The sequence below is a fragment of the Nocardiopsis flavescens genome (assembly GCF_900141985.1).
Classification (GTDB): domain Bacteria; phylum Actinomycetota; class Actinomycetes; order Streptosporangiales; family Streptosporangiaceae; genus Nocardiopsis; species Nocardiopsis flavescens.
On the sequence record NZ_FQZK01000023.1, the window covers coordinates 1 to 57,671 of the forward strand.

At 74.2% G+C, this 57,671-nt stretch carries 49 protein-coding genes and 1 pseudogene (1 of these 50 running past the window's edge); 30 read left to right on the forward strand and 20 right to left on the reverse strand.

From position 1 onward, the window contains the following. From BUE45_RS32060 to BUE45_RS25765, 6 genes and pseudogenes are all read left to right on the forward strand, one after another. A pseudogene (locus BUE45_RS32060) lies at positions 1-809 on the forward strand (hypothetical protein); the annotation flags it as partial. Next, positions 751-1,071, forward strand: a complete 321-nt coding sequence (locus BUE45_RS25745) for a YbaB/EbfC family nucleoid-associated protein (protein WP_245833478.1) — start codon at positions 751-753, stop codon at positions 1,069-1,071. The pseudogene BUE45_RS32060 and the gene BUE45_RS25745, both read left to right, overlap by 59 nt. Positions 1,072-1,101: 30 nt before the next feature. Further along, entirely contained in the window at positions 1,102-1,440 is a 339-nt protein-coding gene (locus BUE45_RS25750; RefSeq protein ID WP_073382860.1) for a hypothetical protein, read from the forward strand. A gap of 51 nt (positions 1,441-1,491) precedes the next feature. After that, a complete protein-coding gene (locus BUE45_RS25755) occupies positions 1,492-2,967 on the forward strand; it encodes a hypothetical protein (protein ID WP_073382862.1) in 1,476 nt (491 codons plus the stop codon). A 742-nt stretch (positions 2,968-3,709) separates the two neighbouring features. Beyond that, the gene (locus BUE45_RS25760) at positions 3,710-4,129 is read left to right on the forward strand and encodes a hypothetical protein (protein WP_073382864.1); all 420 of its coding nucleotides are present in this window, start codon (positions 3,710-3,712) and stop codon (positions 4,127-4,129) included. After that, the gene (locus tag BUE45_RS25765) at positions 4,126-4,458 is read left to right on the forward strand and encodes a winged helix-turn-helix domain-containing protein (protein ID WP_073382867.1); all 333 of its coding nucleotides are present in this window, start codon (positions 4,126-4,128) and stop codon (positions 4,456-4,458) included. The genes BUE45_RS25760 and BUE45_RS25765 overlap by 4 nt, the downstream gene beginning before the upstream one ends. Positions 4,459-4,872: 414 nt before the next feature. Here the strand turns inward: BUE45_RS25765 and BUE45_RS25770 are convergent, their stop codons facing one another. Next, on the reverse strand, positions 4,873-5,976 hold the full coding sequence (locus tag BUE45_RS25770; RefSeq protein ID WP_084737861.1) for an EamA family transporter: 1,104 nt from the start codon (positions 5,974-5,976) through the stop codon (positions 4,873-4,875). A 72-nt stretch (positions 5,977-6,048) separates the two neighbouring features. On the opposite strand from BUE45_RS25770, the gene BUE45_RS25775 reads away from it, so the two are divergent. Next, positions 6,049-6,987, forward strand: a complete 939-nt coding sequence (locus BUE45_RS25775; RefSeq protein ID WP_073382869.1) for a LysR family transcriptional regulator — start codon at positions 6,049-6,051, stop codon at positions 6,985-6,987. A 48-nt stretch (positions 6,988-7,035) separates the two neighbouring features. Here the strand turns inward: BUE45_RS25775 and BUE45_RS25780 are convergent, their stop codons facing one another. Beyond that, on the reverse strand, positions 7,036-7,965 hold the full coding sequence (locus BUE45_RS25780) for a LysR family transcriptional regulator (protein WP_073382872.1): 930 nt from the start codon (positions 7,963-7,965) through the stop codon (positions 7,036-7,038). Between the two features lie 304 nt (positions 7,966-8,269). Here BUE45_RS25780 and BUE45_RS25785 point away from each other — a divergent pair, with 304 nt between their 5' ends. From BUE45_RS25785 to BUE45_RS25795, 3 genes are all read left to right on the forward strand, one after another. After that, positions 8,270-8,812 carry a GNAT family N-acetyltransferase gene (locus tag BUE45_RS25785; RefSeq protein WP_073382874.1) on the forward strand — a complete coding sequence of 181 codons (543 nt, stop codon included), beginning with the start codon at positions 8,270-8,272 and terminating at the stop codon, positions 8,810-8,812. 325 nt (positions 8,813-9,137) lie between these two features. Beyond that, a complete protein-coding gene (locus BUE45_RS25790; RefSeq protein WP_073382878.1) occupies positions 9,138-10,343 on the forward strand; it encodes a hypothetical protein in 1,206 nt (401 codons plus the stop codon). Positions 10,344-11,028: 685 nt separating this feature from the next. Continuing rightward, entirely contained in the window at positions 11,029-13,152 is a 2,124-nt protein-coding gene (locus BUE45_RS25795) for an FUSC family protein (RefSeq protein WP_073382881.1), read from the forward strand. A gap of 56 nt (positions 13,153-13,208) precedes the next feature. Here the strand turns inward: BUE45_RS25795 and BUE45_RS25800 are convergent, their stop codons facing one another. Beyond that, complete coding sequence (locus tag BUE45_RS25800; RefSeq protein WP_073382883.1) at positions 13,209-13,853, reverse strand: cyclase family protein; 645 nt, start codon at positions 13,851-13,853, stop codon at positions 13,209-13,211. A 274-nt stretch (positions 13,854-14,127) separates the two neighbouring features. Between BUE45_RS25800 and BUE45_RS25805 the strand changes: the two genes are divergently transcribed. The 3 genes from BUE45_RS25805 (at position 14,128) to BUE45_RS25815 (ending at position 20,676) form a co-directional block, all read left to right on the forward strand. Further along, complete coding sequence (locus tag BUE45_RS25805; RefSeq protein ID WP_073383034.1) at positions 14,128-14,823, forward strand: lysophospholipid acyltransferase family protein; 696 nt, start codon at positions 14,128-14,130, stop codon at positions 14,821-14,823. Between the two features lie 303 nt (positions 14,824-15,126). Beyond that, positions 15,127-16,473, forward strand: coding sequence for an FAD-dependent oxidoreductase (locus tag BUE45_RS25810; protein ID WP_073382886.1), 1,347 nt, complete (start codon positions 15,127-15,129; stop codon positions 16,471-16,473). Between the two features lie 372 nt (positions 16,474-16,845). After that, a complete protein-coding gene (locus BUE45_RS25815) occupies positions 16,846-20,676 on the forward strand; it encodes a penicillin-binding transpeptidase domain-containing protein (protein ID WP_245833474.1) in 3,831 nt (1,276 codons plus the stop codon). Between the two features lie 435 nt (positions 20,677-21,111). Here BUE45_RS25815 and BUE45_RS25820 read toward each other — a convergent pair whose 3' ends face one another. The 6 genes from BUE45_RS25820 to BUE45_RS25845 form a co-directional block, all read right to left on the reverse strand. Continuing rightward, on the reverse strand, positions 21,112-21,390 hold the full coding sequence (locus BUE45_RS25820; protein ID WP_073382888.1) for a DUF3040 domain-containing protein: 279 nt from the start codon (positions 21,388-21,390) through the stop codon (positions 21,112-21,114). A gap of 176 nt (positions 21,391-21,566) precedes the next feature. Then, the gene (locus tag BUE45_RS25825; RefSeq protein WP_073382891.1) at positions 21,567-22,604 is read right to left on the reverse strand and encodes an ABC transporter ATP-binding protein; all 1,038 of its coding nucleotides are present in this window, start codon (positions 22,602-22,604) and stop codon (positions 21,567-21,569) included. Then, positions 22,601-23,425 carry an ABC transporter permease gene (locus BUE45_RS25830; RefSeq protein WP_073382894.1) on the reverse strand — a complete coding sequence of 275 codons (825 nt, stop codon included), beginning with the start codon at positions 23,423-23,425 and terminating at the stop codon, positions 22,601-22,603. Before BUE45_RS25830 ends, BUE45_RS25825 begins: the two co-directional genes overlap by 4 nt. Further along, positions 23,422-24,240, reverse strand: coding sequence for a molybdate ABC transporter substrate-binding protein (modA, locus tag BUE45_RS25835; protein ID WP_073382897.1), 819 nt, complete (start codon positions 24,238-24,240; stop codon positions 23,422-23,424). Before modA ends, BUE45_RS25830 begins: the two co-directional genes overlap by 4 nt. After that, on the reverse strand, positions 24,233-24,634 hold the full coding sequence (locus tag BUE45_RS25840) for a TOBE domain-containing protein (protein ID WP_073382899.1): 402 nt from the start codon (positions 24,632-24,634) through the stop codon (positions 24,233-24,235). The genes modA and BUE45_RS25840 overlap by 8 nt, the downstream gene beginning before the upstream one ends. Positions 24,635-24,921: 287 nt before the next feature. Beyond that, positions 24,922-26,538, reverse strand: coding sequence for a glycoside hydrolase family 10-like protein (locus BUE45_RS25845; protein ID WP_245833475.1), 1,617 nt, complete (start codon positions 26,536-26,538; stop codon positions 24,922-24,924). Between the two features lie 312 nt (positions 26,539-26,850). Here BUE45_RS25845 and BUE45_RS25850 point away from each other — a divergent pair, with 312 nt between their 5' ends. Further along, positions 26,851-28,125 (forward strand): isochorismate synthase, encoded by a 1,275-nt coding sequence (locus BUE45_RS25850; protein WP_073382904.1) that lies wholly within the window; start codon positions 26,851-26,853, stop codon positions 28,123-28,125. 121 nt (positions 28,126-28,246) lie between these two features. After that, on the forward strand, positions 28,247-28,699 hold the full coding sequence (locus BUE45_RS25855; RefSeq protein ID WP_073382907.1) for a GNAT family N-acetyltransferase: 453 nt from the start codon (positions 28,247-28,249) through the stop codon (positions 28,697-28,699). A gap of 72 nt (positions 28,700-28,771) precedes the next feature. On the opposite strand, the gene BUE45_RS25860 is transcribed toward BUE45_RS25855, so the two are convergent. From BUE45_RS25860 to BUE45_RS25875, 4 genes are all read right to left on the reverse strand, one after another. After that, positions 28,772-30,817 (reverse strand): PhoX family protein, encoded by a 2,046-nt coding sequence (locus BUE45_RS25860; protein ID WP_073382909.1) that lies wholly within the window; start codon positions 30,815-30,817, stop codon positions 28,772-28,774. Positions 30,818-31,144: 327 nt separating this feature from the next. Further along, a complete protein-coding gene (locus BUE45_RS25865) occupies positions 31,145-31,987 on the reverse strand; it encodes an ABC transporter ATP-binding protein (protein ID WP_073382912.1) in 843 nt (280 codons plus the stop codon). After that, the gene (locus BUE45_RS25870) at positions 31,984-33,102 is read right to left on the reverse strand and encodes a FecCD family ABC transporter permease (RefSeq protein WP_073382915.1); all 1,119 of its coding nucleotides are present in this window, start codon (positions 33,100-33,102) and stop codon (positions 31,984-31,986) included. Before BUE45_RS25870 ends, BUE45_RS25865 begins: the two co-directional genes overlap by 4 nt. Continuing rightward, positions 33,099-34,157, reverse strand: a complete 1,059-nt coding sequence (locus BUE45_RS25875; RefSeq protein WP_394328544.1) for a FecCD family ABC transporter permease — start codon at positions 34,155-34,157, stop codon at positions 33,099-33,101. The genes BUE45_RS25870 and BUE45_RS25875 overlap by 4 nt, the downstream gene beginning before the upstream one ends. A gap of 171 nt (positions 34,158-34,328) precedes the next feature. Between BUE45_RS25875 and BUE45_RS25880 the strand changes: the two genes are divergently transcribed. From BUE45_RS25880 to BUE45_RS34030, 11 genes are all read left to right on the forward strand, one after another. Continuing rightward, on the forward strand, positions 34,329-35,348 hold the full coding sequence (locus tag BUE45_RS25880) for an ABC transporter substrate-binding protein (RefSeq protein WP_073382920.1): 1,020 nt from the start codon (positions 34,329-34,331) through the stop codon (positions 35,346-35,348). A 90-nt stretch (positions 35,349-35,438) separates the two neighbouring features. After that, positions 35,439-36,701, forward strand: a complete 1,263-nt coding sequence (locus BUE45_RS25885) for an alanine racemase (protein ID WP_073382922.1) — start codon at positions 35,439-35,441, stop codon at positions 36,699-36,701. Positions 36,702-36,834: 133 nt separating this feature from the next. Beyond that, positions 36,835-37,419 carry a GNAT family N-acetyltransferase gene (locus BUE45_RS25890; RefSeq protein WP_073382925.1) on the forward strand — a complete coding sequence of 195 codons (585 nt, stop codon included), beginning with the start codon at positions 36,835-36,837 and terminating at the stop codon, positions 37,417-37,419. A 196-nt stretch (positions 37,420-37,615) separates the two neighbouring features. Further along, complete coding sequence (locus tag BUE45_RS25895; RefSeq protein ID WP_084737864.1) at positions 37,616-39,193, forward strand: pyridoxal phosphate-dependent decarboxylase family protein; 1,578 nt, start codon at positions 37,616-37,618, stop codon at positions 39,191-39,193. Continuing rightward, the gene (locus BUE45_RS25900; RefSeq protein WP_178378655.1) at positions 39,190-40,527 is read left to right on the forward strand and encodes a lysine N(6)-hydroxylase/L-ornithine N(5)-oxygenase family protein; all 1,338 of its coding nucleotides are present in this window, start codon (positions 39,190-39,192) and stop codon (positions 40,525-40,527) included. Before BUE45_RS25895 ends, BUE45_RS25900 begins: the two co-directional genes overlap by 4 nt. Continuing rightward, positions 40,524-41,849 (forward strand): MFS transporter, encoded by a 1,326-nt coding sequence (locus tag BUE45_RS25905; protein WP_073382927.1) that lies wholly within the window; start codon positions 40,524-40,526, stop codon positions 41,847-41,849. Before BUE45_RS25900 ends, BUE45_RS25905 begins: the two co-directional genes overlap by 4 nt. After that, positions 41,842-43,647 carry an IucA/IucC family protein gene (locus tag BUE45_RS25910; RefSeq protein ID WP_073382931.1) on the forward strand — a complete coding sequence of 602 codons (1,806 nt, stop codon included), beginning with the start codon at positions 41,842-41,844 and terminating at the stop codon, positions 43,645-43,647. Before BUE45_RS25905 ends, BUE45_RS25910 begins: the two co-directional genes overlap by 8 nt. Before the next feature lie 5 nt (positions 43,648-43,652). Continuing rightward, complete coding sequence (locus BUE45_RS25915) at positions 43,653-45,470, forward strand: IucA/IucC family protein (protein WP_245833476.1); 1,818 nt, start codon at positions 43,653-43,655, stop codon at positions 45,468-45,470. Next, a complete protein-coding gene (locus tag BUE45_RS25920) occupies positions 45,467-46,894 on the forward strand; it encodes a glutamine synthetase family protein (protein ID WP_073382933.1) in 1,428 nt (475 codons plus the stop codon). Before BUE45_RS25915 ends, BUE45_RS25920 begins: the two co-directional genes overlap by 4 nt. A 66-nt stretch (positions 46,895-46,960) precedes the next feature. Next, positions 46,961-47,467, forward strand: coding sequence for a flavoprotein (locus tag BUE45_RS25925; protein WP_073382936.1), 507 nt, complete (start codon positions 46,961-46,963; stop codon positions 47,465-47,467). Positions 47,468-47,620: 153 nt separating this feature from the next. Next, on the forward strand, positions 47,621-47,902 hold the full coding sequence (locus BUE45_RS34030; RefSeq protein WP_084737867.1) for a DUF397 domain-containing protein: 282 nt from the start codon (positions 47,621-47,623) through the stop codon (positions 47,900-47,902). A 338-nt stretch (positions 47,903-48,240) separates the two neighbouring features. Here the strand turns inward: BUE45_RS34030 and BUE45_RS25935 are convergent, their stop codons facing one another. Continuing rightward, positions 48,241-48,726, reverse strand: a complete 486-nt coding sequence (locus BUE45_RS25935; RefSeq protein ID WP_073382938.1) for an HIT family protein — start codon at positions 48,724-48,726, stop codon at positions 48,241-48,243. Then, positions 48,723-49,823 carry a HesA/MoeB/ThiF family protein gene (locus BUE45_RS25940; RefSeq protein ID WP_073382941.1) on the reverse strand — a complete coding sequence of 367 codons (1,101 nt, stop codon included), beginning with the start codon at positions 49,821-49,823 and terminating at the stop codon, positions 48,723-48,725. The genes BUE45_RS25935 and BUE45_RS25940 overlap by 4 nt, the downstream gene beginning before the upstream one ends. Before the next feature lie 170 nt (positions 49,824-49,993). On the opposite strand from BUE45_RS25940, the gene BUE45_RS25945 reads away from it, so the two are divergent. Genes BUE45_RS25945 through BUE45_RS25960 form a run of 4 tightly spaced genes read left to right on the forward strand, consistent with a single transcriptional unit; the run spans position 49,994 to position 52,073 of the window. Beyond that, positions 49,994-50,194, forward strand: a complete 201-nt coding sequence (locus BUE45_RS25945) for a hypothetical protein (RefSeq protein ID WP_073382944.1) — start codon at positions 49,994-49,996, stop codon at positions 50,192-50,194. A gap of 1 nt (position 50,195) precedes the next feature. Further along, positions 50,196-50,726, forward strand: coding sequence for a DUF6879 family protein (locus tag BUE45_RS25950; protein ID WP_073382946.1), 531 nt, complete (start codon positions 50,196-50,198; stop codon positions 50,724-50,726). Beyond that, positions 50,723-51,562 carry a helix-turn-helix domain-containing protein gene (locus BUE45_RS25955; protein ID WP_073382948.1) on the forward strand — a complete coding sequence of 280 codons (840 nt, stop codon included), beginning with the start codon at positions 50,723-50,725 and terminating at the stop codon, positions 51,560-51,562. Before BUE45_RS25950 ends, BUE45_RS25955 begins: the two co-directional genes overlap by 4 nt. A 43-nt stretch (positions 51,563-51,605) precedes the next feature. Beyond that, positions 51,606-52,073 carry an NUDIX domain-containing protein gene (locus tag BUE45_RS25960; protein ID WP_073382950.1) on the forward strand — a complete coding sequence of 156 codons (468 nt, stop codon included), beginning with the start codon at positions 51,606-51,608 and terminating at the stop codon, positions 52,071-52,073. Positions 52,074-52,607: 534 nt separating this feature from the next. Here BUE45_RS25960 and BUE45_RS25965 read toward each other — a convergent pair. From BUE45_RS25965 to BUE45_RS25985, 5 genes are all read right to left on the reverse strand, one after another. Beyond that, complete coding sequence (locus BUE45_RS25965; protein ID WP_178378656.1) at positions 52,608-53,255, reverse strand: RloB family protein; 648 nt, start codon at positions 53,253-53,255, stop codon at positions 52,608-52,610. Next, positions 53,206-54,618 carry an AAA family ATPase gene (locus BUE45_RS25970; protein ID WP_084737873.1) on the reverse strand — a complete coding sequence of 471 codons (1,413 nt, stop codon included), beginning with the start codon at positions 54,616-54,618 and terminating at the stop codon, positions 53,206-53,208. Before BUE45_RS25970 ends, BUE45_RS25965 begins: the two co-directional genes overlap by 50 nt. Before the next feature lie 213 nt (positions 54,619-54,831). Continuing rightward, entirely contained in the window at positions 54,832-55,398 is a 567-nt protein-coding gene (locus BUE45_RS25975) for a dihydrofolate reductase family protein (RefSeq protein WP_073382953.1), read from the reverse strand. Positions 55,399-55,530: 132 nt separating this feature from the next. After that, a complete protein-coding gene (gene menD / locus BUE45_RS25980; protein ID WP_073382957.1) occupies positions 55,531-57,246 on the reverse strand; it encodes a 2-succinyl-5-enolpyruvyl-6-hydroxy-3-cyclohexene-1-carboxylic-acid synthase in 1,716 nt (571 codons plus the stop codon). A 158-nt stretch (positions 57,247-57,404) separates the two neighbouring features. After that, positions 57,405-57,671 carry the end of an o-succinylbenzoate synthase gene (locus BUE45_RS25985; protein ID WP_073382960.1) on the reverse strand. The gene runs 732 nt beyond the window's last position, so 267 of the gene's 999 nt are visible here — the last part of the coding sequence; the start codon falls outside the window, past its right edge; its stop codon occupies positions 57,405-57,407.

Here is a 57,671-nt window from a genome sequence, read left to right on the forward strand (position 1 = left end):
CCGGCGAACCGCTCCCCCCGGGCGGCAGCACCATCAGCAACCTCGAAACAGACCCCGACACCGGCCTGCCCATCGACCCCGGAACGGGCGAACCCCTGCCGCCGCCCCCGGGCGGATCCTCGATCAGCGACCGCACGGACCTGTCCGGCGGCTACGCTCACCCGGACCTGCCGGGCATCCCCGACCTCCCGGGGACCTCCGGAGGGGGTTCGTCCTTCGGCGACGGGGGCTCCGACTCCTCGGGGCCCCGCACGGTGGACCGCTCCGACCGGTTCGCGCTGTCCCGGACCGGGGACGGAGACCTGCCCCTCCCCCAGGGCGGCAGCTCCTTCAACGGGTCCGCCTCCCTCCCGGGGCAGGGGACCCCGGGGTCCGGCCTCCCCGTTCCGGGAGCGCCCGGGGCGGGGACCGGGGTCCCCGGGACGGGTGCCGTCGACGTCGCCCCCGGCGGCCCGGGGGCGGACCCCAACGCCGCGGGAGGACCGCCGATGATGCCGCCTCCCATGATGGGCGGCGGCGCGGGCGGCCAGGGCGAGGGCAAGGAGCAGCGCCGCGCCACATGGCTGTCCGAGGACGAGCGCGTCTGGGGCACCGACGCCAGGGGCGGCAACAGCGCCATCGGGCGCCCGGCGCCCGGAGAGAAGAGGAAGGCGGTCGCACAGCATGACCTCACCGACACCGGAGCACCGGGCGGAAGAACTGGAACGTCTTCAGCAGACGATCCGCGCCTACAGCGAAAGAAGCGCAAGCCTGGCGTCGGAATCCGCCGAAGCCGTCTCGAAGGACCGCCTGGTGACGGCGCGGATTGACTCCGCCGGAGAACTGGTCGGCCTCAAGTTCAACACCCAGGGCTACCGCGACATGGCCCCGGCCGAGCTGAGCACGGCCATCATGGACGTCGTCCGGCGGGCCCGGGCCGTGATGGCCGAGCGCGTCACCGCCGCCTACCAGCCGTTCGCTCCGAACGGGGTGGACGTCGCCGCCGCCATCAAGGGCGACCTGGACCCGGCGGCGCTGTTCGCCGAACTGGACCTGCCAATGCCGTCGGACCGCGGCCGGGAGACCCCGTGACGGGACCCGCCCGACAGTGAGGAGAACACCGTGAGCAACCTTTCCGTCGACCCCGAGGGCATGGGGCGCGAGGGTGTCAACATCTACGACTGCGCCGACTACATCGACGACCTCCTCCTGCGGCACCGCAACTTCAGGATGAGCCTGGGCACCCCCTGGGGCGAGGGCCGGGACGAGTTCGCCCGGGAGATGGACGCGGTCATGCCCACCGCGGAGGAGGCGTTCGTCGCGTACCTGGAGTTCCTCGCGACCGCGTTCCGCGACACCGCGGACCGCACCGTCGGCTCGGCGCGCTCGTTCCACCTGGCCGAGGAGGCGAACACCTCCGTGGGCCGCCACCTCGCCCCGGACGGCCAGGGCCGGCGCTGACCCCCGTTCACCACCCCCACCAGCACGACCGGAAGCAGAGGAAGCAGGAAGATGAGCGAGGACTCGGGCGCCGAAGGGACCGGCGCCTCCCCCCTCCCGCCGGCCCGGCCGGACCCCGCCGGGCCGGACCCCGCCGTCGGGGCGACCGCGGCGGCGGCCCCGGACACGGCGGCGCGCGGTACCGGTGCGGCGGGGCCCGCCGCACCGGACACCCCGGCGCAGGACGCCGCGGGAGATGCGCACGCGCCCCCGCGCCCCGCGGCCTCACCGGCCGCGGAGGAGGAGGCCGCCGCGGAAACGGAGACGGCCGCCCTCCCGGGCCGCCCCTCCACGCCCCTGCTGGCGGGGGCCGCGTTCACCGGGCTCCTGCTGATCGCAGCCCCGTTCGCCACGGCGGGCGGGCCGCAGGCCCTGCTGGGCGAGACCGCCGCGGCGCAGGACCCGGGCCTGTTCACCCCCTGGAGCCTCCAGGGCCAGGAAGGCGGCGCCTCCGGGGCGGCGGGCGCCCTGGGCGCCGCGGGCGAACCGGGCGGCGGGGACGGGTTCGTCCCCGATCCGCTGGCGCCGGTGGCGAGCGAGGAGCCCCGGGACGGGGAGGCGGGCGCCGGCGGGGACGGCGTCTCCGGGGACGGCGGAGGGGTCGGCCCCCGCCACCCCTGGGCCGACGAGGCACAGGACGCCCCGGAGGGGGCGGCCGGGGACGGCGGCGGGGCGGAGGAGGACGGCCGGGCCCCCGCGGACGAGGACGGGCGGGCCCCGGACGGAGGCGGAGGGGACGGCGCCGTGACCGCCGCGGCGGACGACGGGGACGACGGGGCGGCGACCCTGTCCGGCGAGGAGCACGCCAAACTCCTCGGCACCCCGGGCGGGGAGGAGGGGGCCGGCGGCTCCGACGACGGCGGTGACGGCGGCGGCGCCTCCGACGACGCCCCCGTCACCGCGGCCGGGGACGGCGGCTCCGGGGGCTCCGGTTCCGAGGGGTCGGGCTCCGGCGGCGGGGGCGCCGCGGGCGGCCCCGCCTACAGCGGCATCACCGGCCCGGGCTGCAAGTCCGACGACCGCACCTACTTCTGGGCCTACAACACCTGGTACGACGATCCCGTCAACAGCTGGGCCACCCGTTCCAGCGGCTACACCCAGGACGGCTGCGACGGCCTCTACCAGGCCGTTCCCGTCTCCGGGGACCGGCACGACGGCAGCGGCCCGAGCACGGCGTGGACGTTCACCCCCGGCTGGGCGGGCTCCCACTGCGAGGTGTGGGTCTACATCCCCGAGGACGAGACCCCGCTGTGGGTGAGCAGCGGCCCCGCCAAGTACATGATCAACTCCGGCGGCTCCCCCGGTGCACCCTTCACCCAGACCGAGCTGGTGCAGTCGGACGTCAAGGGGACCTGGACCAGGATCGCGGAGTTCGAGGCCCCGACCGAGCAGTTCACCGTCCAGTTGGTCAACGCCGGTGAGAACAGGGCGTCCGGACAGGGCACCGCGCACGTCGCCTCCTCGCCGATGCGGGCGAACTGCTCCTGACGGTCCTTCCAGGGCCGGGGCGCCCCGCCGCCGCCCCCGCCCGCGCGAGCGCGTTCGGGCCCCGGGGAAGGGTGCGCCCGGGTCCGGGCCCGTTCCGGCACCGCGCCCCCGCGCGGGGGCGCGGTGCCGGGGCGGCCCCCGGAGCCGCCCGGGCGGCCGGAACCCGGTGGCGGTCCGGGCGGTGGGGGCGCACCGGCCGGTCCGGCGCGGCCCCGCCGCTCCTCGCGTGTCCGCCCCGGGGTGCGCCGCCCCCGGGGAGGCGGCGGCCCGGACACCTCAGCGGCGCGGGACGGACCCCGGCGGGGAGGCCGGTCATGTCCCGGGGCGCGACTCCCCCGTGGCCGCGTCCTGGCGGGCCGTCGTGACGGACGACCGGAGCCGGGCGACCGCCGCGCGCCGCCGCATCCGTCGACCGGGGCGGCCGGGGCGCCGGATACGGCGGTACGCCGACGCGTATTCGCCGGGGCAGGGCCGGGAGGGGCGGACCGCTCGATGGAGCACGGTCCCGGGCCCACCGGAGGCCGTTCGGCTCATCGGCGATCCTGTCAGCCTCCCGGCGGGGCCCGCCGGGGCCGTTCGTCTTTCCTGCGCTGTCGGCGGCCCGGTCCCGCCCGGGACCGTTCGGCCCCGCCGCCGTCGGCGGCCCCTCCCCGCACATTCGGTCCTTCAAAACCGGAAACCACTTGCCAACTTGGAAAGCGAATGCCATCCTGGAAAAAAGCACGGACGACGGAGGTGGCACATGCGGCAGGACGAGGCACTGGACGCCCTGGAGCAGGCCGAGGCGCTCAAGGCGCGCATGCGGGGACAGGGCGGCTGGTACGCGGTGTTCGGGGTCGGCTACGCCGCGATGAGCTGCGGTCTGATCCTGGCGGTGGGCCTGCTCCCGGAGGCGCTGCCGTGGACGATGGGGGTCTTCGCGGTGGTGCTGGCGGTGCTCATCGCCTACGCGGTGACCCGCTCCGCGCAGCCGCGCAACCTGGGGGCCCTGCACCTGGGCATGATGGGCGCCTGGACCGCCGTCTACCTGGTCACCCTCATCGTCGGGATCAACGTCTTCCCCGGGGAGCCGGCCTGGTGGGTCTCCGGCGCGCTGCTCAGCGCCCTTCCACCCCTGGCGGTCGCCTACGTGGCGCTGCGGCAGAGCCGGAACCCGCGATGAGCCATCCGCGCAACCGCCTGGACGAGGTGATCCACTCCCCCGTGCGCTTCTCGGTGGTGGCCGCGCTGGCGGCCGTGGACCGCGCCGAGTTCCGGCTGGTGCGGGACACCGTCGAGGTCAGCGACTCGGTGCTGTCCAAACAGGTCACCGTGCTGGAGAACGCCGGGTACGTCAAGGTGCAGAAGTTCACCGTGGGGCGGCGCACCCGGACCTCCCTGTCCCTGACCAGGGAGGGGCGGGCGGCCTTCGCGCGGCACTCGGAGGCGCTGCGGGAGATCGCCGCGGGCACCGCCATGGGGCCCGAGCCCACGCACGGTTCCGCGGACTGACCCGCCCGCGCCGGTGCGGGGATCGCCCCTCCCGGTGGCGACGTAGGCGTCCGGTCCCACCCGGGCGGATGCGGGTGCGGGCGAACGCGGGCAGGGGGCGGAAACGACGGCGGGTCACAGGCGAGCACGGCACACAAGCGGGCCCGGGATGGAGACGGGCGAGCGCACGGCGGAAGCAGCCGGGTGCGGATGCGGGTGCGGGCGAAGTGTCCCGGGCCCGACACCACACGCCGACGCGACGGTCTCCCGGCCGCCCGGGCCGACCGCGTGTCGGCAGCGGGCTGCCGCGAGAACGCGAGGGGCCCGCGCACGGGTGTGTGCGCGGGCCGGTGGGCGGGCGCCGGGCGGGGCGCCGGCCCGCGGCCACTCGGCACGCCGTCCATCCTCGCCAGAGGTACGCGCCGAGGGGCCGGTTCAGGCGGTCCGCCCCTCCCCGGAGGCCGCAGCGGTCCCGGCCGGCTCGGGGGCCGGGTCCCCGGTTCCGGCGATGCCCGGCTCCGGGACGGGACCGGGCGCACCGGCGTCGGCCCCGGCGCGGGCGCTCCCGGACTCGGCGTCCTCCCGCGCCGCCTCGGGGCCCGGCACGGCCCGGCCCCGGCCCTGACGCCGCTCGTGCACGAGTTCCGGAACGGCAGGCCGGCCGCCGCGCTCACCCCGGGTGGCCCCGATACCGGCGACGACCACCAGGGCCATGCCGACAACCTGGAGCGCCACGGGCGCCTGGCCGATGACGACCAGGCCCATCACCAGGGCCACCCCGGGCTCCATGCTGGAGAAGGTGCTGTAGGCGGTCCGGGTCATCCGCTGGAGCGCGATCATCTCCAGCAGGAAGGGCACCATCGGGAACAGCAGCGCGATGAGCAGGGTGAACAGGATCAGCCCCGGGTCCGGAGCGGCGAACGCCCCCGGCGCGCCGAACGGCGCGGTCACCAGCGAGCCGACGGCCATGGTCAGGGCCAGGCCGTGGACGGCGCCGAACCCGGCCCCCACCTTCTGGGTGAGAACGATGTAGAACACCACGCACACCGCGCCCGCCAGGGCGAAGCCCACCCCGACCAGGTCGAGGTCGCCCTCCCAGGGCCGGGTCAGGCAGAGCACGCCCGCGACGGCGGCGGCGATCCACACGAGTTCGCGGCGGCGGCGCATCGCCGCGACGGCGACGACGAGGGTGCCCAGGAACTCGATGGCGGTGGCCGTGCCGAGCTCGATCCGCGCCGTCGCCTCGGAGTAGAACATCATCATCCCCGCACTGGCTGTGCCCAGGATCACCACGGACGCGCGCTCGCGCCACGTCGCTCCGCGCACGGCCCACCACAGAGAGCGACCACCCAGGGCCAGCAGAAGGACCGCGGCCCACGTCAGCCGCAACCACGTGATGGTCGCGGGGCTCGCCTGGGCGAACGCGGTGACGGCCAGGGCGCTGCCGGTGTGGAGGGTGAACATGCCGATGAGCAGCATGACCGGCGCCGGCACCTGAAGGCGGGCACGGCGCAGCGAGGGAAGGAAGGAGCGGATCACCCGACCAATGTGAAGGATGTCGTCTGTTTCTGTCCACGAACCATTGGTTGACGGACCATGTAGTTTCAGTGGATGGATTTCACCCGTTTGCGCCTGCTCGTCGAGTTGGAGCGGCTGGGCACGATGGCCGCCGTCTCCGAGGTCACCGGCATGAGCACCTCGGCGGTCTCCAAACACCTCGCGGTACTGGAGCGGGAGGCGGGCGTCCCCCTGCTGGCCCCGGACGGGCGGCGGGTGCGGCTCACCCCGGCGGGGCGGCGGCTGGCCGAGCACGCGGTGGACATCCTGGCCCGGGTGGAGGCCGCCCGGGCGGAGTTCGACGGCGACGCCGAACCGGTGGGCCGCGTCGACCTGGTCATGTACACCAGCGCGGCGCCCGTGGTGCTGCCCGCGCTGCGCCGGCTGCGGCACGACCACCCGGGCATCGACATCCACCTGACCGAGTACGAGTCGGAGCAGGCGCTCACCCTGCTCCAGAACGGCGACGCCGACCTGGGCGTCGTGTACCAGTACAGTGTCCTCCCCCGGAATTTCCCGGGAACGCTGACGGTGCATCCGATCGGCACCGAGGGCCTGCTGCTGTCGCAGCCCTCGGCCGGGGCGGACAGCCGCACCCTGACCCGGCGCAGGCTGCGCGACCTCGCCGGCGCGGCGTGGATCGCCAGCCCGTACCGGGGAGACGAAGAGGCGCTGGTGCAGCGCATGTGCGCCGACGCGGGGTTCACGCCCCGGATCGTGCACCGCATCGACAACCTCGAACTCTTCGAGGAGCTGGTGGCCGCGGGGATGGGCGTGGGCGTCGTCCCGCGCCTGTCGGCGGCCACCCGCCGCGGGGTGGCGCACGCCCCGCTCGGGGAGCTGGGCGGGGTGCGCCAGGTGTACCTGGCCGGGCGCACCGGCGGCTGGGCCTGGCGGCCCATCCGGCTGCTGGCCCGGTACCTGCACCAGGCCGCGGAGGACGTGCTCGACGACGTGCCCCCGCTGCCGGAGGCCCCCGACGCCCCGGGCTGAGCGGAGCGCCCCGCCCCCGGACCACCGGAGCGGGCGGGTTCCGCGCGGTCAGCCCGCGATGGCGAAGGGCCCCACCGAGGGCACCGGAACCTTGGTGGCGGCCTCGCGCACGGCGGTGAGCAGCGGCTCGGGGGTGGCCCCGGCCCGCGACAGCGCGATGATGTGGCGCCGGGCGGTGTCGCGCACCCCGCGCACGACGGTGTGGGGGGTGTTCATGCCCGTCCAGGCCAGGCGCGGCATCAGGGCGATGCCCAGTCCCGCCTGGACCAGCGCGAACACGGCGCTGAAGTCGTCCACGGTGTGCACCACCCGCGGCTGGAACCCGGCCTGGCTGGTGGCGGCGGTGACGCACTCGTGCCAGGCGGTGCCGGGCGCGGACATGATCCAGTCCTGCGCGGCCAGGTCCTCGCTCAGGTGAAGGCCGTTGCGGGTGGCCAGCGGGTGCTGGTAGGGCAGGATCGCGTCGAACAGCTCGACCATCACCGAGTCGGCGCGAAAATCCGGGTCGCCGGAGGCCGGCAGGTGGCCGGTGGACATGGTGAGGGCCACGTCGAGGCGGCCCGCGCGCACCATCTCCGCGCTCTGCTCGGGCTCGGCCTGGATCACCTCGAACGACCAGCCGGGGTGGCTGACCCGCAGCCGGGCCAGGGCGGGCGCGATGAGGTCGCTGATCCCGGTGGAGAAGGAGCCGACGCGGATGACCCCGCGGTCCCCCTCGGCGTAGGCCGCGAGGTCGGCGCCGGCGCGCTCCATCTCCGCGAAGATCGCGGGGGCGCGTTCAAGCAGGACCCGGGCGGCCCCGGTGAGGATGAAGCGGCGGCCCTGGCGTTCGACGAGGGGGACCCCGGGCTCCCTGGCCAGGGCGGCGAGCTGCTGGGAGACCGCCGACGGGGTGACGTTGAGCACCTCGGCCGTCGCCGCCACCGTGTGGTGGTGCGCCAGAGCGTGGAGGAGCTGCAACCGCCGAACGTCGATCATGGTCTCCAATGTAGGCGAGCACTCCGAGATTTCCGGGTGATTTCCGACAGATCACACAGGCGGGGACCGTGATTCGCTGCACAGCGCCCAGCCGCGACCCACCGAAAACTTTCCAGAGAAAAAATCGATCTTCTTTCCCTTCGGTGATGTCGTCCAGCTCTTTCCTCGTGTCACCCATGTCCCGGCAGATACCGGCACGTACAGTCAAGACCACAGCTCAACCATGGGCGTGCATCGCGCACGTTCCGGGGGATCAGCACCCAATGCTGGTGGAACGGGTGAGAAGAACATGCAAAATTCGCTGATGACCAAACCTCGACCGACCGACGTCGGTGTGCTCGGCTTCCGCTACCTGGGCGCCCACGAGGTGGAGGAACTCGCGGACCTGTGGGGCGCCCTCCACCAGCAGCACGCCCTGAGCGCCCCGCACCTGTCCGACATCATCAGCACCACGAGCCTCGACGAGTCCTGGCGCCGCCGCCGCTCCCAGTACCTGGAGTGGCTGGCCGACCCCGAGACGCTGGCGATCCTCGCCGAGAACGGCGACGACCCGGCCGCGTACGCGATGGTGACGCTGCGGGCGAACCCGCAGGGCACCTGGGACCGGGGCGAGCGCGTCGCGGTCGTGCAGACCTTCGCCATCGACCCGGAGTACGCGGGCACCCGCGTCGGATCCAAGCTGCTGGAGGAGATCCGCCACCAGCTGGCCGCCACCGGCATCCGCGACATCGAGTTCTCCGCCCTGGCCACGGCCTCGGAGGACATCAGCTTCCTGGAGACGGAGGGCTTCCGCCCCTTCGTGACCACGATGGTCTGCCGGGTCGACGGGTTCGGCGCCCACGACTGACGGGGGCGTTCCCGCGAGCACGCCCCGCGCCCCCGCGGCGCGGGGCGCCGCCGTGTCCGGGACCGCTCGCGGCCCGGGATCACCGGGGCCGCCCCCTGACGGGCGGTACCGCCGGCGCCCGCGCCACGGGGACCGGGCCGCCGCGGCGGGAACGGCCCGGGAACGCGCCTCGGGTGCACGGGGGGACACACGGCTCCGGGGGTCGACGTGCTCCGGTCCCTGCCCGGGGTCGTGCCCGTCCACCCGCCCTTCCCGCCGGGAGGGCGGGGCGCGCCGCGCGACACACCCCGGCACGGGAGGGCCCGGAAACGCTACGCTCGCCTGCGTGGCGACCTCCGACTCCAACACCTGCAACTTTCCCGGCTGCGACCGCCCGGTTCCCCGGGCCTCCTCCCCCGGCCGTCCTCCCCAGTACTGCGGCCTGCCCGAGCACACCCGGTGGCGGGCCTGGAAGGAGCGCCAGCGCCAGGCGCAGGAGTCCGAGCGCCAGGAGGCCGAGGCGCGCGCCGCCCGCGAGCCGTCCGCTCCGGCCGCACCCGGGTTCGCCTCCGCCGAGCCGGTGACGGCGGCCCGGCTGCGCGCCGACGACCTGCTGACCCGGTTCGCGGTGCAGAGCGAACAGCTGACGGCGACGCTGCGGGCCGCCACCGAGGCGTTCGGGACGATGACGGACCCGGCGGCGGCCGAGGCACAGGTCGAGGCGGCCCGCCTGGCGGGGGCGCGGCACGCCGCAGAGGCGGACGCGGCCCGGCTGGAGGCGGAGAACCGCCGCCGCGAGGCGGAGTCGGCGCGCCGGGCGGCCGAGGAGGCGGCCGCCTCGGCGGTCGCCGCCACCGCCGAGGCGGAGCGGATGGCGGAGGAGGCGCTGGCCCGGCGCGACGGGGCCGAGTCCGCGCGGGAGGCGGCGGAGCGGGAGGCCCGCACCGCCGGGGAGGAGCGCGACGCCGCGACAGCCGAGGCCAACGCCGGGCTGGCCGCCGCGGAGCGCCGCCTGCTGCGGGCGCAGGAGGAGGCCGAGAGCGAACGCGCCGACGCCGCCCGGCGGCTCCGGAACGCGCACGCCGAGGCGGAGGGCCTGCGGGCGGAGACCGCCGAGCACGCCCGTGAGCGCGACGAGGCGCTGGCCTCCGCCCGTGCCGAGCGGGAGCGGGCCGAGCACGCGCAGGCGCGCACCGTCCGCGCCGAGGAGGCCCTGGCCGCCGAACGCGAGCGCTCCCAGGCCGAACTCGGCCGCATCGAGCGGGCGCTGGAGGCCGAGCGCGCGGCGGCGGCGGCCGAGCGCGAGCGGTTCACCGCGGAACTGGAGCGGTCGGCGGCCGAGCGCGACCGCCTGATCGGGGAGCTGGCGGAGCAGCGGCGCTCGGCCGAGCTCACGCTGGCCGAGTCCCGCGAGGCCGCGGCGGCCCGGCTGGCCCTGGTGGAGGAGTCCCGGGACCGCGCCCTGGAGCGGGCCGAGCGGGCGGAGCGCGCCGAGGCCGAACGGGCGCGGACCCCGTCCGCCACCGCCGGGGAGCCCCCCTCCCGGAACTGACGGTCCGGCACGGACCGCGGCCGGCGGAGTCCCGGCCCGGGGCGCTCCGCCGCGCCCCGGCCGCTGCCGGGACCTCCCCGGGGGGCACCCGCCCGGCGGACCGCCGCCGGGGGCATCCGGTACCGGCCCGGCGCAGGCGGGCTTCCCTGCCGAGGGCACGTGCACGGGGGCCGCCACCGGGAACACGGACGCGAGAGACCCGGCACCGGGGCACCACGGCGGACACCACCGCCGGAGGCACGCACGCCGCGCACCCGGCACGGAGAACACGTACACGGGTGCCACCGCCGCAAGCACCGACACCGCCGGCCCGGGAACCACGAAGACACACGAGGCCGGACGCCACCGCCAGGAGCACGGACACCACCGCCGACGGCACCCGGGCCGCGCAGCCGGCACGGGGTCGCCTACGCGAGCGCCCCCGCCGAGAACACCGACGCGGCCTGCCCGGTAAGGGGACACCGCGCCGGCCGGAACCGCCCCCGGTGGCCGAAGACACCCGGTGCCGTGCGGGCGGTCACCACGGCGGCGTCGGGGCAGATCAGGGATGCCGCGGAGCGGAGTGGCGGCGTGCGGGGCGGCGTGCGCCGGGGCAGGGTGGCCCAGGACACCGGCGCGACGCCGAACCCGTCCCCGGCGGTAACGCGTCCTCTGGGTCATGAGTACCGATTCGTCCCGGTCTAGGATGGGGCACGTGCGAGATCTGGGAACCACGGGCGATACCGGACCCCTCGACGTGGGCGACCCTTCGCACCCGGGAGCCCGGCGCGTCGCCGTCGGCGAGCGCCCCCGGCCGCGGGTGGACCTGCGCGCCGTCTTCGGGCTGGAATCGGGTGCCTGGGCCTGGACCACCGCCACGCAGGCCGCCATCGCCATGACCGTCTCCTTCGCGCTCGCCGCGTGGCTGTTCGGCGCGCAGATCGCGACCCTGGCGGCCATGGGCTCCATGACCGTCCTGTACGAGAAGAAGACCCCCTACGCCTACCGCGCCGCCGCCCTGGCCCTGGTGGGGGTGGGGTTCGTGATCAGCGTCTCCCTGGGCTCGCTGGCCTCGGCGCTGTCGCCGTGGGCCGCCGTGTTCTCCATCGGGCTGACCGCCGGGCTGGCCACCCTCGTCTGCGCCGCCTGGCGGGTGGACAAGCCCGGGCCCATGTTCTTCGTGCTGGTGGGCGCGATCTCCACCATCGTGCCCGGCGGCCTGGCCGACGTCCCCCTGCACGCGGCCATCGCCGCGTTCGGCGCGGCGATCGGCTGGGCGGTGTCCATGTCGGGCGTCTTCGTCCGCGCGCGCCAGCCCGAGCGCCAGGCCGTGGCCGGGGCGTACCGCAAGCTCGCGATGCTGCTGCGGGCGGTGGGCACCCCCGAGCTGGACCACGCCCAGCACGACGCCTCGGTGGCGGTCGCCGACGCCTGGCGGCTGGTGCTGCTGGCCCAGACCCGCGGCTACCGCACCAGTGACGAGGCTGCCCGGCTGCGCTCCCTGCTGCGCTGGGTCTCCGACATCCACCTGTCCGCCACGCAGGTCTGCATGGCCCGGCCCGCACGGCTGCCGTCCGAGGCCGCCGACTTCGCCGAGCGGATGGCGGTCGCGGTGTCCGCCCCGGAGAAGGCCCCCGACCCCGCCGACCTGGACGGGCTGCGGCGGGGTATGCGCCCCCGCTCCCTGGAGGCGCGCCTGTACGGCCTGATGGCGCGCGCCTCCACCACCGCGCGGCGCGGCGCGTCCGGGCCCGAGGACGACGACGAGCGCTCCCGGAACCTGCACGACGAGCGCTACCCCGCGCTGTGGGGCGCCCTGCGCTCCAGCGTCAGCGCGGACTCACTGATCCGGCCCACCGCCCTGCGCATGTGGATCACGGTGACGGCGGCGGGCGCGCTGGCCCTGGCGGTGGGGCTGGAGAACTCCTACTGGGTGGGCATCACGACCACGGCCGTCCTCCAGGGCGGCAACGTGGTGCTGACGCTCAACCGGTCGGTGCAGCGGTCGCTGGGCACCCTGATCGGCGTGGTCGTGGGCGCCCTCCTCATCGCCGCCCACCCGCCGCTGGCCGGGGTCGTCCTGCTCGCGGGACTGTTCCAGGGCGCCGCGCAGCTGGTGATCGGCCGCAACTTCTTCTACGCCTCGGTGCTGCTCACCCCGATGGCGCTGCTGCTGTCGTACACGGCGGCGCCGCACCCCATCACCGAGCTGGCCGAGACCCGCATCATCGACACCGTGGTGGGATCGCTGGTGGGCCTGGCCGGGGCGACGCTGCTGTGGCGGGGCGCCTCCGCGACGCGGCTGCCGCAGTCCATCGTCCGGGTGCTGGAGGAGGCCCGCCGCTGCATGGCGGCGGTGCTGGACCAGGACACCGCGATCGACGCCCGGCTGCGCTACGAGCTGCGGCGGGACATGCGGGCCGCGCTGGTGAGCCTGCGAGGGGTCTACGAGAGCGCCATCGGCGACGTGCCGCGCGCCGCCTCCACCCGGCCGCTGTGGCCGGTGGTGGTGGCCACCCAGCGGACCGGGTACCTGGCGCTGTCGGCGCTGGCCGTGGAGCATCCCGAGCCGGTGGGGACGATCACCCTCCAGCGCGTGGACCTGGCGTTCCGGGAGCTGATCTCCGCGATGGAGGAGCGGCGCACCCCGCGGCTGGGCGCGCTGCCCCGGCTGCCCGCCCACCCGCGGATCAACATGGAGCTGCGCGCCCTGTCCACCGCCATGGCGGGCGCGGTCGCCCAGGACGAGCGGACGGCCCTGCTGGAGGCCCAGAAGCGGGCCGAGCTGGAGCGGCGCCGCGCCCAGGGGGACGTCGACGCCGACCTGTGAACCGCCCCGGGCTGGCCGTCCGGTCTCGAAGGCGTCGCGCCCGCGCCCGCAGTTCCTCAGTCGACCAGCGCGAACGCCCGCACGGGGAAGGCCGCCAGCCCGCGCACCTTGGCGGGGACGGCGAAGAACCGGAAGCCCTCGGCGGGCAGCTCGTCCAGCAGGCACAGGTGGGAGACCACGGGGACGCCGGCGGCCAGCAGGACCGCCAGGGCCGGCCTGGCCCCCTCCGCGGCCGGGGAGGTGTCGTCGACGGCCACCGAGTCGGTGCCGACCAGGACGGCCCCGGCCTCGACGAGGGCCTTGGCCGCCGCCTCGGTCAGGTGGGGGTGGTCGTGGTCGCCGTAGGCGTCGGTGCGCCAGCGGCGGTCCCAGCCGGTGCGCAGCAGGACGGCCCTGCCCCGCAGGTCCAGTCCCGAGAACGCCTCCGGGCCGATCCGTCGGGGGCCAGCGGCGTCCACGACGGTTCCGGGCAGGTCGGCCACCCTGTCCAGGTCGAGGTCGGCGAGGTCGGCGCCGTCGCGGTAGCGGTGGGCGGGCATCTCCAGGTAGGTGCCGGTGGCACCGGCCATGGTGACCCGACCGCCGTCGCCGTGCCCGGAGCCGCGGTCGGCCGCCGCCTCGGTGATGTCCGGCTGCGGGAGACCGGGGCGGGTGGTCATCCCGTCGGTGATCTGGTGGCTGACGTCGACCGGTTTGGACATGGCTTGCTGTCTCCTCGCTTCACGGGCGCGTCCGGTGCTCGACCCCCGACCTGCGCCAGAGGTCTAGACCATGAGCCTAGCGTGTGTGACCCAGGCCACCGCAGGGCCGATCCGCGGTGGGGCCCCGGGCCGCGGGAGCCGGTACGGCGGCCTCGGCCCGACGGTCCGCTCCGCGGGCCCGATAAGGTCATGGCACGCACCCGACGGCGGTTCCGTGGAGATCCCCCCGCCATCGCGGCTTTCGCATCACGCAGGGAGAAGGGTCCACTTCATGGTGTCACTGTACGGAGCGGCCAAGACCGTCGTCGCGCCCGCGACCCGCATGGTGTGGCCCGTGAAGGCCGAGGGCGCCCACCACGTCCCGCGCACCGGCGGGCTGATCCTGGCCGCCAACCACCTGGCGCTCATCGACCCCCTGTTCATCGGCGTCGCCTGCCCGCGGCCGGTGCGGTTCATCGCCAAGCAGGAGCTGTTCGACGAGGGCACCCTGGCGCGCCGGACGTTCACGCGGGTCCTGCGCGGACTGGGCCAGCTGTCGGTGGACCGCCGCCCGGGCCAGAGCGCCCAGGAGGCCATGGACAACAGCCTGGGCGTGCTGGAGCGCGGCGAGGTCTTCGGGATCTTCCCCGAGGGCACGCGCTCCCCCGACGGCCGCCTGTACAAGGGCCAGACCGGACTGGCCTGGCTGGCGCTGACGACCGGCGTCCCGGTGGTGCCGGTGGCACTGGCCGGGACCGAGCGGATCCTGCCGCCGGGCCGCAGGGTCCCGTCGTTCAACCGGGTGGGCGTGCGCTTCGGCGAGCCGGTGGACCTGTCCCCGTGGAAGGGGCGGGCGGACAGGGCGCGGCCCCGCAGAGAGGCCACCGACGCCATCATGGAGGCGATCGCCAAGCTGTCCGGCCAGGAGCGGATCGCCCGCTACGCTTCCTCCGTCAAGGCGGAGCTGGAACAGGGCGGCCCCCGCGCGTGACTTTCGCCACAGTGTCCACGGGGCTGATTCGGCCTTGATGGAGCGTTGACCCCTGATTGAGGGGAGCGGAGAGCGGCCCCCGGGCACGCCGCGACCCCCGCCCCAGCTGGGATGCCGGGATCACCCGGCCGCCGAAGGGCCGGCCCGGACGGATCCGCATCCCGGGGACGAGGGCAAAATTCCCCACCAGTATAGTGGGAATTACCGGTGCCGACACCGGATAGATTAGGCAAGCCTTACCTTTCGATGGCGTCCGACCCTGGCGCGAAGACTTGGAGCTGTGCGATGACGCGACCCCTGCGAGTGGGAATCGTCGGTGCCGGTCCGGCGGGAATCTACGCCGCCGACCTGCTCACCAAGGACGAGACCCTGTCCGCGTGCGGCACGTCCGTCAGCATCGACATCCTCGACAAGCTGCCCTCCCCCTACGGCCTGGTCCGCTACGGCGTCGCCCCGGACCACCCCCGGATCAAGCAGATCCAGGGGGCCCTGCACAAGATCCTCGACAAGCCCGAGATCACCTTCTACGGCAACGTCGAGTACGGCCGGGACCTCAAGCTGGAGGACCTGCGCCGGCACTACGACGCGGTCGTCTTCTCCACCGGCAGCGACCGCGACCGGCCCCTGGACATCCCCGGCATCGACCTGCCGGGCAGCCACGGCGCCGCCGACTTCGTCTTCTGGTACGACTCCCACCCCGACGTCTCGCCGTCCTGGCACGTCGAGGGCACCAGCGTCGCCGTGATCGGCGCGGGCAACGTCGCCGTCGACGTGGCCCGCATCCTGGCCAAGAGCGCCGAGGACCTGCTGGAGACCGACATCACCGACAACGTGTACGAGGGCCTGCGCGCCAAGCAGATCACCGACGTGCACGTCTTCGCCCGCCGCGGCATCGCCCAGTGCAAGGCCACCCCGATGGAGCTGCGCGAGCTGGACAAGCAGCCCGGGGTCGAGGTGATCGTGTACCCCGAGGACTTCGAGATGGACGAGGGCAGCCTCCGGGCCTGCGACGACTCCAACCAGACCAAGACCAACGTCAAGGTGCTCCAGAACTGGGCGCTGCGCGACCCGCGCGGCGACGCGGTCCGCCTGCACCTGCACTTCCTGCACTCCCCGGTGGCGGTGCTCGGCGAGGACCGGGTCACGGGCTTCCGTACCGAGCGCATGGAGCTCACCGGCGACGGCGGGGTCAAGGGCACCGGCGAGTACGTCGACCACGAGGTCCAGGCCGTGTACCGGGCCATCGGCTACCTGGGCTCGCCCCTGGCCGACCTGCCCTTCGACGAGGAGCGCGGTGTCGTTCCCAACCGCGAGGGCCGGGTGCTGGACCTGGACGAGAACCACATCCCCGGCGTCTACGCCACCGGCTGGATCAAGCGCGGCCCGGTCGGCTTGATCGGCCACACCAAGGGCGACGCCCTGGAGACCGTCGCCAACCTGGTCTCCGACCGCGAGTCGTTCACCCCGGCCGCCGAGCCGGACCCGGTCGCGTTCCGGGCCCTGCTGGAGGAGCGCGGCGTGGAGTACACGACCTGGGAGGGCTGGAAGCGGATCGAGGCCCGCGAGGAGGAGCTGGGCGAGGCCCGCGGCCGCAAGCGCCTCAAGCTGCTCAGCCGCGAGGAACAGACCACGGTCGCGCGCCAGGGCTGACCCAGCGCGCACGTCCCCGGCCGGCCCCGCGCCCCTCTGCGGGGCCGGCCCCCTTTCCCCCCGGAAAGGCGCTCCCCACCGTGAGATTGCACATGCGACTCACCTCGGGAACATGGAACAACGGCCCGGTTCCATGGGTTAGAGTCACTGTTGGTCGGTGTGGTAGCAAGTGTCCCCCGGGCCTCAACTATTGCCTTCGCGGAATACCGCGTACGGCCCCCGACAGGGGTGACCGTGCGGTCAGGAGCCCCGTTGTGCCCCGCGCCGAGAGGCGACCGCCATGCCGACCGTCATCCTCGTGCCCCGCTCCCACTGAAGTGGGGGCGGGGCATCTTGGTATTCTCCCCGAAAAACGACGAAGGACGGTCAGGCGTGGACGAACGGTCCCCCCGGCAGCCGGATTCCTCCGGACCGCCCGAGGAGTCGGGCGATACCCCGACCCGGGATGTGCGCCCGGCGAACCCCTACCGGATCCCGCAGCGGTCCCCTGCCCCGGAGGGCTCCGAGGCCGACGGCGCCTCCGGCCGTCCCGACGCCTGGGACACCCCGTACCCGGCCGCGCAGGGGCCCACCGGCGAGTGGAGCACGCTGCGCGCCGACGAGACCCCTCCTACGGACACCTGGAAGGACTGGGAGACCCCGGAGCGGTCGGCCGAGGGAGCCGGCTCGGGCTGGTTCTCCGGCGAGGACCGCACCGGCGGCGCCCAGGACGCGGAACCCGCGGCCCAGGAGACCCCGAACCGGGCCGACGACGTGTGGAGCCGCCCGGCCCGGGAGCCCCGGGACGGCGGCGACGCGCAGCCGGCCGACGCCCCGTGGGGTGCCGGGGAGCCGGGCGGCTCCCGGGACGCCGCGGCCGACGCCTCGCGGTCGGCGGGCGGGTCAGACGACGCGAACCGGGACACCGGCGACGCCTACCGGGGTGCGCACAGCGGACCCCGGCAGGGCGCCTCCGCCTGGGACTCCACCGAGGACTCCTCCACCTGGGGCGCCGGAGGCCAGAGCGGCACCTGGGGAGAGCAGTCCCGCGGAGCGCACGAGGGCACCGATTCCGGGACCGCCTGGAACACCGGCGACCAGAGTCCCGGCGGTACGGACGACACCCCTTGGAGCGCGCACAGCGGACCCCAGCACAGCGCCTCCGCCTGGGACTCCACCGACGACTCCCCCACCTGGGAGAACAGCGATCGGGATGCCATCCGGGGGGACGCGAACAGCGGTGCCCGGGCGGGCGCCTCCGCCTGGGGCGAGTCCTCCGGCGGCACCTCCGGCACCGCCTCGTGGAGCGACGGCGGCCAGGGCTCCTCCTGGAGCGCCGACGACGGCGCGCGCCCGTCCGGCGTGGACGATGCCCCCTCCTGGGGCACCGAGGACCGGGGTACCGCCTGGGGCGAGCAGTCCCCCGGAGCGCACGAGGGCACCGGCTCCGGTGCCGCCTGGGACACCGGCGCACAGAACCCCGGCGGTACGGACGACACCCCCTGGAGCGCGCACAGCGGACCCCAGCGCAGCGCCTCCGCCTGGGACTCCACCGAGGACTCCCCCTCCTGGGGCACCGGGGGCCAGAGCGACACCTGGGGCGAACAGCCCCACGGAGCACACGAGGGCACCGATTCCGGGACCGCATGGAGCACCGGCGAACAGGACCGGCCCTGGGGGGACACCGCGAGCGTCCCGCAGCCGAGCGGCACCTCCTGGGACGAACAGCCCCGCACCGACGACTCCTGGAACACGCACAGCGGCCCGCAGACGAGCAGCGCCCGGAGTGAGGGGTCCGACGGCGAGGGCCGGGGCACCGGCGACCGCGAGGACTCCTGGGGCGGCCGGACCGGCGAGACCCCCCACGGCCCCGACACCGACGGCGGTTCCCGAGCGGCGGGCACCGGCCCCCGCCCGGTCGGCGCGGACGACTCCCCCTCCTGGGGCACCGGAGGCCAGAGCGACACCTGGGGCGAACAGCCCCATGGAGCACACGAGGGCACCGGCTCAGGTGCCGCCTGGAACACCGGCGAACGGGACCGGCCCTGGGGCGACACCGCGAGCGGCACCTCCTGGGGCGAACAGCCCCCCGCCGACGACTCCTGGAACACGCACAGCGGCCCGCAGGCGACCGCGGGCTGGGGCGAACAGCCCGGCGGTACCGGCGACGGCTGGGACGCGCAGCCCCGCGGAGCGCACCAGGGCCCCGGCGTGGACGGCGACGACCGGGACCCGTACGGCGACGATCCCCACCGGCAGGCCGAGGCCTGGAACGCCTCGGGCGGTGCCGACGGGTACGGCGACGACCCCCGGGGAGACGGACGGCCCGGCGAGCCCGGGTACGGGGACCGGTGGAGCGGCCCGCAGCAGGGTGCCGGTTCCGGCGGCGACGGCCGGGGCGGCCCCCCGCGGGACCCCGGCGGCACCGGCGACGGCTGGGACGACTGGGACGGGGAACGGCCCGACGGGGAGCACGACGGGGGCGCGGCCCCACGGGGCGAGAACTTCGAGTACCTCTACAACGGCGGCGACCCCGCGGCACAGCCGCCGGGTGAGCCGGAGCGGCCCCGGCGCAAGTCCCGGCGCGGGCTGGTCATCGGCCTCGTGTCCGCGGTGGTGGTGCTGGCCCTGGTCGGCGGCGCCGCCTCCTGGTACGTGCTGACCCTGCCGCAGCCGGAGGAGGCGACCGCCGAGTACGAGGCCGCCTGGGAGGCCCAGGAGTACGACCGCCTGGCCGCCGTCACCACCGGCGGCGACCCCGCCGAGGTCATCGGCGGCATCGCCGACGGGATCGGGGTGGAGAGCTTCGACGTCACCGTCGGGGAGCCGGTCGTCGACGGCGGCGCCGGCACCGCCTCCTACGAGGTGGCCGTCGGCCTGTCCAACGCGGGCGACTGGGGCTGGGAGGGCGAACTCCCCCTGGTCCGACAGGACGGGGAGTGGCTGGTGGACTTCTCCCCCGAGGTGGCCTTCCCCGGCCTGGCCGAGGGCGAGAGCCTGGCGCGCACCGCGGTGTGGGGCGAGCGGGGACGGATCCTCGCCGCGGACGGCACCCGACTGGACACCCCGGACATCTCCGGCTCGCTCCAGATGCTCGTCGGCGGGATGGGCGAGGCGACCGAGGAGGACGTCGAGCGCCTGGGCCCGGCCTACCGGATCGGCGACAACGTCGGCACCAGCGGGCTCCTGAGCACCTACGAGGCGCGGCTGGCCGGACAGGCCGCCACCACCATCCTCAAGGTGGAGGCCGGCACCGACGTCGACTCCGTGGAGGTGACCGACGAGAACACGGTCGTCAGCCTGGACGGCGCACCCGGTGAGGACGTCGTCACCAGCATCGACATGGGGGTGCAGAACGCGGCCGCCAACGCCATCATCGACTCCTCCGACCCGGCGGGCATGGTGGCGATCCGCCCGTCCACCGGCGAGATCCTGGCGGCGGTCAACGTCCCCGGCGGCTTCAACCGCGCCTTCGAGGGCCGCTACCCGCCGGGGTCGACGTTCAAGGTCGTCTCCTACAACGCCCTCCTGGACGGGGGCATGTCCCTGGACAGCCCGTTCGAGTGCCCCAAGGAGTACAACCCGGGCGGCTGGGAGTTCACCAACGCGGGCGGCGCCGAGTACGGGTCGCAGACGATGACCGAGGCGTTCGCGACCTCCTGCAACACCGCGCTGGTGCAGGCGGCCGTCGACAACATCGACGCGAACACGCTGCTGGCCAGCGCCGAGCTGTTCGGGATGAACGCCGCCCTCAGCATCGGCGTCCCGACGTTCGAGCCGGTCTACCCGCTCTCCGAGGGCGCCGTCATGCTGGGCGCCCAGGCCATCGGCCAGGGCCAGGTCGAGACCTCGCCGCTGCACATGGCCACGGTCCCGGCGGCGGTCGCGGACGGCAACTGGCGGGCCCCGCAGCTGGTGACCGAGCCCGTCGCGGAGGACCTGCCCGAGCCCCGCCCCATCCCCAACGCGGAGGCCCTGCGCACGATGATGCGCGCGGTCATCACCGAGGGGACCGCCGAGGACCTGCCCTTCCAGGGCGAGGTGTACGGCAAGACGGGCACGGCCGAGTTCGGCACGGCCGAGGGCGAGGACGAGGAGCTGCCCAGCCACGCGTGGATGGTCGGCTTCAAGGGCGACGTGGCGTTCGCCGTGGTGGTGGAGGGCGGCGGGGGCGGTTCGTCCGTCGCCGGCCCGATCGCCGCGGACTTCACGAACGCGCTGTGACCCGCGGCGGCGGGCGGCTCCGGCCGCCCGCCGCCCGGCATCCGGGGCGCGCGACTCCCTCCGCGGAGGGGGTCGCGCGCCCCGCGTGTTCCGGGTCCCCGCCCTGCCGGGCCGCTCGGAACCCGCACCGGTTCCCGGGTCGCCGGCCCGCGGGACGCGGGCCCCGTCCGGAACGGGCGCGGTCCACGAGTCCGTGCGCCGGGGCACGGCGGAGCGGACACGGTGGAGCGGACACGCGGGATCAGCCCCCGAAACGGAGAGATGCCGCCGGGCCCGCGCACCGGTAGACCGGCGGCGCCGGGACCGCGATCCGACGTACGGCCCCCGCCCCCGCCGCCCGGGAGGGCGGACACGGCGAAGCCTCCGCGGAGCCTTCCGCGGAGGGGCCCGGCGGCGCGGGCGGCCCGCTCCGGTCCGGCCCGGAGCGGACGCGCCCTACCCTTCGGCGGGCTGCGCGGTGGTCTGCGCCGGCGCCGCCGGTTCGGCGGGCTGGGAGGCTCCGGGCGTGAGGACGAACAGCAGGACCAGGAGCGCGGCGGTGACCGCCGCGATCAGGCCGCAGGCCGCCCACGGCTTCCAGCCGCCCAGGCCGGGTTCGGCGGGTGCGTCGGGGTCCCCGAAGGATTCCAGGCGTCCGGCGAGCTCCGGGTCCTCTTCGCTCAGCCGTTGCTCGATCTCCTCCAGGATCCGCCGTTCGTGTTCTCTCAGGGACATGGCACCCTCCTTCAGCGGCCGGGGGAAGGACTACTGTCGCCACCGGGTGTCCTACAGTCTCCCCAGGGGAGCGGGAGGATATCCCGCCCCGCGCGGGATTTCCCGGCCTCCCGCGGACCCCGCAGGTCACCGCCGCGGACCGTCCCGGCATGCGGGACGACCGTCTCAGGGGTCGGTCACCCGGGGTAGCACTCGGCCTCCGCCGCCTTCACCCCGGCCCACACGGAGTCCCCGCGCACCAGCCCCAGTTCGGCCAGCGCGGCGGGGCTGATGTCGGCGGCCAGGTCGAGCGGTCCGGTCAGGTGCACCCGCACCTGGTCGCCGAACCGCTCCACCCCGTCCACCTCCAGCTCCCACAGGTTGCGCGGGCTGCCGTCGGGGCGGCTCCGGTACAGGGCGACCGCCCGGGGCGGGAAGGCGACCAGCGCGGGCCCGCGGTGCGCCCGGTGCACCCGCACCACCGTTCCGCCGTCCAGGGCCACCACCGTGCCGTCGGCGGTGCCCCGGAACAGGTTGAGGCCCACCAGCCGGGCCACGTAGGGGGTGCGGGGGCGGCGGGCCACCTCGGCGGGCGCGCCCTCCTGGACCACCCGGCCGCCCTCGACGACGGCGATGCGGTCGGCCAGCACCATCGCGTCCAGCGGGTCGTGGGTGACCAGGACGGCGGCGCCGTCGAACTCCTCCAGCAGGTGGCGCAGCCTGCCGCGGACGTGGAGGCGGGTGCTGACGTCCAGGGCGGCCATGGGCTCGTCCAGCAGCAGCAGGCGCGGGCGCACCGCCAGGGCCCGGGCCAGCGCCACCCGCTGGGCCTGCCCCCCGGACAGGCCGCGGGGCCGGGAGCGGGCGTGGTCGGCCAGGTCCATGTGGTCGAGCAGCTCGGCGGCCCGGGCGCGCGCGTCCGCCTTGGACTCCCCCTGGCAGCGCGGCCCGAACGCGACGTTGTCCAGCGCGCTCATGTGCTGGAACAGCAGGTAGTCCTGGAAGACCATGCCGATGGGGCGGCGCTCCACGGGTGTGCGGGTGTGGTCGCGGCCGTCCACCCGCACGTGGCCCCCGGTCAGCGGGAGCAGCCCGGCCAGGGCGCGCAGCGCCGAGGACTTTCCCGCGCCGTTGGGGCCCAGCAGGGCCAGCACCTCGCCGGCCGCCACGGACAGGGAGACGTCCAGCGCGAAGTCCCCGCGGTTCAGGCGCAGGTCGGCGGAGAGCACGCTCATGCCGTGTTCACCCACCTCTCGCGCAGGGTGGCCAGCACGGCCAGGGACACCAGGAGCAGGACCAGGCTGAGCACGATCGCCGCCTCGGGGTCGCGCTGCATCGCCATGTAGACGGCCAGCGGCATGGTCTGGGTGGTGCCGGGGAAGTTCCCGGCGAAGGTGATGGTGGCGCCGAACTCGCCGAGGGCGCGGGCCCAGCACAGGATCGCGCCGGCACCGATTCCGGGGAGCACCATGGGCAGGGTGACGCGGGTGAACACGGTGACCCGGCCGGCGCCGAGCGTGGCCGCGGCCTCCTCGTAGCGGCGGTCGGCGCCGCGCAGGGCGCCCTCCACGCTGATCACCAGGAACGGCATGGCCACGAACACCTGGGCCAGGACGACCGCCGCCGAGGTGAAGGGGATGGTGATCCCGAACCACGCGTCCAGGTACCGCCCGAGCAGGCCGTTGCGGCCCAGCACCAGCAGGAGGGCGACACCGCCGACGACGGGCGGGATGACCAGGGGCACGGTGACCAGGGCGCGCACCAGCCGTCGGCCGGGGAACTCGGTGCGGGCCAGCAGCCAGGCGAGCGGGACGCCGAGCACCAGGCACAGGGCGGTGGCGACGGTGGCGGTCGACAGCGACAGCCACAGGGCGGCCAGCACCTCGGGTTCGGTGACCCTGCCGCCCATGTCCGCCCAGGGGGCGCGCACCACCAGTCCCAGCAGGGGCAGGACGAGGAAGGCGACGCCCGCCAGGGCGGGCAGGACGAGCGGCCAGGGCGGGCGGCCGGAGCGGGCCCGCAGGGCGGGCCCGCTCCGTCGTGGACTGCGGGTCACGGGGTGCCGAACCCCGCCCCGGCGAGGGCCTCGGCACCGGTCCCGGACAGCACGAAGTCGATCCAGGCCTCGGCCGGGTCGGGCGCGGGCGCGTTGGCCAGCAGCGCGATCGGGTAGTCGTTGACGGCCTCGTCGGCCTCGGGGAAGGCGATGCCGGTGACGGCCTCCCCGGCGGCGATCACGTCGGTCTCGTAGACGAGCCCGGCATCGACCTCGCCCAGTTCGACCTTGGTGAGGACGGCGCGGACGTCCTCCTCGTAGGTGACGGGCGTGATGTCGAGGCCGGCGGCGTCCAGCGCGGTGACGGTGGCCGCGCCGCAGGGGACCTCCTCGGCGCAGAACGCGACGGCGGTGTCCTCGCCGGCGAGGTCGCCGAGGTCTTCGATCCCGGCGGGGTTGTCGGCGGGCACGGCGATCCGGAGGGTGTTGGTGGCGAAGACGGCGCCGTTCGCACCGTGCTCGCCGGCCCACTCCGGCGCCAGTCCCTCGCCCTCCACGACCTGGTCCATGGTGGAGGTGTTGGCGGCGGCGAACACGTCGGCGGGGGCGCCGGAGTTGATCTGGGCGGCCAGCTCGCTGCTGCCCGCGAAGTTGAAGACGACCTCCACGCCGGGGTTGGCCGCCTCGAACTCCCGCGCGAGGTCCTCGAAGACGTCGGTGAGCGAGGCGGCGGCGAAGACCGTCAGCTCGCCGGTGGGCCCCTCGGACCCGGTCTCCCCGGCCGTTCCGGGGCCGGCGTCCGGGGCCGAGCAGGCGGTGAGGGCCAGCGCCGCGGCGGCCAGGGCGGGGATGAGCCGGGAGGGGGCGTCACGCATGGTGTTCTCCGGTCGTTTCGATGATCACGTTCGTGGACTTGACCACGGCGGTGGCGAGGGTGCCCACCTCCAGGCCGAGTTCGTCGGCGGCCTCGCGGCTCATCAGCGAGACGACGCGGTGCGGTCCCGCCTGGATCTCGACCTGGGCCATGACGGTGTCCCGGACGATCGCGGTGACCAGCCCCCGGAAGCGGTTGCGCGCGGAGGAGCGGTGGCGGTCGGGGTCCTGGTGGGACACGTCGCGCAGGAAGGCGGCCAGGTCGGCGCCGTCGAGGGTGCGGCGGCCGGAGGCGTCGCGGGTCGCGCCGAGGCGCCCGGCGTCGACCCAGCGGCGCACGGTGTCGGCGCTGACGCCGAGGAGTTCGGCGGCCTCGCTGATCTGGAAGGTGGGCATGGGACGAATCTACCCCTCGCAGTTGCGAGGGTGTTAGGGCCCCTGGGTTGGCGGATCACAGCTTTTTCTCGCCCCAAAGGCCGCATGTGTCAGATGAACGTCCCAACGGGGGCGCCGGGGAGGCGGCTCACCCGGGCCAGGCCGCGAGCAGGGCGACCAGCAGGAGCCCGTCGAACAGCACGGACAGGAACACCGCCGGGGACCGGCCCGCGCCCCTGCGCTGCTCGCCGGCTCGGGCCGGTGGAGCGGCTCGGCGGCGACCGGGCGGGGGCCGCGGCCGGTACCGGTCAGCCGCGGGGGTCGGCGATCTCGCCGACGGGCCCCTGGGCGCGGTAGTCGTCCAGCGCGGTGACCGCGTACACGGTGTCGTCCCCGGCACCGGTGTCGGTGAGCGCGGTACCGCCGGTCAGGCCGACGAGGTTGTCGGGGGTGAGCGCCTCGCACGCGGTCTCGTCCCCGGCCTCGGCCGCCCCGGCGGGCAGCGCGTACACGGCGTAGAAGCGGGCCCCCTCGGCGGCCTCCCAGGACACCTCCACCCCGTGGTCCCCGGCCTCGGCGGCCACCCCGGGCACGGTGCCCACCCGGGCCTCCTCCTCGCCGGAGTCGGTGCGCGGCGGCAGCGCCGGCGCGGCGTAGTGGCCGCCGAGCAGGTGGTCGACCGCGTCCGGGTTGTCGCGCATGCTCTTGATGGAGAAGTAGATGTCGCCGCCCACCTGCTCCGACTCCCCCGAGTAGTCGAGCTGGACGGACAGCGCGTCGTCGCCGGTCCAGCCGTCCTCGCCCAGGCGGTAGGCGGCCTGGCCGATGTAGAGGTCGACGCCGGTGCCCTCGACCTCGTCGGCCCACCAGTCGGTCAGCGCCTCGTAGTCGGCGGTGTCGAAGCCGCGCTCCCAGTACAGCTGGGGGGCGACGTAGTCGACGCTGCCCTCGCGGATCCAGGTCCGGGTGTCGGCGTACTGGGCGTCGTAGGACTGGAGCCCGGAGCTGGGCGACCCGGAGGAGTCGGTGGAGTCGTTGCGCCAGATGCCGAACGGGGAGACGCCGAACGTCACCCAGGGCTTGGTCTCCTGGATGGCGCCGTGCACGTCGGCCATGAGCCGGTCGACGTTGTCGCGGCGCCAGTCGCCGCGGTCGTCGAAGCCGTCGCCGTGGGCCTCCCAGGAGGCGTCGTCGTCGAACTCCTCCCCGTCCTTGGGGTAGGGGTAGAAGAAGTCGTCGAAGTGGACGCCGTCGATGTCGTAGCGCTCGACCACGTCGGTGATGACGCCGGTGACCCACTCCCGGACCTCGGGGTTGCCCGGGTCCATGTAGGCCTCGGTGCCGTAGTCCACCAGCCACTCGGGGTTCTGCTTCACCGGGTGCCCGTCCACCAGGTTCTCGATGTCGGGGTCCTGCAGGCCCACGCGGTAGGGGTTGAACCAGGCGTGCATCTCCAGGCCGCGGGCGTGCGCCTGGGCCACGGCGTACTCCAGGGGGTCGTAGCCGGGGTCGCCGCCCTGCGCGCCGGTGAGGTAGCGCGCCCAGGGCTCCTTGTCGGAGGCGTACACGGCGTCGGCGGTGGGGCGCACGTGCAGGAACACGGCGTTGAGTCCCATGGCGACGGCGTCGTCGAGGTAGGCGTCCAGTTCGGCCTGCTGCTCCTGGGCGGGCAGGCCGGGCTCGGACGGCCAGTCGATGTTGCGGACCGTGGTGAGCCAGGCCCCCCGCATGCTGCGCTCGGAGTCGGCCGAGCAGAGCGCGTCGGCGGCGCGCACGGTGCCCCCGCCGCCGCTGGCGCCGTCGCCGGGCGCTCCCCCGGAGGCGCCGGCCGCGCATCCGGCGAGCAGGACGGTGGACGCGGCGGCCGCGGTCGCCCACCGCGCGGTGCGCGGTGCGGTCGCGGCCCGTGCCACAGAACCCTTCAATGCAGCGTCTCCTCTGGAAGCGGTGGGGCGGCGCCCGTCCCCGGGGCGCCGTGCCGTGGACCAGAGTAGAGGACAATGTCAATTTTCAGACACGATTCAGCCAATCTGTGGATAACCTCGCACAAGCCGCGGTGGGGGAACATTTCCTCAGGTCAACGCGGTCACCGCGGACTCCCAAGGTTTTCCCGGGTCCCGGCACGGAAACCGTCGCGCGCCCGCGCCGGGCGCGGCTTCGCGGGTCTTGACAGCCCGCGTCCGCGCGCCCGGCGCCCCGGCCCGCCCGGGCCGGCGGGCGACCTAGACTCACATGTCGTGAACGCCGCCGTGTACCCGCCCAAGCTCTTCGTCCGGACCGTGCCGCTGCGCGGCGGCGCCGACTCCCTGGTGCGCCGCCTGCCCGCGGGGACGCCGCTGGCCTGGCTGACCGGCGACGGCGGCCTGGTCGGCTGGGGCGAGGCCGCCCGCTGGGACGGGGCCCCCGAGCCGGAGGGGACCGAGCCCACCGACACCACCCGCTTCACCGAGGCCGCCCGCTGGCTCACCGGCCTGCTGGAGCGCACGGAGGTGGAGGACGAGGTCGGCCTGCCGGGCACCGGCGCCGCGGCCTTCGGCACGTTCACCTTCGCCCCGGCCTCCTCCGGATCGGCGATGATCGTCCCCCGGGTCCTGCTGGGCCGGCGCGGCGACCGGGCGTGGCTGACGACCGTCACCGACGAGCCCGGCGTCCACCCCGGGGAGCTGCTGTACCCGGCGCCCGCGCCCCGCCCGGTCGGCCCGCTGTCCTGGAGCACCGGCGCGCGGACCGCCGCGGAGTGGGGCGGCGTCGTCGCGGAGACCGTCGCGCGCATCCGCGCCGGAGAGCTGGACAAGGCGGTGCTGGCCCGCGACGTCACGGCCCTGGCCGAGTCCCCCATCGACGTGCGCACCCTGCTGGAGCGCCTGCACCACCGCTACCCGCAGTGCTTCACGTTCTCGGTGGCGGGCATGGTCGGCGCCACCCCCGAGCTGCTGCTGCGCCGGGAGGGCCGGGAGCTGTCCTCCCTGGTGCTCGCGGGGACCCGTCCGCGCGGGGCCTCGGCCCAGGACGACGAGAGGCTCGCGGAGGAGCTGATGTCCTCCGCCAAGGACGTGGAGGAGCACGGCCTGGCGGTGGACTCCCTGCGCGACGCGCTGGCCCCCCTCGCCGAGGAGCTGGTGGTCCCGTCCTGGCCGCACCTGCTGCGGCTGGCCAACGTCCAGCACCTGGCCACCCGCGCGCACGCCCTGCTGCGGCCGGGGGTGTCGGCCCTGGACGCGGTGGCCGCGCTGCACCCGACGGCGGCGGTGGGCGGCACCCCCACGGCCGCGGCGATGCGGCTCATCGCCGAGGAGGAGGGCATGGACCGCGGCGGCTACGCCGGGCCGGTCGGCTGGGTGGACGGTGCGGGGAACGCCGAGTGGGGCATCGCCCTGCGCAGCGCGCACGTGGACGGGGCGCGGGCCCGGCTGTTCGCCGGGTGCGGCATCGTCGCCGGGTCCGAGCCCGCGTCGGAGGTCGCCGAGACCGAGTCCAAGTTCCGCCCGGTGCGCGAGGCCCTCACCGACTGACGGCGGGGCCGCGGACGGCACCGGCCGTCCGCGGCGGGGATCCCCGCCGCCGGGGCCGCCTCCGCGCGCCCGCCCCGGGCCGGGAAACCGGCGCGTAACACGCCGGGGCTACCGTGCCGCCATGCACATCGACTTCGTCTCCTGGGACGACCCCGAGGGGGCGGCCCTGCGGGCCGGGCAGCGCGCCGAGATCGCCGAGCGGTACGGCACCCCCGACTCCGAGCCCGGGACGCCGCCCTCCGCGTCCGACATCGCCGTGTTCGCGCTCGTACGGGCCGCGGACGGCACCGCCGTGGCGTGCGGGGGCCTGCGCGACCTGGGCCCGGACGCGGGCGGCGAGGTCAAGCGGATGTACGTCCCGCCCGCGCACCGGGGCTCGGGGGCGGCCTCCCTGCTGCTGGCCGCGCTGGAGGACTGGGCGCGCGGACAGGGGTGGGGGCGGCTGCGCCTGGAGACCGGCGACCGCCAGCCCGACGCGGTGCGGTTCTACCGCAAGTCCGGCTACGCCCCCGTGGAGCCCTTCGGCGCCTACGCCGACTCGCCCTCGTCGCTGTGCCTGGGCAAGGACCTGTAGGGTCCGCGGACGCGAGCCGGCCCCGGGACTCCCCCACGACGGAGATCCCGAGGCCGGCGGCCCGGTGGTCGGTCACCGACCGACGTCTTGGCCGCCCTTGTGCCAGATGCAGACCACGGACGGGCGGGGGAAGTCGCCGTCGGGCCACACGCTGGTGGGCGCCTCGAAGGTGCCGTTCTCGCCGGGGTGCTGCGGGGCCAGGAACACCGTCTTGTTGTCCTCGGTGATCAGCGGCCCGCACGCCTCGGCGTCCACCGGGACGGTGGCGAAGGTCTTGAGTTCACCGCGGAAGCGGCCCTCGACCGGCATGACGTGCAGCGCGTCGTTGATCCCCATCGTGCCGGGCTGGCCGTCGGTGGAGATCCACAGGTTGCCGTCCTTGTCGAAGGCGACGTTGTCGGGCGAGGAGATCGGCATGACCTTGGACTTGTCGTAGCCCGCGTAGTAGGTGTCCTCGTCCTCGGGGTCGCCGCACACCAGCGGCACCGCCCAGGAGAACGCCTCGGCGGCGGCGTCGCCGCCGTGCTCGACGATCTCCAGCACGTGGCCGTGCTTGTTGGCGGCGCGCGGGTTGGCCTCGTCGGCCTGGCCGGGCTCGCGGGCGGTGTTGTTGGTGAGGGCCACGTACACCTTGCCGGTGACGGGGCTGGGCTCGACGTCCTCGGGCCGGTCCATCTTGGTGGCGCCCACGGCGTCGGCGGCCAGGCGGGTGTGGACCAGCACCTCGGCGACGGAGAACCCGTCGACGAAGCTCTCGGTGTCGGTGGCCAGGGCGATCCAGTCGCCGTAGCCGTCGAACTCGCCGTCGGCGGGCAGCGCGCCGGTGCCGTCGATCTCCTCCTCCGGGCTGTTGCCGGTGAGGCGGGCGACGTAGAGCGTGCCGGTGTCCAGCAGGGTGAGGTTGTGGTCGGTGTCGCCCTCGCGGTACTTCTTCGCGCTGACGAACTTGTAGATGTAGTCGAAGCGCTCGTCGTCGCCCATGTAGGCGGCGATGCGGCCGTCGGCGGCCACCTGGATGGTCGCGCCCTCGTGCTTGAAGCGGCCGAGCATGGTGCGCTTGGCCGGCGTGAAGCCGGGGTCGAAGGGGTTCACCTCGACGATCCACCCGAAGCGGTTGGCCTCCTGCGGGTGGCGGGCCAGGTCGAACCGCTCCTCGGCGCGGTCGAAGCGGCGGCCGCCGTAGGTGTTGCCGCTGGTGGGGATCCCGTAGCGGGCCAGGGCGGGCTTGTCGGCCTCGGGGACGCCGTCGCCGCCGACGAAGTACTGGTTGAAGTTCTCCTCCGCGGTGAGGAAGGTGCCCCAGGGGGTCATGCCGCCCGCGCAGTTGTTGAGGATGCCCCTGACCTCGCGGCCGGTGGGGTCCTCGGCGGTCTTGACCAGGTCGTGCCCGGCGACCGGGCCGGTCAGGACGGTGGGGCTGTTGCCGGTGACGCGGCGGTTGTAGCGGCGCTCGCCGCCGGCCAGGACCCACTTGCCGGTCCGGCCCTCGCGCTCCAGTTCGACGATGGAGCCGCCGTGCGCCTGGATGGCGACCCTGATGTGCTCGACGTCGGCCTCGTCGCCGTTGGTGTACCCGCGGAACATGATGTTCTCGTTGGTGTACTCGTGGTTGACCCAGAGCAGGCCGCGGTCCCCGTCGATCTGGTGGAAGCCGACGTAGTCGCAGTTGTAGCCGAACTGCTTGGACTGGGCCTCGGCGGTCTGGTTCTCGACGTCGAACCCGGGGGCGTCGGGCAGGACGGCGTCGCCCCAGCGCACGATGACGTGGTGGTCGTAGCCGCCGGGGACGGTGACCTTGTCGTCGTTGTTGGGCAGCACGCTGCGGAAGGTGGGCCGGGGGGCGGGCTTGGGGCGGCCCGGGCCGCGGTCGGGGTCGGCGAGGGCGGGAGCGCCCATGCCCAGGGCACCGGCACCGGCGCCGACCGCGACGGCGCCCAGCACCGAGCGGCGGGAGAGCGCCTTGGCGAAGATGTCACCGAAGTAGAGGTTGTCGCTGGTGTTGGGGGCGGGGTGGAAGCAGGCATCACCGCAGCGCAGCTCGCACGTTCTGCGGGAGCGTCCTCCCTGGGCCATGCCGATGAGGGGCAGCGGACGGCGGTGGGGCGCGGATTCGGGCACACCTTCTCCTTGGGGATCGTGACTTCCCCCGGACGGGTCTCCGCCCTGGTACGGGGCTGGGGCGGGGACGTCCGGGGCGGCGGCAGGCGGGGTGCTCCCACCGGTCGCTCTCGACCTTGGCCGAGGTTCCACACGCAGGGGTGAAACCGAGGTGAACGCCCTTACAACTCCGTCGCATCACCGGGTTGATCACCATGAGCGACTTCGTGAACACCCACCGTCGACCTCTGTCCGTGATGATCCACCACCGCGGACCGCCGGGTCCAGGCTCCACGCCAGAAGCCCTTCCCGGCCCCCGTCCGTGTCCCTGCCCTGTCCGCGCCCCGGCTACCCCCGGGCCCCGCTGCGGCCGACCGGCACCACCAGGGGGCCGCCGGTCACGGGGTCCTCCACCACGACGGCCTCCAGCCCGAAGACCTCGCGCAGCAGGGCGGGGGTGAGCACCTCCGCGGGCTCGCCGCTGGCCAGCACCCGGCCCTCGCGCATGGCGATGACGGTGTCGGCGTAGCGGGCGGCCAGGTTGAGGTCGTGCAGCACCATGACGATGGTGCGCCCGCCCTCGTCGTGGAGTTCGCGCACCAGGTCGAGCACGTCCACCTGGTGGACCAGGTCCAGGAAGGTCGTGGGCTCGTCGAGCAGGAGCAGGTCGGTGCCCTGGGCGAGGACCATCGAGATCCAGGCGCGCTGGCGCTGGCCCCCGGACAGCTCCGACAGCGGGGTGTCGGCCAGCTCGGCCAGGCCGGTCATCTCCAGGGCCCGGGCGACCGCCTCGTGGTCGTCGCCCGACCACTGGCGGTACCAGCGCTGGGCCGGGTGCCGGCCGCGGGCGACCAGGTCGGCGACGGTCAGCCCGTCGGGGGCGGTGGGCTGCTGGGGCAGCACTCCCAGCACCCGGGCGACCTCACGGGTGGGGGTGCGGTGGATGTCGCGGCCGTCCAGCTCCACCAGCCCGGCCCTGGGGCGCATCAGCCGTCCCAGGGCGCGCAGCATCGTGGACTTGCCGCAGCCGTTGGGGCCGATGACACAGGTGACGGTGCCCTCAACGATGTCGGCGTCCAGGCCGTCGACGATGACGCGGTCGTCGTAGGCCAGGGTCAGGCCGCGGGCGCTCAGCCGCGCCCGGGCGCCGGCGGGCGCGTCCGCGGAGCGGGTGGTCTGTGGGGAAGTCACGCTCGGGTCCTCCGGTTGGCGCGGACGAGCAGGTGGATGAGGTAGAGGGCGCCCAGGCAGCCGGTGACGACGCCGACCGGGAGCTGGATGTTGTCGAGCGCGGTGCGGGCGAGCAGGTCGGCCCCGCTCACCAGGGCGGCGCCGACCAGGGCCGAGAGCAGCACGGGCGGCCGGGACGTCCCGGGGCCGGCCAGGCGCAGGGCGATCTGCGGGCAGGCCAGGGAGACGAACAGGACGGGGCCGGCGGCGGAGGTGCCGAAGGCGGCCAGCAGCACCGCCAGGACCAGCAGGGCGGTGCGGGCGCGCTCCAGGTCCACGCCCAGGCCGCGCACGACGTCGTCGTCGTGGGCCAGGGCGTCCAGGGTGCGCGAGGACGCCAGCGCGAGCGGTAGCAGCAGGGCCAGCGCGAGGGCGACCGGCGCGGCGTGCTCCCAGGTGCGCATGCTGAGGCTTCCGGCGACCCAGACCATGGCCCGGCCGGTGTCGGTGACCTCCCCAAGGGTCAGCAGCCACAGGGTGAGGTTCATGAGGATGGTGGAGACGCCCACGCCCACCAGCAGCAGCCGGTAGCCGTCGACGCCGCCCCGCCGGGCCAGGGTGTAGCACAGCACCCCCGCGCCCAGCCCGCCGGCCAGGGCGACGGCGGGCACGCCCAGCGAGGACAGCGGGCCGCCCCCGGAGAGGATGCCGTAGCTGCCGCCGAACGCCAGGACGGCGACCACGCCGGCGCTGGCCCCGTGGGTGACGCCGAGCAGGTCGGGGCTGGCCAGCGGGTTGCGCATGATGGTCTGGGTGACGGCCCCCGCGGCGGCCAGGGCGGCACCGGCGAGCATGCCCACCACCACGCGCGGCATCCGCACCCGCCACACCGTGAAGTAGTGCTCGTAGTCGGTGCCGATGACGTGCGCCCACACCTGGGCGGGGGACAGCGGGGTCCGGCCCAGGGAGAGGTTGAGGGCGAGCAGGACGGCGAGGGCGGCCAGGACCGCCAGGCACACGGCGATCAGGCGCGGGCGCAGGCGCAGCGCGACCGGTCCCAGGCGCAGGGCGGGGCGGCTGCGGCGCAGCCGGTCGCGGACCTGCGGCGATGCGCGTTCGGGGGCGAGGGGTGTCATAGGGCGAGGAGTCTCCGGCTGCGGACGATGTAGATGAAGAAGGGGGCGCCCACGAGGGCGAGCACGATGCCGACCTGGAGTTCCCCGGGCGGGGCCAGGAAGCGTCCCAGCACGTCGGCGGCGAGCAGCAGGACCGCGCCCATGAGCGCGGAGTAGGGCAGCAGCCACCGGTGGTCGGCGCCGACGATCCCGCGGGCCAGGTGGGGGACGATCAGGCCGACGAACGCGATGGGGCCGCAGGCGGCCACGGTGATGCCGGTGAGCAGGGTGATCGCGAGCAGGCCGACCGCGCGGGCCCGGCCCACCCGGTGGCCCAGGGCCCGGGCGGTGTCCTCGCCCAGCGCCAGGGCGTTGAGCGCCCCCGCGTTGGCCAGGCCCAGCAGGGTGCCGGCGGCGACCACGGCCAGCATCGGCAGCAGGATGTCGGCGTCGCGGCCGACCAGGGAGCCCACCCGCCAGAACCGGAAGTCGTCCATGGTCGAGCGGTCCAGCAGGACCAGCCCGGACACCACCGAGTAGGCCAGCCAGCTGACGGCGGTCCCGGCCAGCGCCAGGGTGACGGGGGTGGGCCCGCGGCCGGGCACGGATCCGATGAGGTACACGACGACGACCGCGGCGCCCGCCCCGGCGAAGGCGAGCCAGGCCTGGGTGTGCAGGGCGGTGATGTCGAAGAGGGCGATGCCCAGGACCACGGCCAGGGCGGCGCCGAAGGTGACGCCCAGGATGCTGGGGTCGCCCAGGGGGTTGCGGGTGTGGCCCTGCATGAGGGCCCCGGCCAGTCCCAGGGAGACGCCGGCCATGATCCCCAGGGCGGTGCGGGGCAGGCGGATCTCCTTGACGATGATGTCGGCCTCGGCGCCCGCGGTGGCGGTGAGCGCCTGCCGGACGGTGTCCGGGCTCAGGGCGCGGGCGCCGACCAGCACGCTGGCCAGCACCGCCAGGCACAGCAGCAGGACGAGGACCGCGAGTCCGGTCAGGCGGCGGGCCCGCCGGGCGGAGACGGCGGCGCCCGCGGGCGCCGCGTTAACGGGGGGCGGCCCGGAGGTGTCGTGCACCCGGACTCCTATCATGACGAAGGCCAGGCGAACCTAAGTTAGGTTTGCCTAGCCGTATCTGGATGTCCTAAGTTTGCCACGTCCCGGCCTGGAACGACACACCGCCCCGCGCGATCCGCGCCCCCGCCCTCCCCGGACCCGACGCGTTCCCCGACACGATGGAGCCCCCGAATGACCCTGCCCACCCGGCCGCGCCGACCCGCCCTGCCCACCGCCGCCGCGGCCGCCGCGGTGGCGGTGCTGACCGCCTGCGGAGCCGGGGGCCCGGAGGGGGACCCCGGGGCCTCCAACGCCCCCGCCGACGGCTACCCCCGCACGGTGGAGCACTTCCTGGGCTCGACGGAGATCCCCGCCGCGCCCGAGCGGGTCCTGCCGCTGGACGCGGCCTACGTGGACTCCGTCCTGGCCCTGGGCGGCACCGTGGTGGGCTTCACGACCTTCGCCGAGGACACCGAGGCCCTCCCCGACTACCTGCTGGACAGCGACTGGAACACCGGGACCTCCGACGGGGCCGTCCCGGTGGGCCTGCTGTGGGAGGTCGACCCCGAGGCGGTGGCGGCCACCTCCCCGGACCTGATCCTGTCGGCGCAGGTCCGCCACGGGGACGGGTACGAGCAGTTCTCCGAGGTCGCCCCGACCGTCATGTCGGAGACCACCGGGGCCACGTGGAAGGAGAACCTGGTCCTGACCGGCGCCGCCCTGGACGCCGAGGACGAGGCCGAGCGGCTGGTCGCCGAGTTCGAGGAGCGCGCCGCCGCCCTGGGCGAGGAGATCACCGCGGCCAACGGCGGCGAGGCGCCGACCGTGTCCGCGGTGCGGTTCGCCGGCGACGCCGACGGCGTGCGCCTGTACACCCCGCAGTCCTACATCGGCGTGATCCTGGAGGACGTGGGCCTGGAACCGGGCCCGGGCGTGGACACCGGCTCCGAGGAGATCGTCACTTACCACAGCCAGGAGCGCCTGCTCGACCTGGACGCCGACCACCTGTTCGTCGCCACCTACGACGACGGCGGCGCCGACGGCGTGCAGGAGAGCAAGGAGGAGTACCAGGCCGCCCCGCTGTGGGGCGAGCTGACCGGCGAGATCACCGAGGTGGACGACGAGTACTGGATCTCCGGCGTGGGCCTGATCGCCGCGCACGAGGTCCTGGACGACCTCGCCGAGATCTTCGGCGTCGACCCCCAGCGGTAGCGGCACCCCGCTTCCCCGCTCGAACGGGGCGCGCGGCGCCCGACCGGCGCCGCGCGCCCGTGCCACACCACGCAAGCCCGGGAGACCCCTGTGGAACCGCCCCGCTCCTTCGAGCACGCCCCCGCCCTGGACGCCGACCGCATCCCCGCCCCGGTACGGGCCGCGGCGCTGGAGCTGGCCTCCGGCACGGGGGCGGGCTATGTCTACGACCCGGCGCTGGCCGCCGACCGGGCCCGCACGCTGCGCAAGGCGCTGCCGGACTGGGCCCGCGTGTACTTCGCGGTCAAGGCCAACGGGTTCGACCCGGTGCTGGCGCACCTGGCCGAGGCCGTGGACGGGTTCGAGACGGCCTCGCTGCGGGAGGCCCGCGCCTCCCTGGCGGCGCTGCGCGAGCGGCGCGGCGGGCCGGGCGGACGGATCGCGGTGAGCGGCCCGGGCAAGAGTCCCGAGCTGCTGGCCGGGCTGGCGGCACTGCGGGCACGCGGCGCCGACATCGCGGTCAACCTGGAGAGCGTCCTGGAGGCGCACCGGGCGTCGGCGGCCGCGGTCGCCGCGGGCACGGTGCTGCCGGTGACGGTCCGGGTCAACCCGGCCCGGGTGCCGGTGCGCGGCTCCCTGGTGATGGGCGGTGTCCCGGGCCCGTTCGGGATCCCCGAGGCGGAGGTGCCCGCCGCCGTGGCGGCGGTGCGGGCGCTGCCGGGACTGGACCTGGCGGGGTTCCACGTGCACGCGGTGAGCGGCAACACCGACGCCGCCGCGCACGCCGCCTACGTGCTGTGGTGCCTGGAGTGGGCGCGCACCGCCGCGGACCGGCACGGGGTGGACCTGCGCACGGTGGACGTGGGCGGCGGCCTGGGCGTGCCCTTCGAGGCCGGGGACGGCGCCTTCGACCTGGAGGGGTTCGGCGCCGCACTGGCGGCGGCCCCCGACCCGGGGGTGGAGGTGGTCTTCGAGCCGGGGCGGTGGATCGGCGCCCCGGCGGGCTGGTACGCGGCCCGGGTGACGGACGTCAAGCAGGCGTACGGCGGCACCTTCGCCGTGGTGCGCGGCGGCATCAACCACTTCCAGCTGCCCACGTCCTGGGAGATCCGGCACACCTTCGCGGTGCTGGAGGACGACACGTGGCCGGCCGGCACGCCCCGACCCGCGGCCCGCGGGGCGTCGGTGACGGTGTCGGGCGAGCTGTGCACGCCCGAGGACGTGCTGGCGCGCGACGTGCGGGTGGGGTCGGTGCGGGCCGGCGACGTGCTGGTCTTCCCCAACGCGGGCGCCTACGGGTTCGAGTTCGCGATGCCCGCGTTCCTGGGACACCCCCCGGCGGTGCGCACCACCGTGGACTCGCGGCTCCCCTGAGCCCCGACGGCCTGTGGCGGGGGGCACACATACCCCCCTTGACACTTCTTAGGTTAGCCTGCCCTAATTGGTCCGGCCGCGCGGTGCGGCCGTCCCCCGTCCTGCCCCGTCCTCCCGACCAAGGAGTCTCCTCGTGCGCGCCACCCCAGCCCTCGCGGCCGACCCGGCCTCCCCCGTCTGGCGGATCGAGAACCTCACCGGGGCCGACGTCCTCGCCGACACCTCCCCCTGGGTCAAGGCGTACGAGGAGGTCTACGCGCACGCCCTCCACCTGCCCGACCACCGCGAGCCGACCTTCGCGCAGCGCCTCGCCTTCAGCGCCCGGCGCGACGGGTTCCGGCTCACCTCCTGCCACGCCGACGGCGTCCTGGCCGGGTTCGCCTACGGGTACACGCTGCCCGTCGGCACCGGCTGGTGGAACGGCTTCTCCCCGCTGCCCGGCGTGGACTCCGACGAGGTCACCGCCGAGCGCCCCGGCCGGACCTTCGCCATGTGCGAGGGCCTGGTCACCGAGCCGTTCCGGGGCGGCGGCGTCGTCGAGCGCGCCTTCCCCCTCCTCGTCCAGGGCAGACCCGAGGAACGCGTCGCCGGACTGGTCGCCGAGACCAACGCCCACGCCCTGGACCTGGTCCTGCGCAACGGCTGGACCCACGTGGGCGACGTCGAGCCCCACCCCGGGTGGCGCCGCCACCACGCCCTGCTCATGCCCCTGCGCTGACCCGCTCCGGGGCGCCCGCCGCCGTGCGCCCCCGGCTCCCCCGCTGTTCCACCCGCCCCCCACCGGCGGGGCCCGGGACGCGCGGCCTCCCCCGCCGCCCCCGGCGCACCGCACGGGCGCCGCGGCCCGGGGCTCCCCCGCCCCGCCCGCGCGCGTCCCGGACCGCCTCGGAGAGAAAAACAGGAGCCCGACGCCCATGACCATCACTCCCGGTGGCGACACCGTGACCTGGGGCCCCGACGGCCTCACCGTCCCCACCGACGCCTCCACGCTGCTCCCCGGCGCCCTGGCCGGTGCCCCCGGCGGCCCCGAGGCCGTGGCCGCCCTCGTGACGGCCGCCGCCGACGTCCTGTCCGCCGCCCGCGACGAGCGCGGCGGCCCGCTGCCCGCCCGCACGCCGCACGAGGTGGCCGAGGCGGTCCGGACCGCCCTGGGACCGCTGCCCGCCGCCCCGGAGCAGGACCCCGCCTCCGCCGACCCGGCCCGGCGGGTCCTGGCCCGGCTCACGCACGTCCTGGCCGCGAACGCCGCCGACCCCTCCCACCCCCGCTGCGCCGCCCACCTGCACTGCCCGCCGCTGGCCGTCGCGGTGGCAGCCGACGCCGTCGCCTCCGTCCTCAACCAGTCCATGGACTCCTGGGACCAGGCCCCCGCGGCGACCGCCATGGAGACCCGCGTCATCGGCGAACTGGCCGGACTGGCCGGGTACGACCCCGACGCGGCGGGCGGGGTCGTCACCTCCGGCGGCACCGAGTCCAACCTGACCGCCCTGCTGCTGGCCCGCGACCACGCCCTGGCCGGGACCGGGCACGACCCCGTCCGCCACGGGGTGGCCCGGGCCGCCGCCGGAGCCCGCCCGCGCATCCTGTGCGGGGCCGCCGCCCACTTCTCCGTCCAGCGCTCGGCCGCCCTGCTGGGCCTGGGCGAGGACGCCGTGGTCGCCGTGGACGTCGACTCCCGGCACCGGATGCGCCCGCGCGCCCTGCGCGAGGCCCTGGACCGGACGCGCGCCGACGGGGACGTCCCCGTCGCGGTCGTGGCCACCGCCGGCACCACCGACCTGGGCGGCATCGACTCCCTGGGGGCGATCTCCCACATCGCCCGCGAGTACGGGGTGTGGCTGCACGTGGACGCCGCCTACGGGGGCGGCCTGCTGTTCTCCCGCAGGCTGCGCGGCATGCTCGCCGGACTCGGCCGGGCCCACTCGGTCGGCCTGGACCTGCACAAGCTCGGCTGGCAGCCGGTGGCCGCCGGCGTCCTGCTCACCCGCGAGCGGGCCCTGTTCGCACCGCTGTCCCGTTCGGTGGACTACCTCAACCCCGCCGACGACGAGGAGGCGGGCTACCCCAGCCTGCTCGGCTACTCGCTGCGCACCACCCGCCGGGCCGACGTGTTCAAGATCGCCGTCACCCTGCGGGTCCTGGGAACCGACGGGCTGGGCCGGCTGGTGGACGCCTGCCGGGACCTGGCCCTGCGCACCGCCGCCGCGGTGACCGCCCACCCCCGGCTCCAGCTGGCCGCCGCACCCTCCCTGACCACGGTGGTGTTCCGCTACGACGCCGGGGCCGACTCCGACGGGGTCAACGCCCGGCTGCGCCGCCGCCTGATGGAGGAGGGGCGGGCCGTGGTCGGCCGCACCCGCCTGGACGGCCGGGTGTGGCTCAAGCTCACCCTGCTCAACCCCGACACCACCGCCGAGGACACCGCCGCCCTGCTCGCCGAGGTCGCCGCCGCGGGCGACGCCGAACTCTCCGCCACGAAGGAGTCCCGTTGACCGCCGCCGACACCCGCCCCCTCCCCCGCGAGGACGAAGCGATCCACGACCTGGTCGGTATCGGCCTGGGCCCGTTCAACCTGGCCCTGGCCGCCCTCGCCGACGGCCTCCCCGGCTTCACGGCGCGCTTCCTGGAGGCCCGGCCCTCGTTCTCCTGGCACCCGGGCCTGCTGCTGGAGGGCGCCCGGCTCCAGGTGCCCTTCCTCGCCGACCTCGTGAGCCTGGTCGACCCCACCAGCCGCTGGTCGTTCCTGTCCTACCTGCGCGAGCACGACCGGCTCTTCCCCTTCTACTTCTCCGAGCACTTCCACGCCCCCCGCCGGGAGTACGACGACTACTGCCGCTGGGTCGCCCGCTCCCTGGACTCGTGCCGGTTCGACGCGCGCGCGGACGCCGTCCACCACGAGGACGGGGTCTTCACGGTCACGCACACCGGCGCCGACGGGACCGTGAGCCGCACCCGGGGCCGCGCCCTGGTCCTGGGCATCGGCACCGAGCCGGTGCTGCCCGCGCCGCTGCGCCCGCTGGTGGGCGACCGGGTGTTCCACGCCGCCGACCACCTCGACCGGGCCGCCGGGCTGGAGGGCGTGGACGACATCACCGTCCTGGGATCGGGCCAGTCCGGAGCCGAGGTGTTCCTGGACCTGCTCCGCTCCCCCGCCCACCGCGCGACGACCCTCAACTGGCTGACCCGCTCGCCCGCGTTCGCGCCCATGGAGTACTCCAAGCTGGGCCTGGAGCACTTCACCCCCGACTACACCCGGTACTTCCACGCCCTGCCCCAGGAGACCAAGGACCGCGTGGTCCCCGCCCAGTGGCAGCTCTACAAGGGCATCAGCGGCGACACCATCGCCGAGATCCACGACGTGCTCTACGAGCGGGGCATCGGGGGCGCCGACCCGGGGGTGAGCCTGCGCGCCCAGTGCGAGCTGGTGGCCGCCGAGGCCGACGGCGACGGGTTCGCGCTGCGGTTCCGCCACCGCGAGCAGGACGCCGGGTTCACCGTGCGCACCGGCGCGGTGATCGCCGCCTCCGGCTACGCCCAGCGCTCGCCGGACTTCCTGGCTCCGATCGCCAAGCTCATCGAGACCGACGCGCAGGGGCGCCCGTTCGTCGACGGGGACCTGCGGCTGGCCACCGACCCCACGCTCACCGCGCCCGTCCACGTGCAGAACGCCGAGCTGCACTCCCACGGCGTGGGCGCGCCCGACCTGGGCCTGGGCGCCTGGCGGGCGGCCGTCATCCTCAACGCGGTCACCGGGCGGACCGCCTACCGGCTGCCGGAGCGGACGGCGTTCACGTCGTTCGGCGCCCCGGCCGGGGACCGGCGGTGAGCGGGGCCTCGTTCCGGCGGCTCTACCTGCTGGTCATCCTGCTGCACCTGGTGAGCGACGTGGCGCTCAGCCCGTTCTACCCGCAGCTGTTCGAGCGGCTGTTCGGGGTGACCGACCCCGGGGCCACCGGCGTGTACATCTGGGTGTGCCGGGTGACCGCGCTGGCGGCCATGCCCCTGTGGGGGCTGGTCGCCCGCCGGTTCTCCCTGGCGTCGCTGGTGCTGGGGTCGCTGGGGGCGGCCGCCGTGCTGGAACTGCTCCTGGCGGTCTCGCCGACCTACCCGGTGTTCCTGGCCGTGTCCGCGGTGCAGGTGGCGGTGACGATGGCGTTCACCCTGGCCTACCCGGCGTTCGTGGGCACCGGCACCGACCGGGTCCGCGACGTCACCGTGTTCGCGTACGTGGTCAACGGGGGAACGGTGGTCGCCACCCTCATCGGCGCGGGGATCATGGCCCTGTCCCAGCCCCGGTGGGGCATCGCCGCGTGCGCGCTGCTGTACGTGGCGCTGGCGGTGCTGTGCCACCGGCGGCTGCCCCGCGAGCGGCGCGCGGCCCCGGCCGTCGCCGACGCGCCCGCGGCGGACCGGGCCGCTCCCCGCGCCGCTCCGGCGCCGCGGGGAGCGGTGGCCGCGATCGCCGCGGTCGGCGCGGTCGTGCTGGCGGTGGAGGTGGCCCGCCTCGTCGTGCGCCCGTTCTTCACCGTCTACGCGGAGGGCGGCGGCGTCGGCACCACGGCCGCCGCCGTCCTCTTCCTGCTGCCGCAGGTCGCCGTGGTGGCGGTGCTGCCGCTGGCCGGCCGGGCGCACGCCCTGCTGGGCAGGGCGCTGCTGCCGGCGGCGTGCCTGCTGGCCGCGGCCGGGCTGGCCGGGCAGTTCCTCACCGGCGACACCGCGCTGCTGGCGCTGGCCCGGGTGGTGTTCGGGATCGGGCTGGGTCTGGGGCACGTCGCCCTGGACCTGCGGGTGTTCGCGGTGACCGGCACGGACGGGCCGGCGTTCTCCGCCGTGGCCACCGTGCGGGTGGCGGCGACCCTGGTCAGCCCGGTGGCCGCCACCGCCCTGGCCGGGGCCGGGCTGGGGCTGCCGCTGCTGGCGGGGGCGGGGCTGTTCGCCGTGCTGGCGCTGCTGCTGTCCCTGCCCGCCCGCCTGCCGCCCGCCCCGGACGGCGGCCCGCCGCCGACCGCACCCGAGACCACCCGCGGCCCGGAGGCCGCACCCGCACCCGAAACCGCCCGCGCCCCCGGGACCGCACCGGCCCCCCGGGCCGCCCCCGCCGGCGACGACCCGTCCGCGCACCGCACCGAAAGTCCCCACCATGCCTGAGAACGCACAGCACACCCGCGACGCCGACCTGTGGCGCCGGGCCGGAGCACGCCTGCTCGCCCACATGGTGGGCGAGATGGCCTACGAGGAGATGGTCGTCCCCGCGCCGGAGCCGGCCGTCTCCGGCGGCTCCCCCGCCTGGCGGCTGCCCGTCGACGACGGCGTCGTCTACACCTTCACCGCCCGCCGCGGCGGTTTCGGCTCCTGGCACGCGGACCCCGACTCGTTCGTCCGCACCGGAGCGCGGGGCTCCGAGCCCGCCTGGGACCCCACCCGGTTCGTCACCGACGCCCAGAAGACCGTGGGCCTGCCCGGCGACTCCCTGGCCGAGGTGGTGCGCGACCTGCTGGCCACCCACGCCGCCGACGCCCGCCTGCTGGCCGACGCCCTGCCCGCCGCCGACCTGGCCGACCTGCCCTACGAGGACCTGGAGGGCTACCAGACCGGCCACCCCTGCATCTTCGTCAACAAGGGCCGCCTCGGGTTCTCCGCCGGCGACGCCGCCCGCTACACCCCCGAGGCGCGCGGCGCGTTCCGCCTGGTGTGGATCGCCGTCCACCCCGACCTGGGCGGCTTCCAGGCCATGGCGGGCACCGACCGGGCCGCGCTGGTGGCCGCCGAGATCGACGGGGACCAGCGCGCGGAGTTCGCCGCGCTGATCCGCGGGCGCGGCGGCGACCCCGACGCCTACCTGTGGATCCCCGTCCACCCCTACCAGTGGGACGAGGTCGTCGCCCCGCTGTTCGCCGGGGAGATCGCCCTGGGCCGGGTGGTGCGCCTGGGCGAGAGCCGGGACCGCTACCGCCCCTTCCAGTCCATCCGCACCCTGATGAACCTGGACCGGCCCGACCGGCTCAACGTCAAGGTGCCGCTGATGATCCGCAACACCCTCGTGTGGCGCGGCCTGTCGGGAACCCAGACCGGCTGCGCCCCGCACACCAGCGCCTGGCTGCGGGCCCTGGCCGAGCGCGACGCCTACTTCGCCGAGACGGGGGTGGTGATGCTCGCCGAGCGCGCCTCCGCGACCGTCCCCCACCCGGTGTTCGCGCAGATGCCCCAGGCCCCCTACCGGTTCCACGAGCTGCTGGGCACCATCTGGCGCGAGCCGATCCACCGCCACCTGCGCGAGGGCGAGCGCGCCCGCACCATGGCCTGCCTGCTGCTGCGCGGCTCCGACGGCCGCCCCCTGGTGGCCGAGCTGGTCGAGCGCTCCGGGCTGGGCGCGCAGGCCTGGCTGGAGCGGTTCGTCTCCGCCCTGTTCCCGCCGGTCCTGCACTACCTGTACCGGTACGGCGCGTCCTTCACCCCGCACGGGGAGAACGTGGTGCTCATCCTGGACGAGAACGAGGTCCCGGTGCGCATCGCCCTCAAGGACTTCGGCTCCGACGTCGAACTGCTCCCCTTCGACCTGCCCGAGTACGCCGAGATCCCCGAGCACGTGCGGTCGGTGCTGCACCGCTGGCAGCCGCGGGAGCTGGCGCACTCGGTGCTGTCCGCGATCTGCGCCGGGCACCTGCGCTTCCTCGCCGACATCGTCGAACACGACCTCGGGGTGCCCGGGGAGCGGCTGTGGGAGCTGGCCCGCGCCCAGGTGCTGGCCTACCACGCGCGCTTCCCGGAGCTGGCCGAGCGGTTCGCCTGGTTCGACCTGCTGGCGCCCCGGGTGGGGCGGGTGGCGCTCAACCGCGAACAGCTCATGGGCGGCGGCTTCCACGAGCGCGCCGAGCGCGACGCCGAGTTCGACGTCATGCACGGCCTGGTGGACAACCCGCTGGCCCTCGCCCGGGAGGAGGGGTGAACACCGTGGACCGCACGACCGCCGCACCCGGGGCGCCGCTGCCGGTGCCCGCCGAGCTGACCGCCGGGCACTGGGACCGGGCCTGCGACCTGCTGGCCGCCAAGATGGTCGCCGAGCTGTGCTTCGAGTACGCGCTGGCCCCCGAGGCCGAGGACGGGCCCGGCCGCTGGAGCGCCGCCGTGGGCGGTTCCCGCTACCGGTTCGAGGGGCGGCGCACCTCCCTGGACGGGTGGCGGGTGCTGCCGGGGGTCACCCGGGTCGGCCCCGACGGGGCCGAGGTGCCCGCCTCCCCGTTCGCGCTCCTGCGCGACCTGGGCGCGGCCGGGGTGGTGGACCCGGCCGTGGAGGCGTTCACCGTCGGCGAGCTGACCGCCACCCTGTCCGCCGACGCCCGGCTGGCCGCGCGGGGGCTGACCGCCGCCGAGCTGGCCGACCTGCCCTACGCCGACCTGGAGGGCCACCAGACCGGGCACCCGTGGATCTTCGCCAACAAGGGGCGGGTGGGCTTCTCCGCGCGCGACCACGCGGAGTTCCCGCCCGAGGCCCGGCGGCCCGCCCGGATGCCGTGGATCGCGGTCCACTCCTCCCTGGCCGAGTACCACGGGGTGCCCGGCCTGGACGCGGAGGAGCTGCGCGCCCGGGAGCTGGGCGGGGAGACCACCGCGCGGTTCGCCGCGCGGCTGGCAGCGGCGGCGGCCCCGGCCGGGGAGTACGTGTGGCTGCCGGTGCACCCCTGGCAGTGGGACGAGGTGGTGGTGCCGCTGTTCGCCGCCGAGCTGGCCCGCGGGCTCGTCGTCCCGCTGGGCGAGGCCGGCGACGACTACCTGCCCCAGCAGTCCATCCGCACGTTCACCAACCTGACCAGGCCGGACCGGTTCAACGTCAAGCTGTCGCTGGCCATCCTCAACACCATGGTCTACCGGGGCATCCCCACCGAGCTGTGCCGGGCCGCCCCGGTGAGCACGGGGTGGGTGCACGCGCTGCACGCCCGGGACGCGTTCCTGTCCGAGCGGCACCGCGTGATCCTGCCCGGCGAGGTGGCCGCCGTGGCGGTACGCCACCCGGTGCTGGAGGACATCCCGGACGCGCCCTACCGGCACCGGCAGCTGCTGGGCGCGCTGTGGCGCGAGCCGGTCGCCGAGAGCCTGGACCCGGGCGAGCGGGCGCGCACCCTGGCCGCGCTGCTGCACGTGGACGGCAAGGGGCGGGCGTTCACCGCCGAGCTGGTGGAGCGGTCCGGCCTGAGCACCGAGGAGTGGCTGGCCGCCCTGTTCGGCGCGGTGCTGCCGCCGCTGCTGCACCTGCTGTACCGGTACGGGCTGGCGTTCAACCCGCACGGCGAGAACACCATCGTCGTCTTCGACGGGCGGGACCGGCCGGTGCGGCTGGCGGTCAAGGACTTCGTGGACGACATGAAGCTGCTGGACACCGACCTGCCCGAGTACGAGGGGCTGCCGGCGGAGGCGCTGGGGGTGCTGATGCGCTTCGACGCCCGCGAGCTGACCTCGTCGGTGGCCAAGTCCCTGTTCATCGGGCACTTCCGGTACCTGGCACCGCTGGTCCAGGAGCAGCTGGGGGTGGCCGAGGAGCGGTTCTGGGCGCTGGTGCGCGCCGAGATCGACCGGTACCACGCCGAGTTCCCCGAGCTGGCCGACCGGTTCGCGCTGTTCGACCTGCTGGCGCCGGAGTACGAGCGGGTGTGCCTGAACCGGGAGCGGCTGCTGGGCGGCGGCTACCACGACCGCGCCGAGCGCGACGCCGAGTTCCACCTGGACGCCCCCGCGATCCCCAACCCGCTGCACACCCCGGAAGAGGACCGATGAGCCCGCTGATCGGGGACGGCCTGCCGCCCCTGTACGAGACCCTGCCCCCGTCTCCCCCGCCGCCGCCCTTCCCGGTGCCGCTGGAGCGGCTGCGCGCCGACGTGGAGGCCGGGGGGATCACCGACGTCATCGTGGCCCTGCCCGACCTCCAGGGGCGGGTGCAGGGCAGCCGGGTGGCACCGCGCGACTTCGCGGAGCGGGTGCTGGAGCACGGGTTCGATGCCTGCCTGTACCTGCTGGCCACCGACGTGGAGATGGAGTCGCGGCCGGGGTACGCCACCGACCCGTGGGGCGGAGGGCTGGGGGACTTCGCGATCCTGCCGGACCCGGGGACCCTGCGCTACCTGCCCTGGGACCCGGGGACCGCGCTCGTGCTGGGCGACGCCCTGGACGCGGACGGACGGCCCGTGCCGGTGGCGCCGCGGCAGGTGCTCAAGGAGCAGCTGGAGCGGCTGGCGGAGCGGGGGTGGCGGGCGCTGGCGGGCACGGAGCTGGAGTTCCTTGTGTTCCGCGACTCCTACCAGGAGGCGTTCGAGCGGGACTACCGGGGGCTGACGACGGCGACCCGGTTCAACTCCGACTACGCGCTGCCCGAGGTGACCGAGATCGACCCGCTGATGCGGCGCATCCGCACCGCGATGGAGCGGACGGGAATGCGGGTGGAGTCGGCGCGGGGCGAGTGCCACCCGGGGCAGTACGAGATCGTGTTCCGCTACGACGACGCGCTGCGGACCTGCGACAACCACGTGGTGTACAAGGCGGGGGCCAGGGCGCTGGCGGCCCAGGCCGGGGCGGCGCTGACGTTCATGGCCAAGTACGACGGCGGCGAGGGCAACTCGTGCCACGTGCACCTGTCTCTGCGCGACGAGACCGGGGCTCCGGTCTTCGCCGACGACGGGTCGGGGCGGTACGGGATGTCCGAGCACATGGAGCACTTCGTGGCGGGGCAGCTGGCGTGCATGCGGGAGTTCGCGCTGCTGCACGCGCCCAACGTGAACTCGTTCAAGCGGCTGTCGCCGCAGGCGTACGCGCCGAGTTCGATCGCGTGGGGGCTGGACAACCGCACCTGCCCGGTGCGGGTGGTGGGGCAGGGCGAGTCGGCGCGGATCGAGTTCCGGGTGCCGGGCGGGGACGCCAACCCCTACCTGTCGGTGGCGGCGATCATCGCGGCGGGGCTGTACGGGATCGACCAGGCGCTGCCGCTGCCGGAGCCGACGGCGGGGGACGCGGGGGCGGCCGACCTGCCCCGGCTGCCGGCCTCCCTGGAGGAGGCCGTCCTCGCCTGGGAGAACAGCGAGATCGCCCGCGCGGTCTTCGGCCCGGACGTCGTCCGCCACTACGCGGCGGCGGGGCGCGCGGAGCTGGCCGCCTTCTCCGCGACCGTGACCGACTTCGAGCGCCGCCGCCACTTCGAGCGCGGGTAGACGCGGAACGCCCCGCCGGGTTCCCCGGCGGGGCACGGTTCATCTGCGGCAGCCAGACTGGACCGTATGCGAACCCTCTACCTCACCCTCTCCGGCGCCTCCACCACCCCGGAGGAGACCGCCCCCGACCTGGTCCGCCTGCTCCAGGACGACGGGTGGCGGGTCACCGTGCTGTGCACGCCGACGGGCACCCGCTTCCACGACCTGGCCGCGCTGGAGGAGCTGACCGGCGAACCGGTGCGCGTGGAGTTCCGCCGTCCCGGGACCGGGGTGAGCCTGCCGCCGCCGGACGCGGTCCTGGCCTGCCCGTGGTCGTTCAACAGCACCAACAAGACGGCCCTCGGCATCACGGACACGTTCGCGGTCGCGCTGGTCTGCGAGATGATCGGCTGCGGAGTGCCGACGTTCGTGGTCCCCGAGCCCGGTGCCGGACTGACCGGCCACCCCGCATGGGATCGCAGCCGGCGCATGTTGGAGGAGATCCCGAACGTCACCCTGCTGCGCGGCGCGACCCGCGGCCTTCCGGAGTGGCGCCGGGTCGCCGATGCGCTCGCCGCCGCTCCGACCGCCTGAAGCAGGTCCCGGGTCGTTCGGCGGGCGGGTCCGCCCGGCCCGGCGGTGGTGGCCAGGACCCGGACACGTCAGACCCTCCATCAGCACGGCCGCCGGTGGCGACCGGTACCGGTAGTAGGGTGTCCCCCGGTCATCCCCTGCTGGTGTCAGGTGATGACCACGCCCCGTCCGGTGTTAGCGCACCGGCCGGGGCACCTGCGTTTTCGCGTTGTTCCGGGGGTCGACCGCCGTCTCCACGACCTGGAAGAGCGGGTTCCAGGGACCGACCCGATCCTCTGGCACGAGAGCGGCCACAGCGGTGTCAACGGCACTCGCGTCGAGGTCGCCGACCTTCCCGGCGGGGCCGCCGTCCGCGACTCCGAGCACTCCGCCGACGGCCGTCTCCCCTTCTTCCCCCCCGAGTGGACCGCCTTCCTCCAGCCGGCCCGCGGCTGACCTTCCCCCCGCTCCACCAGCCCTGTACAACACCACCGGTGCCCGGTTGGGCCCGCGCTCCTGCCGGTCATCGCCGTGTTCACCCCGTATCCCCGGGCGCAACTTCGAGCAAGCGCATTGTCCCCACACGCGTCGCCGGGCTTCCATGGGTTGAGGGGGCCGCTACGGGCCCGAAACGGATGCCGGTCAACCTGCCACGGACAACGAGGAGGCCACCGTGAACGACGACGGCAACAACTGACACCGAGCACCACCCGGGAGAAGCGACAGCGGGGCGGCCCCCTTTCAGGGCCACCCCGCACCCGTTCTCCGAGCCCCTGCGCCAACGGGCCACACGGTCATCCGGCCGCTGTCCTGATCCGTGCGGCGACCTCCGCCAGCCACCCGTCCTCGGCCCGCTCGTGGTCGTGCGAGGACAGATACCCCTCATACCGGTCGAAGTAGCCCGTGGCCGTCGACGCCACCGCACGCCACCCCCGGCCCGCGTTCCCCGCCGTCCCGTGCATCGGGAAGAGCTTGGCGTGGGCGTGGTCCACCCCGTACCCCTCGTACATGATCCCGGTGCGCGCCACATCGGTGAACGCGGCGTCCAACAGCCGCGCCACCTCCCGGGCCGCCAGGTGCAGTGCGGCGTACTCCCCCGCCTCCAGGTCCACCACGTAGCTGCTCCGGTGGGCCTTGGGGATCACCACCGAGAACCCCTCGGTGTTGGGAGAGGTCGACAGGAACGCCAGATGGCCGGCGTCCTCCCAGATCCGGTGTGCCGGGGCCCGTCCGGCGGCGATCCGGCAGAAGACACACCGCGCGTCGTGGTCGGCGCTCATCGAACCCCCTCCCGGACCGGAACGGCAGCGGCACAGGTGGAGCAGTCCGGGTCGCGCTCCGTGTCCTGGCCGTCGAGCATCAGATCGTGCGACCACACCCCCATCCGCCGGTTCAGGGACGCCGGGGTGCCGAAGCCGCCCAGATACCGGAGTGCGTCCAGAGCGGCCAGGGATGAGGCCAGCATATTGACCGGACCGTTGGACGGTGCTTGGTAACGGCCGTTGATCCCGGCCACCAGCCGGGACAGCTCGGCTTCCCCCTCCGGGGCGCCGGCGGTGAGCGGACGGCAGTCCCAGCATCCGGTCGCCCCAGGTATCACCAGCGGACCCCACACCGCGATGTCGTTGACGTAGCAGGCGTTCATCCAGGGCGTTCCATTCCGGACACAGTAAGCGTTGACCGTGCCCGTCAGTCCCGGGGAGTCGGCCGAGACCACGAACAGGTCGCAGTCGGGCAGGCCCTCCAGGTCCTCCCCGGCCCCGACATCGCGGACCGCCGGCAGCACCCGACAGTCGCGGTTGCGCCGTTGCAGTTCCCTGGCGAGCACCTCGGCTTTGGGCAGCCCGATGTCGGCCTCGGTGAACAGGAACTGGCGGGTCAGGTTGCTCAGCTCCACGTGGTCGGCGTCCACGAGGACCAGTTCGCCGACCCCGGCGGTGGCCAGGGTCACCGCCACCAGGCTGCCGATGCCCCCACACCCCAGCAACACCACCCGGGCCCGCGCCAGCCGGAGCTGGACCTGCACCGCATCGGCACCTGAGAGTTCGTAGAACAGGGAGTGGCGGCTGTAGCGGTCGGCCGGGTCGTAGGCGTGCGCGGAGATCAGGTGGTTGCCGTCGTCAAGCAACCGCATCACCGCTTCGGCTCGGGAGGTGTCCGCTTCGCAAAGGTCGTCCAGGAACGAGCGGGCCTCGGCCCGGGTACGTGGTTCATGGAAGTGGCCGGCCAGACGTAGCAGGGGTTCCCACAGCGTGCGGTCGTGTACGGGCCGCCGTATCGACCCGAACCCGAGGAACAGCGCCCCGTCCTGGAAGCCCACGCGTACATAGGGAGCAAGTACACGCGGGGGATCATCGCGGGTCGAAACAGAGTGCATGTGCCTGCCACCTCACCGTCCGTGAACACCGAATTGGCGTGAGCGTACGGCGGCGGCAACGGCTCAGAGCAGGGATTGCGCGAGATTGCTCCTGTGACCGTCACCGAACCCTGCCTCCGAGCCGCTTTGCTCCTAGATACTCAAAACACATCCCGGCACCGAGGAGGATCGTGAAACTCCGTAAGCTCGGCACCACCTCCCACGGAGGAAACTGCCCCACCCTGTACGAGACCGATACCGGGAGCATCGTCGTCCAGGGCTACCGGCTCACCGACCCCGAAGCCCTCGCCCAACTCGCGGACATACTGCCCGGCGAGGAATTCGTCGTAGTCCCCCGCGAACTGCTGACCCGCTTCGCCCCCGAGGAGTGACGTGTCCGACCTCGTTTCCGGAGAAGCCTTCAACGAGCTCTTCCGGCAATACCGCCATACCGCCTGGCGGCTGGAGACCCGTACCTTCTATGGCGTCCTCATCGAGAACGAGCCCTTCCAGCGGTGGCTGACCGGCGACGACTCCGACATCGAGTGGTTCAAGCCCTGGCTGACGATGATGAAAGCGGAACTCGCCACCGGCAAGCGCATGGAACGGGTCCGGCTCATCGACGACCCGCCCTCGGACTACCTGCGCTGGGAGCTGTGGGGCACCCCCTACAACCTCGGTGTCGGCGAGGACATCCGCTACCTGCCCCGCACCCACCCCATCGTCACCGAGCTGCCAGGGCACGACTTCTGGGTCTTCGACAGCCGCACCGTCGCCCGCCTGGAGTTCGACGACAAGGGTGATGTCCTGGGCGCCGCGCTCACGGAAGACCCCCGACAGGTGCTCACCGCACTCCAGGCCCGCGACGCCGCCTGGCACCACGCCCTGCCCTTCACGGAGTACATGGCCACCCGCGCCCTATGACCGACTACCAGACCGCCCGTGTCTCCCTCGGCGTCCGCCTGCGCGAACTCCGGGAGGAGGCCGGCCTGTCCGGCCGGGAACTGGCGGCCCGTGCCGGGTGGCATCCCTCCAAGGTGTCCCGCCTCGAACGCGGGAACCAGACCGCGACCGCGGCCGACCTGCGCCGCTGGGCCCTGCTGTGCGGACAGGAGAGTGCGGCCGAAGGGCTGGTGGCCCAGCTCGGCGCGCTGGAGACCCACTACACCGGGTGGCGGCGCCGACTCGCCGCGGGCAACCGGGCCCGCCAGCAGAACGCCGTGGACCTGGAGCACCGCACCCGCACTCTGCGCATCTTCGAATCGGTGTGCGTCCCGGGCCTTTTACAGACCCCCGCCTACGCCCGCGCCATGATCAGCCGGGCCGTCGAACTCTACGGCACCCCGGCCGACATCGAGGAAGGCGTGCGTAAACGCATGGAACGCCGCGCGATCCTCCAGGACCGGGAAAGGGAGGTGCGGATCCTGCTGTGGGAACCGGCGCTGCGCGCCCTCCACGCGTCCAGTCGGGTCCAGGTCGAGCAGCTCGACCACCTGGCCTCCTGCATCCGACAAGGGACCGGAAGGATCGGGGTCATTCCTCTGTCGGTGGCCCTGGCGGCCTCCCCGATGCACGGGTTCTGGATCTACGACGAAGAAGGGGTGATCGTGGAGACCGTCGGCGCCGAGCTGCACCTGACCGACGATGACGCGGTCGAGCCCTACCGGAGGGTGTTCGCCACCCTGTCCCGCACAGCGGTCCGTGAGCACCGGGCCCTGGAACTCGTTCGTTCGGCCCGGGCGGCTCTCGCGCAAGACTGAAGCCGAGGGACTTCAACCGGTCACCTGAGGAGCGACTCCGCACATGGCCCGTACCGAGTACTACGCCGACCCGGCCGCACCGGCGCCCAACAGCCTGGTGGTGGCGGCCAGTGCGGCCGTCATCAACGGCGAGGGACGGCTGCTGTTGCAGCGGCGGGTGGACAACGGGCTGTGGGCCCTGCCCGGCGGGGCGATGGAGATGACCGAGAGCCTGCCGCAGGCGGCGGTGCGCGAGGTACGGGAGGAGACCGGGTACGAGGTGGAGGTGACCGGCCTGGTCGGCACCTACACCGACGCCCGGCACGTCATCGCCTACAGCGACGGCGAGGTACGCCGCCAGTTCAACGTGTGCTTCCGCGCCCGGGTGGTGGGCGGGGAACTCGCGGTGAGCGACGAGTCGTACGAGGTCCGCTGGTTCACGCCCGCCGAAAGCGAGGGCCTGCCGATGCACCACACCCAACGGCTCCGGGTCGAGCACGCACTCCGGGACGGCCCTGCCCACACCGGATGAACTGCCGTATCCGGAGCCGCTTCTTGCGCGACGAACGGCTGACGGGCCGGTTGGCCCTTCAAGACAGCATGGGCGACCTCGCTCGAAGACGGGCAGACGGCCCGGGGTCCACAGGGACAGGCATCCTGATGCCGGATCCCTTGAACATTCCTTGGCGCGATAGCGCGAGAACGGCGCGGATATCAGCCCGGGCGAACTCGGGGCGTCTCAAAGGCAGGTAGACGAATGTCCGCGAGGGCGTCACGTGTGGCGGTAACGGTAGCCACCTCGTAGGTTCAGTGGGTGGGGCGAGGGAACTCGTCCCAGGGCCGGCGCTCCGAGTTCATGGAGACCAGCCGGGAGACGAAGATGCGCTGAGGGCATGCACCTTCGGGAAGGTCGTCCGCGATGCGCGCGACCTGGTGAACCCGGTCGAACTTTCCACCCGATTCCTCGAAGACCTAGCAGTGCAGGGCGCCGCCGCAGGGTCTTCGGGGAGTTCGACGGGCGAATCGGCCGGGCCACCGGATTCACCTCGATGGTACCGCTCGCCCTTCACTGACGACCGAGGATACGGCGGACAAGGACGTGGATATCCGTTCCGGGGTTCCTCTGACGTATGTGGTGGGTGCCTTCGTGCTGTTTCGCCAAGCGTTCCGCGCGCGTGATGGCGTTCCGTTGGTGCTCTCCCATGAAGTGGTCGGGGTTGAAGTCCTTACTGTTGTTATAGCAACACTTCAAGCCTCGCATCAGATTCACCGCTTCACCGGTGGTCAGATGACCGAAGACATCCCTCTGGTGAAGGAGCAACCAGAGTTCGAAGCACGGATTGGCATAGGCGATCTCAATCCCTCCGACCCGAGCCGATCGAAGCGCCCGGTCCAATGACGTATGAGACTCAGGGGCCTCGACGTCGATCACACACCACACCTCGTCGTATCCGCCGCCCTGCTCCCTGCGCCGAGGGTGCGGGGAGTCACGACGTTTTTCTGCGGCTTTGACCAGCTGGTAGGGCTCCCCGTGATCAGGTCCGATATCGATCGACACGTTCGCCAGGCGCTCCTCCTGTTTCAGCTTCCTGAAGTAGGTGGTTCCGCCATAAGTGTCCTCACAGAAGATGAGAAACCTGCGTTTGGGCTCCCGCGTTCCAATCTTATGAGGATTGAGCGGTTTGCCCCTTTTTTCCTTCGACTTCGACGCCACGCTCGAACGGTAGCGCATCCTCCGCGATCAGGCGCGCGATTTCATCCGACACCTCACTATCAAATACCGGAACAGCAGAAAAAGCACCCAAAAGATACTTCTTCACCACATCATCGCGGTCATCCCGCACTTTGTATTCACGCAGCGCCACCAGCTCGGTGGCCCCGTTCTTCCCCTTCTCCGTCAGCCAGGCCTGATCCCGGGCCAAGTGTCCGAAGGAGCGGCGGCTCAGCAGGGTGACGTCATGGGTGTTGAACACGAGCTGCGCCCCGCGCGGATTGGTCTCCGGCTCGGAGAAGAGCCTGACCAACTGCCCGGCAAGGTTCGGGTGCAGTCGGGCGTCCAGCTCATCGATGACGAGCACACGGCCCTCTGCCAGCGCTCGAACCACCACACCGACCAGTTCGAGCCACGTCTGCGTACCGCTGGACTCCGCTCCGTAAGGCATTTCCACATCGCCGTTGGCACCCCGATGCGAAACGACGATCTCCGGTGACTGGCGCCATCCGTCGAGATCCGCCTGGGGACCATCCGGGTGCAGGACCCGGAACCCTGCCGCGAAATGGGCGGCTGCCTCCTTGGGCATCTCACGCTCTTCGGAACGAATGCCGGTGATGCCCAGGTCCGCGTACCTCAGCAACAGGTTGCACAGATCCCGTTCGGGACCCGCGAGCATACGCAGGGTCAAAACCAGACGGATATGGGCGTTCGTGTCGAAGGCCACTGACATCCGGTCGATCCAGCCGTAGATCTCGGCCAGGAGGGGGTGGTTCCCCGCGGCACCCGCAGAAATGAAGAGACTGTTGGGCCGCACGGACTCCTTGACCATCTGGGTCCGTTTCCCGAACCCGTGGCGAAGGCCCGGGCCCAGTGTGAACTCCTGCTCCTCCCGCTCGAAGAGCACCCGTATCCGGCCGTGGGGCCAGCCGTACAGCCACTCGGAGGTCACCGCGTCGTCGTTCACCGCGAACCCGTACTCGTAGCGCACCCCGCTCTGGATGAAGTCGAAACAGAACTCCGAAGGCCGCTCCTCGGACGCCTCATCGAGCAGGTGAGGCACACGGCTGGTGCCACCACGGGGGTTCCAGCGGCTGTGCGAGTACCGGACCGCGTCACGGGCGTAGGCCATCGCGACCATCAGGTTGGACTTGCCGGAGGCGTTCGCCCCCAGCACTCCGACCACGGGCAGGGCCCGCAGCTCCGTGCCGGGAATGTCGAGCATCGCAAGGTCGGGATGATCGTCCGCGGCGACCAGACTCAACTCCTGTTCATCCCGGATGGACGCCCAGTTCGCCACACGGAAACGCAGAAGCACGGTGACCACCTCCCAGCCGATTCGCCCCATGGCATCGTCAACGACCACCGCCAGGTTCTAGCGGCATCCCATGGTCACCGTAGCCCGCGAAGGCAGCCTTCATACGTCTTTCCAGCATTGATTCTGGAGAATTTTTCCCAGAAAACGATTTTGACCGACACTAGGGTGTGCACTCCACGAACCTGGTAACCACACGAACCTGAACGCACCCCCGTGGCGGGCTCCCCCTCCTCAGCGCCTCGCAGACACTGGAGGAGCCGGTCAGCGGACCACGCGGTAGCGGAGGTAGACCACCTTCGAGGAGCCGATGGCGCGGGACTCGACGAGGTCCAGGTCCACGTGGCGCTCGGCCCGGGGGAAGAACGGGGTGCCGCCGCCCACCAGCACCGGGAAGACCCGGATCCGGTACTCGTCGATCAGGCCCAGCGCGGCAGCCTCGGCGGCCAGGGTGGCACCGCCGATGGCGACGTCCCCCTCCCCCGGCTCGGCCCGCAGCCGCTCGACCTCCTCCGCCAGGCCGCCCGAGGCCAGGCGGGAGTTCCCCTGGACCTCCGACAGCGTGGTGGAGAAGACCACCTTGGGCAGTGCCCGCCAGATCTCGGCGAACGCGCGCGTGGGGTGGTCGTGCTCCGGGTTCTGGTCGACCGTCTCCCAGTACACCATCGTCTCGTACAGCCGCCGCCCCAGCAGGTGGACGCCGACCCGGCGCACCTCGTCCGTGGCGAGCTCGAAGACCTCACGGTCGGGTTCCGACCAGTTGAAGGAGCCGTCCGGCCCGACGATGTAGCCGTCGAGCGACACGCCCATCGAACAGATCACGTCGCGCATCAGAAGTCCTCCTCGGTTCAGGGTTCGACGGTATGACCACCGGACCCCGCAGGACTCATCGTGACGCGCGCAGATGCCGTGGAAAAAACCGTCCCGCCGGACCGGGTCCGGCGGGACTCGAAGGACACAGGGCTACAGGGCCTCGGCGAGGGCGGCGTCCACCGCCGCCTGGAGGCGTCTGCGCAGGACCGCGCTCTCGACGCGGTCGGTGCGCACCTCCACGATGCGCACCCCCTCGCCGAGCAGGGCCTTGGGCAGGTCGGTGGCCCACTCCAGGTGCAGGTACGGCACGTCCGCCATCGCCGCGACCCGCTCCATGGTCACCCCGTGCGGGGTTCCGAAGACCCGCTCGAAGTCGGGGTGCCCCGCCTGCTCCAGGCCGGAGAAGATCCCGCCGCCGTCGTTGTTGACCACCACGACCGCCAGGTCCGGGCGCGGCTCCCCCGGGCCGATGACCAGGCCGTTCTGGTCGTGCAGCACGGCCAGGTCGCCCAGCAGGGCGAACGCCCCCGCGGCCGGGTCGGCCGCCTGGTGGGCCAGGGCGGCGCCGATCGCCGTGGACACCGTGCCGTCGATGCCGCTCACGCCCCGGTTGCCGACCAGGCGCACCCCGCAGCGGGCCCGCATGGTGGCGTCCAGGTCGCGGATGGGCATGCTCGACCCGGCGAACAGCAGCGACCCCGCCGCCAGGTGCGACACCAGGTCGCGGGCCAGCCGGGGTTCGGTCAGCGTCTCCTGCTCGTCCAGCACCGCGTCGAGGGCCGCGCGGGCAACGGACTCCGCCCGCCCCCACAGGCCCGACCAGTCGGTGCTGCGCGGCTCGTCGAACGTCGTCCCTGCCGGGGCCGCGACGGCGGCCACCACGTCGGTGGCGGTGCGCGCCGGGTCGGCGAACCCGCCGGGCAGCGACGCGTTCGGGTCGCCCAGCGCCCCGGCGGTGACCACCACGTGGCGGCGGGCCCGCCGCAGGAACGCCAGGGTCTGCCGCGACAGGTTGGGCCTGCCCACGCTGACCACCAGGTCGGGGGCGGGCCCGGCGGCGATCGCCGGGGACGCCAGCAGCTGCCGGTAGGTGGAGACCGCGCCGACCCTGCGGGCGTTGGAGGTGGGCTCGGCCAGCAGCGGCCAGCCGGTCAGCTCGGCCAGGGCCAGGAACGGCACCGGGTCGTAGTCGCCGTCGCCGCACACGATCACGCCGCGCTCGACGTCGGGCAGCACGAACGGCGGCGGTTCGGCGAGGGGGCCGGGCCGGGAGATCCACTGCGCCCCGCCGGCCCGCCCGTCCAGGGGCTCGGGCCAGTCCCGGCCGGGCCCGTCGGGGGTGAGCGGGTCGCGGAACGCGATGTTGAGGTGGACCGGGCCGGGCCGCCCGCCCCGGGCGGCGCCCCAGGCGCGGCCCACCAGCGAGCGCCAGTAGGCGACCATGCCCGGCACCGGGTCGGGCGTGCCGACCTCGGCGAACAGGCGCACCGCGCCGCCGTACAGGCCGATCTGGTCCACGGTCTGGTTGGCGCCGGTGCCGCGCAGCTCCGGCGGCCGGTCGGCGGTCAGCACCAGCAGCGGCACCCCGCTCTCGTCGGCCTCCAGCACAGCGGGGTGGAAGTTGGCGGCGGCGGTGCCGGAGGTGCACACCACGGCCACGGGGCGCCGGGACGCCCGGGCCAGCCCCAGCGCGAGGAAGGACGCCGACCGCTCGTCCACCCGCACGTGCACCCGGATCCCGGGGTGGGAGACCAGGGCGAGCGCGAGCGGCGTCGAGCGCGACCCCGGCGCGACCACGGCCTCGGCCAGGCCGCAGCGGGCCAGTTCATCGACGAGGACCCGCGCCAGGGCGGTAGACGGATTCATGCAAACGCTTTCGTTCGTCAAGGTGTGCAACAAGTATCACCGCGGGGTGCGCATGTACGGCACGGCACCCCATATCTCACGGACGCACACCCTCCAGTGAACCCCGTTCGGGCGCAAACGGCGAACGCCCGGGGCTGTGATCCGCGTCCCGGGCCCGGTCAGCCGTCCCCGGCCGCACCGGGCGCGGGGCCCCCGCCTGCGGCGACGGCGGCCGCGGCGCGGGCGCGCCAGGGCGCGGCGTCGGCCTCGACCGCGCGCAGCCGCTCCTCGTCGACCCGCACCGGGCGCACCGGCAGGTACCCGTTCTCGGGCAGCAGCGGGTCGGCGGTGACGTCGGCGGTGAGCATCTGCATGGTCGCCAGCCCGCACGCGTAGGGCAGCTCCGGCAGGGCGGCGGCCAGCGCCACCCCGGCGGCCAGGCCCAC

Excerpts from the sequence above, each read along its gene's own strand:
- BUE45_RS25755 (WP_073382862.1), top strand. The coding sequence starts at position 1,492 with ATGAGCGAGGACTCGGGCGCCGAAGGGACCGGCGCCTCCCCCCTCCCG.
- BUE45_RS25760 (WP_073382864.1), top strand. The coding sequence starts at position 3,710 with ATGCGGCAGGACGAGGCACTGGACGCCCTGGAGCAGGCCGAGGCGCTC.
- BUE45_RS25765 (WP_073382867.1), top strand. The coding sequence starts at position 4,126 with ATGAGCCATCCGCGCAACCGCCTGGACGAGGTGATCCACTCCCCCGTG.
- BUE45_RS25775 (WP_073382869.1), top strand. The coding sequence starts at position 6,049 with ATGGATTTCACCCGTTTGCGCCTGCTCGTCGAGTTGGAGCGGCTGGGC.
- BUE45_RS25780 (WP_073382872.1), bottom strand. The coding sequence starts at position 7,965 with ATGATCGACGTTCGGCGGTTGCAGCTCCTCCACGCTCTGGCGCACCAC.
- BUE45_RS25785 (WP_073382874.1), top strand. The coding sequence starts at position 8,270 with ATGACCAAACCTCGACCGACCGACGTCGGTGTGCTCGGCTTCCGCTAC.
- BUE45_RS25795 (WP_073382881.1), top strand. The coding sequence starts at position 11,029 with ATGGGGCACGTGCGAGATCTGGGAACCACGGGCGATACCGGACCCCTC.
- BUE45_RS25800 (WP_073382883.1), bottom strand. The coding sequence starts at position 13,853 with ATGTCCAAACCGGTCGACGTCAGCCACCAGATCACCGACGGGATGACC.
- BUE45_RS25820 (WP_073382888.1), bottom strand. The coding sequence starts at position 21,390 with ATGTCCCTGAGAGAACACGAACGGCGGATCCTGGAGGAGATCGAGCAA.
- BUE45_RS25825 (WP_073382891.1), bottom strand. The coding sequence starts at position 22,604 with ATGAGCGTGCTCTCCGCCGACCTGCGCCTGAACCGCGGGGACTTCGCG.
- modA (WP_073382897.1), bottom strand. The coding sequence starts at position 24,240 with ATGCGTGACGCCCCCTCCCGGCTCATCCCCGCCCTGGCCGCCGCGGCG.
- BUE45_RS25840 (WP_073382899.1), bottom strand. The coding sequence starts at position 24,634 with ATGCCCACCTTCCAGATCAGCGAGGCCGCCGAACTCCTCGGCGTCAGC.
- BUE45_RS25855 (WP_073382907.1), top strand. The coding sequence starts at position 28,247 with ATGCACATCGACTTCGTCTCCTGGGACGACCCCGAGGGGGCGGCCCTG.
- BUE45_RS25870 (WP_073382915.1), bottom strand. The coding sequence starts at position 33,102 with ATGACACCCCTCGCCCCCGAACGCGCATCGCCGCAGGTCCGCGACCGG.
- BUE45_RS25880 (WP_073382920.1), top strand. The coding sequence starts at position 34,329 with ATGACCCTGCCCACCCGGCCGCGCCGACCCGCCCTGCCCACCGCCGCC.
- BUE45_RS25895 (WP_084737864.1), top strand. The coding sequence starts at position 37,616 with ATGACCATCACTCCCGGTGGCGACACCGTGACCTGGGGCCCCGACGGC.
- BUE45_RS25910 (WP_073382931.1), top strand. The coding sequence starts at position 41,842 with ATGCCTGAGAACGCACAGCACACCCGCGACGCCGACCTGTGGCGCCGG.
- BUE45_RS25920 (WP_073382933.1), top strand. The coding sequence starts at position 45,467 with ATGAGCCCGCTGATCGGGGACGGCCTGCCGCCCCTGTACGAGACCCTG.
- BUE45_RS25925 (WP_073382936.1), top strand. The coding sequence starts at position 46,961 with ATGCGAACCCTCTACCTCACCCTCTCCGGCGCCTCCACCACCCCGGAG.
- BUE45_RS34030 (WP_084737867.1), top strand. The coding sequence starts at position 47,621 with ATGACCACGCCCCGTCCGGTGTTAGCGCACCGGCCGGGGCACCTGCGT.
- BUE45_RS25935 (WP_073382938.1), bottom strand. The coding sequence starts at position 48,726 with ATGAGCGCCGACCACGACGCGCGGTGTGTCTTCTGCCGGATCGCCGCC.
- BUE45_RS25940 (WP_073382941.1), bottom strand. The coding sequence starts at position 49,823 with ATGCACTCTGTTTCGACCCGCGATGATCCCCCGCGTGTACTTGCTCCC.
- BUE45_RS25955 (WP_073382948.1), top strand. The coding sequence starts at position 50,723 with ATGACCGACTACCAGACCGCCCGTGTCTCCCTCGGCGTCCGCCTGCGC.
- BUE45_RS25960 (WP_073382950.1), top strand. The coding sequence starts at position 51,606 with ATGGCCCGTACCGAGTACTACGCCGACCCGGCCGCACCGGCGCCCAAC.
- BUE45_RS25975 (WP_073382953.1), bottom strand. The coding sequence starts at position 55,398 with ATGCGCGACGTGATCTGTTCGATGGGCGTGTCGCTCGACGGCTACATC.
- menD (WP_073382957.1), bottom strand. The coding sequence starts at position 57,246 with ATGAATCCGTCTACCGCCCTGGCGCGGGTCCTCGTCGATGAACTGGCC.